We start from the raw sequence: 57,671 nt of genomic DNA on the forward strand, positions 1-57,671 counted from the left end.
CAAACTTAATGTCTGAGGGTATTTTCACTCAACCGTAGGATCATTCAACTGATCAATGGCTTAACTGATCGGTGTTAGCCACAGATGGCGGTTTTTTTGTACTTGTCAAAAATGCTATCCCTTTGGGTTTCCCACCAAATAGCTGCACTGAACTTGTCCTGAGAAGCTTAGGGTGTTTGTGGCGAAGATATTACGTTTTGCAGTAGTGCTATATTTAGTGTGTTGCGCTTCTCCTTGGCCGTTTGCAAAATGCTCCAGTCATCAACGGCCGAACAGCTTTCAGAAACTGTCTACAACTCTGAACGTCAATGAAACGGGTGCTGTTTATGATATCTCCAGAAGCAAAAATAAAGATCCAAAACTTTGGTCGATTCCTTTCCAATATGGTGATGCCCAACATCGGTGCCTTCATCGCATGGGGTTTTATCACCGCGCTGTTCATTCCAACCGGGTGGCTGCCCAATGAAACTCTGGCCAAATTGGTAGGGCCGATGATCACCTACCTTTTGCCACTACTGATCGGCTACACCGGCGGTAAGCTGGTTGCTGATGAACGAGGTGGCGTCGTCGGTGCCGTGACAACCATGGGGGTGATTGTCGGTACCGATATCCCAATGTTCATGGGGGCAATGATCGTTGGTCCGCTGGGCGGTTGGGCCATCAAGCATTTTGATAAAGCAGTGCACGGCAAGATCAAAAGCGGTTTTGAAATGCTGGTGAACAATTTTTCTGCCGGTATTATCGGGATGCTGTGTGCAATCTTGGCCTTTTTGATGATTGGCCCATTTGTCAAAGCGCTGTCGACCGCATTGGCTGCCGGGGTGAACGCTCTGGTTAATGCTGGCTTGTTGCCGTTGACCTCTATTTTTGTTGAGCCAGCGAAAATCCTGTTCCTGAACAATGCCATCAACCATGGGATATTCTCACCACTTGGGATCCAGCAGGCCAGTGAAGTCGGACAGTCCATATTTTTCCTGATTGAGGCCAACCCAGGGCCCGGTATGGGACTGTTACTGGCGTACATGGTCTTCGGCCGGGGCTCGGCCAAGCGTTCGGCGGCGGGCGCGTCAATCATCCATTTCTTCGGGGGGATACACGAAATTTATTTTCCGTACGTGCTGATGAATCCCCGCCTGATTCTGGCCGTTATCGCGGGCGGGATGACCGGCGTCTTTACCTTGACCGTGTTCCATGCCGGACTGGTGTCACCGGCTTCGCCCGGTTCGATTTTTGCCGTGATGGTGATGACACCCAAGGCCTCGTTCGTCGGCGTGATTGCCTCGATCCTGGCGGCGATGGGGGTTTCGTTCGTTGTGGCCAGTATCCTGATGAAAGCCCAGCGCCAGCCGACCGAAGATGATGACGATACCGCACTCGAGGCCGCCAGTGCCCGGATGCATGACATGAAATCCGAGGCAAAGGGGCAGCAACCGTCTGGTACGGCGGAGGCGAGCGGCAACTTGGCCCAGGTGTCGAAAATTATCGTGGCCTGTGATGCCGGTATGGGATCCAGCGCTATGGGCGCGAGCATGCTGCGCAAGAAAGTAGAAGCCGCGGAGCTTGATATATCGGTGACCAATTGTGCCATCAACAGCCTGCCGGACGATGTTGATATTGTGATCACCCACCAAGACCTGACCGACAGGGCCCGCCAGCATGCTCCCAAGGCCCGGCATATGTCCTTGGCGAACTTCCTTGAGGGGAGTTTGTACGATGAGCTGGTAGAGAAAATTATCGAGGACAAAGCCGCTCAGGGCTCCGGTGCGGCCCCTCCGGAGGACAGCTGCGATGCTGAAAGCCCTGGTGACACGGCCATATTTCAGCTCACTGCCGATGATATTTTCCTTGGTTTGAGAGCTGGCGGCAAAGAGGAAGCCATTCGCTTTGCCGGAGAAAAGATGGTCGCAGCTGGCTATGTCGAGCCTGAATACGTTGATGCGATGCTCGATCGGGAAAAACAGATCTCTACTTATCTCGGGGAGTCGATTGCCATTCCCCATGGTACGGTCGAAGCTAAAGATAAGGTGCTGAAAACCGGCATCGTGGTTTGCCAGTACCCGGGCGGGATCCTCTTCGGTGACGACGAAGAGGATGTCGCGCGTCTGGTGATTGGTATTGCGGCCCAGAACGATGAGCATATTCCCGTCATTACAGCAATTACCAATGCGCTGGATGAATCGGACAGTATCGAACGTTTGGCCAATACGCACTCAGTACAGGACGTGCTTGAAATCCTAGCGGTTCATAAATAGCGAGTGTGCGCTTGGCGGAGCAAGGGCGAGTATCTACATTGGCGAGTATTATTGATTGGGTAACAACATGACGAGTCGAAATAAAGCGTATCAGCAGCCTGACCAGCCTATTCCTGCAACGACAATGACCTGGAATATGTATGGTGCAGGGCTGGACAGTATTGGCAAAGACAACCGGCCTGAAACTTTTCCCGTCCCAGAGCCCTCTGATGATCAGCTGCTTATCCGAGTGGATGCCGTCGGGCTCTGCTTTTCTGATGTCAAACTGATCAACCAGGGCAGCACACACCCTAAGTTGTACAATCGGGATTTGCGTAAGGAGCCGACACGGCTGGGGCACGAGGCCACCATCACCATCATGAAGGTGGGCAAACACCTCGCCAACCAGTTCAAGGCCGGTGAGCGCTATGCGGTGCAACCTGATATCTACCAGAACGGCAAGAGTACGGCCTATGGCTACACCATTCCTGGCGGCTTGACCCAGTTCCACCTGATTGGCCCGGAAATGCTGCAGACGGATGCGGGCGCCTGCTTGCTCAAAGTCTCAGATGAGCTTGCTTTTGGCGAATCGGCACTGCTCGAGCCGTGGGGCTGTGTGTGGGCATCGTATACCCAGCGCCGTCGCTTGGCGCCCAAGCAAGGGGGAGTCATGTGGATAGTGGGCCAGCCGGGCGATACCGGTGACTATCAGTTCTCTGCGGGGCTAGCATCGCCGGGGACCGTAGTGCTAACCCAGGTTCCGGATGCGTTGAGAACCCTGGTCGAAAGCCAGGCCAGCAACGTCCTTGTCCGGGATGATATCGATCTCGACAGCCTGCCGGTGGCTGTCGATGAGCTGACGGGAGGGGCGGGTTTTGATGATATTGTCGTGCTGTCGCCGCGTTCGGCGTCGGCGCTGACCACTATCGCTAAGTATGTCGCTCGCCGGGGCACCATGAACATGGTCGGGGATCAGCCCCTGGACGGGTTGGTCGATGCCGATGTCGGCCGTTTGCATTACGATTATGTGGCGTTTATCGGCAATAGCGGCCGTGATATTGCCGATTCCTATGGCGATGCGCGAAACCGCTGCGATTTGCGCAAAGGCGGATTGGCGGTGTTTGTCGGTGCCGGTGGCCCGATGGGCCAGATGCATGTCCAGCGCGCCATTGAATTGCAAGATGGCCCGGCCGAAGTCATCGTGACCGATATTAACGACCAGCGTTTGGCCGAGATAGAATCGCGCTTTGCGAGCCTGACCGAGGCTAACAACTGCAAACTGTATACCTACAACCCCACCAGTAGCGATATCAGCTTGCCTGAGTTTGTCAGCGCCAAAAGCCAAGACCAAGGTGCCGATGATGTGGTCGTGTGCGTCCCCAATGCAGGCATCATGGCTGAAGCCGCGACTTTCATGAAGGACGACGGTATGCTGGTGCTATTTGCCGGCGTGCCAAATGGCACCTTGGCTCCGCTCGATTTCAGCTCGGTGTACTTGAGCAATGCCCAATACACAGGTACCTCGGGCCTGACCATCGACGATCAGACTGTGGTCATGGACAATGCATTGTCGGGGAATATCGCTCCGGCGGTCTGTGTGGCGGCCATTGGCGGGATGAATGTGGCAAAAGAGGGGATTCAAGCCATGATCGATGCTCGCTATCCGGGCAAGATCCTGATATTCCCGCAGCTGGAGGACTTGCCGTTGCTTGGGTTGGATGAACTGGCCGAAAAATTACCCGATGTGGCCAAAGCTCTCGGTAAAGGCAATACCTGGAATTTTGCCGCCGAGCAGGCGCTGTTTGAGGCGTTTAACAAGCCGTCGTCATAATTGAGCCCTCTGCGGAGATCACTCTGCGCAGAGGTACCCAAGCAATTTGCCAGCGCGGGTTAGCCAAAGCGGTTTGCCAAAGTCCGGCGTCAAATAGCGGTGCGGTGTTTAGTTGATCTTGAAAAGCTCAACATCAAAGATCAGCACCGAACCCGGTGGGATTGAGCCAATCGCACGGTTGCCGTAGGCCAGCTCGGCCGGGACGAAGAAGCGCGTTTTCTCACCCTCAACCATCAGCTGTACCCCCTCTGTCCAGCCTTTGATCACCTGGTTAAGGCCAAACTGGATCGTCTCGCCACGCTCAACCGAGCTGTCGAATACCGTACCGTCTAGTAGCGTACCGTGATAGTGGACAGTGACTTTGTCGCTTGCTTTCGGGTGTACCGTGCCGGTGCCTTCTTGCAATACCAAGTATTGCAGACCAGATGCGGTGGTTTGTACCCCTTCTTTCTCCTTGTTCTCAGCCAAGAAAGTTTCACCGGCCTGGATGTTTTCGGCTGCGGCTTGCTTGTTGCCTTGGGAGCGTTGCATAAAGAAGATGATTAGCGCGACAAGGGCAATACCCAGAATAATTTTAAACACGTCATTTCCTCATATCGTGTTGATTCATCAGCTGATAGTAGCAGAGCTTATGGCAGGGTGAAAGGTGGGGAGGGCGGTGCGAGATCGCTGGGGATCAGCGAGAACAGCAAACCATCGACCGGGCCGTCTTGGGTCATGATCCGGTTTCGTGCCGTGCACTCAAAGCGGGCCTTGGTCGCAAGGGCGGTACGCTGACTGGCAAGGTTGCCGGTATGGGTGACAATTTCAATCCGGGTCAGGCCAACAGTCTCGAAGGCGAACTGGGCAATAGCCTGGCACGCTTCCTTGGCATAACCCTGGCGCTGGGCACTGGAGCGGATCCAATAACCCATTTCGGCCGAGTTGGACAGTTCGGACAAGTTACTCAGGGAGGCACTGCCGAGAAACGTATCGGTGCTGCGCTCGAACAGAGCAAACTCATAACTGATGTCATAAGTCCAGTTCTGTTGGCTAGCATGGATCCATTCATGGGCATCATGTTGGCTGTATTGGGCGTGGCACCAAGGCAGCCAAGGGGCAAGGCTTTGCTGCGAGTGGTGGATAGCCTCAAGTAAATCTAATAGGTCGGCATTTTTGTAAGGCCGAAGCAATAAGCGCTCGCTGGTAAGTTGGTAGTCTGTTTTCATCCAGTCCACAGTCTCCGTCAATATATCCTAATACCAAACTGGAGTTTACCCAGTGGTAATAGCATAAACTGCAGAGGTGGGATTGTCGCAGGTCTCGCTTAGGTAGGGGCTGAAAATGTGAAAAGGGCTGCGATCTGCAGCCCTTTGGGAACGACTATCAGCTTGTCGACAGCTTTAACCGTCGATACGACGAATTTGGATCACCATCCCCATCAACGGGTGGTCAAGGTAGTGGGTTTCACCACTGCGCATCTTGCGCTGCTGCTGGAATTGGTAGGCTTTGAGGAACTCTTCCACTTTTACCTGTTTTTGAACCTCTTGCAGGTGGCCGATCTGGACGTTGCTTGCCGTGTCAAGAGAGCCGTCAATCGGATCTAGCGGTTCAGCACCGATAATGATCTCTCGGCGGCTTGGCTCGCGAAGGGCAAAGTTAGCCTCTGTGAACAGGAAGTGCTGCACATACACACGCAGCGTGCCGTCCAGCTCACGCAGAGCACTGGCTTCCTCTTGCGCATAACTATCATCTGGGGCTGAAATCAGTGATTCTTCGCTGAAGCCTTCATCCATTTGCGCGTCTGCAGGCTCGCTTGATTGGGCCGATTTCACTGTACCGTCAGCGGAAAACTGGGCGGAGAAGTCTTCGCCAGCGGTGAAGTGAATGCGAGGTGCAGCCGCTCGGCTCAGATCACCTTGGCGCCAGCCAAAGTGTGCTAGCGGGGTAAAGCCCGCGTGCTGCTTGAGCTTACTGTACTGTGAATTGAGCTCAAACTGCGACGACGGCATCGGGGTGATCCCTCGAGCCTGTAAGCGAGCAGTATCACCAAAGTCGATAGCGCCTTTGAGGTTGATAGGCTTTTGGTTATCAGGCCAAGACTCACTGATTTGTTCAGGCGCAATGTTGCGCTTGAACAGGATCACTTCGATATCGAACTGTCGGGCTGCAAGGCTTGGCCAGCTAATGGCGAACAGCAGCAAATAAATGAGATTTTTCAAGATAATACTCCGCACTTAAGTGCTATCTATTATAGAGCGTTTTCTGCCAACTTTGTTAGAAGACCGTCAACATACTTTATTCTGTCTTTTCTGTCACTCATCGGTGCCATGACTTTCAGCTTGGTTGGCCCTTCCATCCGGAAATGTTGTGGCTGTGATTGCAGCAGGCCGACCAGTAAGCCAGGATCGATGTTGGCATTCGGGTTGAATTCGATAAAGCCACCCTTTTCACCGGCTTCAATTTTGCGAACGCCAATACCGGCTGCCTTGAGTTTGATTTGATTGACCACCAATAAATTGGTGGTGGGATCCGGCAGCAGGCCAAAGCGGTCGATGAGCTCGACTTTGAGTTCTTCCAGGGCTTTTTCGCTGTTGGCGCTGGCAATACGCTTGTACAAAGACAGGCGGGTATTGATATCCGGGATAAAGTCTTCCGGTAACAAGGCTGGTAGGCGCAGTTCGACCTCAGTTTGCTGGCGCAGCAGATCATCCAATGAAGGCTCTTTGCCTTCCTTGAGCGCCTCGACGGCTTGCTCGAGCATTTCCATATACAGGGTGAAACCGACAGATTGGATCTGCCCGCTTTGCTCATCACCGAGCAGTTCACCGGCACCACGGATTTCAAGGTCATGGGTGGCCAGGGTGAAGCCGGCGCCCAAGTCCTCCAGAGACGAAATCGCTTCGAGACGTTTGACAGCATCTTTGGTCATGCGCTTAGGGTGCGGCGTAAGCAAATACGCATAAGCTTGGTGGTGTGAACGCCCGACGCGGCCTCGCAGCTGGTGCAGCTGGGCCAAACCAAGGTGATCGGCACGGTTGATCACTATGGTGTTGGCCGTCGGTACGTCGATACCGGTTTCGATAATGGTGGTACAGACCAACAGGTTGAAACGCTGGTGGTAGAAGTCGCTCATGATCTTTTCGAGTTCGCGTTCTCGCATTTGACCATGGGCAAAGGTAATACGCGCTTCCGGGATCAGCTTGGCAAGCTCCTGCGCGGTTTTCTCGATAGAGTCGACATCATTGTGCAGGAAGTAAACCTGGCCGCCACGCATGATTTCACGCAGTACCGCTTCCCGGACCAAGGCATCATCCGATTCGCGGACGAAGGTCTTGATGGCCAAGCGTCGGGCTGGCGGGGTGGCGATGATTGACAAGTCCCGCATCCCGCTCATAGCCATATTCAAGGTACGAGGGATCGGCGTTGCAGTCAGGGTCAGGATATCAACGTCGGCACGGATCGCTTTGAGTTTTTCTTTCTGGCGAACCCCGAAGCGGTGCTCTTCATCGACAATCAGCAGGCCAAGATCATGGTAGTCCACCGAGGCATTGAGCAACTTATGGGTGCCGATCAGGATATCGATTTTCCCCTCGGCCATATCGGCCAAGATCTGCTTCTGCTCCTTGGCCGTTTTGAAGCGTGACAGTACTTCAACCCGGACAGGGGTATTGGCAAAGCGGTCGCGGAAGTTCTCGAAGTGCTGCTGGGCCAACAAGGTTGTCGGCACCAGTACGGTGACCTGCTTGTTGTTGTCGACAGCGACAAAGGCTGCACGCATAGCGACTTCTGTTTTACCGAAGCCCACATCGCCGCACACCAAACGGTCCATCGCTTTGGCCTGGCACATATCCGACAGTACGGCATTGATAGCCAGTGCCTGGTCGTGGGTCTCCTCGAACGGGAAACCGGTACAGAAGTCGGCGTAGGCTTCACGGTCAAGGTTGAATTTGTGGCCCGGTTTCATTTCGCGCTTGGCGTACACATCAAGCAGTTCGGCGGCGACATCACGGACTTTTTCCGCCGCTTTTTTACGGGCTTTGACCCATGTCTCACCGCCCAGCTTGTGGATTGGTGCGGAATCTTCCGCCCCACCGGAGTAGCGGCTGATAAGGTGCAGCGAGGCCACTGGGACATAGAGCTTGGCCCCACCTTGGTATTCCAAGGTGACGTATTCGGTTGTCATCCCCCCCGCCTCCAAGGTTTGCAGGCCGAGGTAGCGGCCGATACCGTGGTCGATATGGACAACCGGCTGGCCGACTTTGAGCTCGGCAAGGTTGCGGATAATGGTATCGGCATTAACAGACTTTTTCTCGTCACGGCGACGGCGTTGCACCACGCGCTCACCCAGCAAATCGCTCTCACAAATCAGGGCGATTTCAGGTTGCTCCAGGACAAAACCGTGCTCAGCTGCACCGATAACGAGGCTGAATTTGCCCGGTGTTGCCAAAGCTTCGGTGAGTGTCGGGGCAACGACAGGACGCAGTTTGATTCGGCCAAGCAGATCGAGCAAGGCTTCGCGGCGGCCTTCAGACGCCACCGAGAAGATAATCTTGCCTGGATAGCTTTCCGAATAGCGGCGCAGTTCGGCCAGCGGCTCTTTGAGCTGGTGGTTGATGGTCAGCTCGGGGATAGCCTGGATCGGCAGGTTATACCGGCCAGCTTTTTCCGGTTCACTGTCATGGCGGATACGCACCTGCGGCAGCGTTTTGAAATGAGTGAACATTTCATCCTTGGTCAGCCACAGCTCTTTGGGCTCCAGCAGCGGGCGCAGAGGATCGACCTTGCGCTGGTCATAGCGATACTCGGCATCATTGAGGAACTGGTCAACGGCCGGCTCTAGCGCGCCGACGGTGATGAGCAGGCTGTTATCCGGCAAGTAGTCGAACAAGGTTTCGGTTTGTTCGAAAAATAGCGGCTGCCAATATTCGATACCCGCAGGCCAGGTCTTTTTGCTGACTTGCTGGTAGATGGATTCCGGCTCGCGGCGTGCCTCGAAGCGCTCGCGCCAGCGCATCCGGAAGTTCTCGATGGCGATTTCGTCGGTCGGGAACTCGTGGGCTGGCAACAGGCGGATTTGCTCGATCTCCCCGGTCGAACGCTGGTTTTCGGGGTCAAACTGGCGGATCGAATCCATTTCATCATCAAAGAAGTCAATTCGGTAAGGTTGGTTGCTGCCCATCGGGAACAAGTCGATCAATGAGCCGCGGCTGGCGTATTCACCGTGTTCGATTACTTGGTCGACATGGCGGTAGCCGGAGGCTTCAAGCTGCAAGCGCAGTTTATCCAGTGACAGCCTGTCGCCGTTGCTGACCATCAGCGCATGCTGGTGGATGAATGCCCGTGGCGTCAGGCGCTGCAGCAGGGTGCTGATTGGTACCAACACGACGCCGTTGGCCTGTTGCGGCAGGGAGTATAAGCGAGTCAGTCTGTCCGAAATAATATCCTGGTGCGGCGAGAAGTTATCGTAAGGCAAGGTTTCCCAGTCAGGGAAAACGCTCACTTCCAGTGAGGTGAACTGGCTAACTTCCGGCTGAAGGCGTAGTGCTGTTTGGGTGTCCGGCACGACAGCCAGGATTGGGCCCTGATGGTCATGGGCCAGCTCGGCGACGGACAGAGCCAGCGCAGCACCGGACACATTACCAATAAATCGGCTGTCGCCCTGTTTGGACGGTAATGGAAGAGAAAGAATAGACTGTGCTTTCATGGTTAACTTTTATTGTCTGATCGCTGTTGGGCGCGTTGGCGCAGAATTTTTTGCTGGAAGTGCAGGGCGGCTCGGATCAGCAAATCCCTGTCATCTTCCATCAAGCATACGTATTTCAAAGCTGTCTCATAGCTGCTGTCTGGCTGAGGTTGGCACTGGGTTACTTCAGCATAGGCGTAAACGGCGGCGGCAGGATTATCAAGGAACAGCTTTAGCCTGACGCTGCTCCCCTCTGCCAGCGCTTGTGGTGAAAAGTAGGACAGTTGACTGGCACCGAAGGTATGGGTGATAAAGCGCAGTTTGGCATCATCTTGCTGGGCAAGCACAAAAGAGAGCAACAAGTTTATTTTGTTGTTTTGTGCCGTCAGGTAATTGGAGAGTGCTTGGAACTCATCTTTTTTAAGCTGGGACAGCGAGTGCTCCAGTCCTTCATCCAAGCTGCTGCATTCACTGGCAATACGAAACAGAGGCGGAATTTCTTGCTGGAAAGCCAGCATATCGGGAACACTTTCACCGTGTGAAAGGGGTTCTACGTTGATGGTCAATCCGGCATGGACTGAAAAATACTCGTCCTGATTCATGTCGCACTCGTTATAAATTAACTATCCTACGATTATCACCCAGCAAATGCATCGGGACAAGTAAAGTGGGCTTAGAGTGGGGGTTTTAACCGCTGTTTTTACATTACTTTTACTGCGCTTAATGGTAATCGGAAGCCGCAACAGGTATGCTTTCGAACAGTTTTTATAAGGATGGTATCTTCTTACTCTATGTTTCATCCCGTATCGTTTTTTATTGGCCTGCGATATCTCAGAGGGCGCTCTGGAGATAGGTTCAGCCGTTTCGTTTCCTATATGTCGACCGCGGGTATTACCGTCGGGGTGCTGTCTCTAGTCACGGTATTGTCTGTCATGAATGGTTTTGAACAACAACTCAAGGAGAGGATCCTTGGTGTAATGCCGCAAGCGGTTGTGTCAAGCCAAGATGGTCACCTTGCCCGAGCCGAGCAACCGCCTCAAGAACTCCAGTCTCTTTCCCATGTCGATATGATCGCACCGCTGACCCGCAGTGAGGCGATTTTGCAAAGTGCCAAGTCTTTGTCTGCAGGTATGTTATTGGGTGTTGACCCTGAAGCCTTCGAGCCTGTGGGCTATTACGTCAACCATGGCGATATTATGGATCTGGAAGCGGGTAGCTATAAGGTTATTCTGGGTCAGGTTCTTGCCAATCAATTGGGCGTGAAGGTGGGCGATAAGGTGCGGCTAATGGTGACCAGTGCCAGCCAGTATACGCCTCTGGGCCGCATTCCTAGCCAGCGAAATTTCGAGGTGGCGGGACTCTATAACACGGGGTCGGATGTCGACGGTCAGTTGATCCTGACCCACATCGATGATGCCGGGCGATTGTTGAGACTGAAACCCGGCCAAATGACCGGATGGCGCTTGTTTGTCGATGACCCGTTTGTGGTCGCCCAGCTTGCCAACCAGCCTTTGCCTGAGGGCATGACCTGGTCGGATTGGCGTGAGCAACGCGGTGAACTTTTCCAAGCGGTAAAAATGGAAAAGAACATGATGGGGTTGATGCTTGGTCTGATCATTGGTGTTGCAGCCTTTAATATCATTTCGGCGCTGATCATGGTGGTGATGGAGAAGCAGGCTGAAGTGGCGATTTTGAAGACACAGGGCATGAGCAGCCGTCAGGTGTTGATGGTATTTATGGTGCAGGGGGCCAGTAGTGGGGTCATTGGTGCGATCATTGGCGGTATTCTAGGTACCCTGTTGGCATTGAACCTAAACGCTATTTTGACTGTCTTTGGTGTGAACCTGATTTCAGCCGGTGGTCAACTGCCAATAGTGATTTCCCCGCTCCAAATTGTTTTAGTGATTGTCGGTGCTATTGTCTTGAGCTTGCTGGCAACTGTTTTTCCTTCCTACCGGGCGGCATCGGTCCGTCCTGCAGAGGCACTTCGTTATGAGTAATGCATTATTGGTCTGTCAGGGCTTGAGAAAAGTTTATCGAGAAGCCCAGCTTGAAACAGAGGTGCTTAAAGGGGTGGGGTTCCATCTCGATGCCGGCGAGCTGGTCGGAATTGTCGGGGCTTCGGGCTCCGGTAAAAGCACACTATTGCATTTGCTGGGTGCGCTGGATGACCCGAGCGAAGGGGATGTGTTTTTCAAAGGCAAAAAACTCAATGCCATGAGTGCCAACAAGCAGGCTATGCTTCGAAATCAGGAGATTGGTTTTGTGTATCAGTTCCACCACCTGCTGGCCGATTTCAGTGCGGTGGAGAATGTCGCGATGCCTTTGCTTATCGGCGGGATCCCTGCGAGCAAGGCTCGTTCGCAAGCCCATAGCATTCTGGAGTTGGTTGGCTTGGGACACCGACTGGAACATCGCCCGTCAGAGCTGAGTGGTGGCGAGCGCCAACGTGTTGCGATAGCCCGTGCGCTAGTAAACAAGCCATCGTTAGTACTGGCGGATGAACCAACCGGTAATTTGGATCATAAAACAGCCCTTGAGATTTATGATCTGATGCGCAAGCTCAATAAAGAGTCCGGTACGGCGTTTTTGGTGGTGACCCACGATAATGAGCTTGCCGGTAAGCTTGACCGCTGCATGCACATGCAAGACGGCGAGCTGCAGCAAGTAGAGGTGGCTTGATGTTCCGACCGCTTTCGCTTTTTATCGGTAGTCGCTTTAGCCGCGCCAAGCAAAGAAACCGGATGGTTTCATTTATCTCGATTTCATCGACCCTTGGCATTGCTGTGGGGGTGGCGGTGATCATCATTGGTCTATCGGCCATGAATGGCTTTGAGCGCGAGCTGCAAAACCGCGTGCTGTCTGTGATCCCGCATGGGGAGCTGGAGGCGGTCAGCCCGCCTTTCGAGGACTGGCAGCCAGTGCTGGATTTGGTGGAGCAGCACCCTCGGGTAACCGCAGCAGCACCGTATGTCCAGTTTACCGCCTTGCTTGAAAAAGGGAGCAGCCTTAAGGCGGTAGAAGTACGCGGCGTTGACCCTGAAAAACAGAAAGACGTCAGTGTGCTGCCTCAGTATGTGAAGGACAATGCCTGGGAGAGCCTAGCAGCAGGCAAGCAGCAGGTTATCCTGGGCCAAGGGGTGGCCGATAAACTGGGTATTGGGGTGGGAGACTGGATCACTGCGATGATCCCGAACCCGGATCCCAGCCTGAAGCTTAAAGCGCCTCACCGTATCCGCCTTCAAGTCGCGGGATTGTTGGCCTTGGCTGGGCAGATTGACCATAATTTTGCCTTGGTGCCTTTGCAAGATGCCCAGCAGTACCTGTCAATGGGCGACGGGGTCACGGGCATAGAACTGAACGTAGACAAGGTGCTTGAAGCACAGAGCATCGTGCGTGAGGTTGGCTTTACCCTGCCTGTGTATGTCTACCTGAAAAGCTGGAACCAGAAATACGGTTATCTTTACCGTGATATTCAGATGGTACGTACCATCATGTATTTGGTAATGGTGCTGGTGATCGGCGTGGCGTGTTTCAACATCGTTTCGACCTTGATGATGGCAGTGAAAGACCGGGCAGCAGACATTGCAATCCTCCGCACCATGGGGGCGACTGATCGGCTTATCCGTTCTATTTTCGTCTGGCACGGTGTGCTGTCAGGGGTTGTCGGTAGTCTATTGGGATCGATTGCTGGTTCACTGGTTGCGGTAAACCTGACTCCGCTCATCAAAGGACTGGAAGGTTTGATTGGCCATCAGTTCCTCTCTGGTGATATCTACTTTGTCGACTTTCTTCCAACGTCATTATCGATGCAAGATGTGATGCTGGTGACATCGACCGCCGTAGTATTGAGCTTTTTGGCCACCTGGTATCCGGCGAAACGTGCTGGTGCCTTGCAACCGGCTACCGTTCTAAGTGCTAAATAACCGAGTACCGTATAGCAGGGAAGTCTGCTTCAAACCGTACTTTTAGGGAAGGGTCAGAATTGTTGATAAATCGTATGTAATGATTTTCAGCCACCTGCAGACTGCTTCGCTATTTTGTCGTTAGTGTTTGAGTTTGCCTGGCTTTGTCATTACATTTTTAGGCCTAAAAAAACCTCGCATCTGCGAGGTTTTTTATTACTTGGCGACTAATCCTTGTGGAGTCTTAGTACCCGGAATCGGCGTTTTTGCCAGCTTCGGACAACAGAGTAGCGCCACAAGCCGCGGATACCGAAATAACCCAAAGCCGAGAAGAAGACGGCGCAGACAGCGCAGCCCATCAGAAAAGGAGGCCCAATCTGGTTCATTTGGTGCAACAGGAATTCCCAGGACAGCTCGAAATGGAAGGCTTGGTGAGGTGTATTCATCAGCCAAGCTCCGACCTTATAGGCGCCGTAAAACATTACTGGCATGGTGATGGGGTTACTGATCCATACCAGGCAAACAGAAAGTGGCAGGTTGACGCTAAAGAAGATGGCGGCGCCGGCAGCCATGATCATCTGGCTGGGAAGAGGTACAAACGCCATAAACAAACCGACCGCAAATGCGCCAGACGCCGAACGGCGGTTAAGGCACCACAAATTGGGGTTGTAAAGCACATTGCCAAATATCTTCAACGCTTTTTGGCGCTTGATGACATCATGGCTAGGCATTATTCGTTTAATTACTTGTCTTGGCATTGTAATTCTATTGTTCACAGGCAGGCTTGAGATGAACAAAAGCGCTGCCGGGGTTGCACTTGGACTGCTATCGCTTCATTTCTGGCTGGCATTGCCAACCTATCATGGATTTATTACAGCCTTAATGATAGGCAGTGTAGTGTGTTTCTTTTTCCGATGGCGACTTTTGATCTATATCGCAATCGGCGCTTGTTTGGCGAATCTCGCCGCAACATCCTATCTAAAAAACGTCCAACTGGCTTTTATTGAGCCGAGGAATATTACCATAGTTGGTGAAGTTAGTAGCCTATTAAATCATAAGAAATTAGATACTTTGTTTGATTTTGTAACGTCAGAATTACGTCAACAAGGTAAACATTCGAGCAAAACTCTGCATTTAAGGCTGAGCTGGCATGACCCAGACAATGTACCGATGATGAAACAAGGGGAGCGCTGGGTGTTAAAGATCAGACTGAAGCCGCCTACAGGCAGGGTAAACCGCGCAGGTTATGATCGGGAGCGGCAATTTGTGGGCCAAGGGATCCATGCAACTGGCGTCGTACTAAGTGGCCGGCGCTTAGAGAGTGGTCAAAATGATCGGGCATCACTTCGCCAGTCGGTGTTTGATATCGCGGTTGATGACACCAACGAACTGGCTCACCAACGCTATTTGCTGGCATTGGGCTTTGGGTATCGTGATGGTTTGCTAGATGAGGACTGGGGGCTGCTGCGAGACAGTGGTCTTGCACACCTGATGGCGATATCCGGGCTGCATATAGGGCTTGCCATTATGCTGGGCTGGTGGTGCGGCGGGGTGCTGCGCAATGTAGCGGGTGACTGGCCGCAAGCAATTTGGCTGCCGCTCTGGCTGGGCGTGGGGACGGGGGCGCTGTATGCGTGGCTTGCTGGGTTTACCCTGCCCACACAGCGGGCCCTGCTGATGAGTATGGTTGCCTTGATTTTACTGCGGCTCCGTATCGTTTGGCCCAGTTGGCAAGTTTTGTTGTTGGCGTTTACCCTCAGCCTGGTGCTGGATCCGCTTGCCTCATACAACGCCGGGTTTTGGTTGTCGTTTTCGGCGGTTGCGGTTATTGCCATTGTTCATGCTGGCGGTGTTAGGTTTGATAGCCATCCAGAGCTGACTGTATTCCAGCACTGGTATGGCAGGTTGAAGGCGTTGGTATTGCTTCAGTTGTCTTTGTTGGCTTTGATGCTTCCGGTACAGTGGCTTTGGTTTGGTGGGTTTTCTCCCTGGGCACCTGTTATAAACCTGCTGGCCGTTCCTTGGGTGAGTATGACCACCGTCCCTTTGGTTTTAGCCGCTGTTATTTTTTCTCCAATTGAACCGATAGCCTTAACTTGTTGGCAGTTAGCCGATTTGACGTTGACGCCTGTGCTTAAGTTGGCGCAGATAGCCCGAGGTGGCTGGTGGACATTAGCCGAGAGTCAGGGAGGGTGGGTTTTATCAGCTACCGCCATTGTGATCTTGCTTTGGTTATTACCGCTCAAAAGATTTGCCGCAGTGATCAGTATATTGGTTATTCTCGCCGGGGTGTGGAATAAGCAAGGGCCAGAAAACCAAAGAGATATCGAAACTTGGCAGGTCGACATGCTTGATGTCGGTCACGGTTTGGCAGTGCTGATTTCGAGCAACAATCGCAGCGTCCTCTACGATACGGGAAATCGCTGGCCGGGAGGCTCTATTGCTAGCTCGGTTATCGAACCGGTATTAAAGCAAAGCGGTCAGAGTCAGTTGGATGGGCTGATATTGAGCCATGCGGACAGTGACCATGCTGCGGGAGCCGAATACTTAGTTGAGACTTTTGCTCCTTTGTGGAAACGCAGTAGTGACTTTCGCGATGGTTACTTACCCTGTACCCGTGGCGAGAGCTGGCGGTGGCAAAGCCTACATTTTCGGGTACTGTGGCCACCCAAGCAAGTGACAAGGGCAGCCAATCCCCATTCTTGTGTGATTGAAATAAAACAGTTCTTTAGTATTAATGAAAACAACAAAGGCAGCGGGCAGGAAACGGAGGGAGTCTCTCTTCTGCTGACCGGAGATATTGATGCGGTTTCCGAACTGTTGTTGGCAAGGCTGGAGCCAAACTTATCACCAGATATCCTACTGGTCCCCCATCATGGCAGTCGCAGTTCGTCGACAACGACATGGCTTAACAAGATGGGCTGGCTTGGCAATATGTCGCCCAATTTTGCGTTGGTATCGGTGGCTCGATATAACCCTTGGCAATTACCTTCAGCTGAAGTGCGCCAGCGTTATCTGGATAGGGGCGTAAATTGGCTTGCGACATCCAAGACCGGTCAAGTATCGCTGCAGATAAGCGGAGGTGACATTCAAGTGATACGTTACCGACAAGACCGGAAAGCTGCTTGGTTCAGGCCTGCCATTTCCCAAGAGTAGCAAGGAAACCTTTGTTTCCTATATGACTGGTTGTTTGAAAATCCAGCAGTATTGTGCCTTGTTCAATGAACTTATTTGGTCTCCGGCATTTATGCGAGTAGAATGGGAAAATTGTCTTTAAGAAAAAATGGTTTCCATGACTACTTCGAACGATCAAACCACTTGGGAGACGTTTAAGCGCCTGTGGCCTTCAATCAGCCTATATAAAGCAGGTATGGCTGTCGCTGTTGTTGCATTGATTATCAACGCCGCCAGTGATGCATTGATGCTCTCGATGATCAAGCCGTTGATGGATGAAAGTTTCGGCGGTATAGATGGTATCGAGTCGAATTTCCTGGCAATGATGCCAATTTATTTATTAAGTTTGATGGTACTCCGCGGCGTAAGTGGCTTTGTCTCGACTTACTGCCTAGCCTGGGTTTCCGGCAACGTCGTAATGACCCTGCGTCGTCAAATGTTCAATCACTTTATGAAAATGCCAGTTGGTTTTTTTGATAAAGAATCCTCCGGTAAATTATTGTCCCGTATTACCTATGACTCTGAGCAGGTTGCATCGGCAACCAGCGGTGCGCTGGTTAACCTTGTGCGCGAAGGGGCGACGATCATTGCCCTGATGGCAATCATGTTCTACAACAGCTGGCAGCTTTCGGCGATTTTACTGGTGATAGCCCCTGTAGTTGCTATCAGCATCCGGGTGGTTTCCAAGCGTTTCCGCCGTATTTCCAAGAATATGCAAGATGCAATGGGCTCGGTGACATCCTCTGCCGAACAAATGCTTAAAGGACACAAAGTGGTGTTGAGCTATGGTGGCCAGCAGGTAGAGCAGGAGCGTTTTGAACATGTGAGTAATCGCATGCGTCAGCAAACCATGAAGTTAGTTTCAGCCCAGGCGATTGCTAACCCAGTCATTCAGGTGATTGCTTCGCTGGCACTGGTTGTGGTGCTGATCTTGGCGAATACCGAATCACTGCGTGAGTCCCTGACGCCGGGTACGTTTGCGCTTATTTTTGGTTCCATGTTTGGCTTGATGCGCCCCCTGAAGTCTCTGACCAACGTGACCTCTCAGTTCCAGCGCGGTATGGCGGCCTGCCAGACACTATTTGGCCTGATGGAAATGGAAACCGAGAAAGATCATGGTCAATATGAAGCTAATCGCGTGAATGGCGATATCCAAGTTAAGGATGTGACTTTCACTTACCCAACCAAAGACACGCCGGCATTGAAAAATGTGAGCTTTGAGTTGCCAGCAGGAAAAACGCTTGCCTTGGTGGGGCGCTCTGGTTCAGGCAAGAGTACCATTGCCAACTTGCTGACCCGTTTTTACGACATTGACTCTGGAAGTATTACCATTGATGGCCACGATATCTGTGACTATAAATTGGCTAACCTGCGCGAGCAGGTCGCGGTTGTTTCCCAGAATGTCCATCTGTTCAATGATACGATTGCCAACAATATTGCTTATGCCAGCGGTGAAAAATACAGTCGCGCGGATATTGAAAAAGCGGCTGAGCTTGCCTATGCCATGGACTTTATCAACGATATGGACAATGGATTGGACACGGTGATTGGTGAGAATGGTGTGAGCTTGTCGGGTGGACAGCGTCAGCGCCTTGCCATTGCCCGTGCTCTGCTGCGCAATGCGCCGGTCTTGATCCTCGATGAAGCCACCTCGGCGCTGGATACCGAATCGGAGCGTGCGATCCAGTCTGCGCTGGACGAGCTGCAGAAAGACCGGACGGTTCTGGTGATTGCCCACCGCTTGTCAACCATCGAGAATGCCGACCAAATTCTGGTGGTCGATGAAGGTGAAATCATTGAGCGCGGCGTTCATGCTGAACTGTTGGCACAAGATGGCGCATACGCCCAGCTTCACCGTATCCAGTTTGGTGAATAATGGCTTCGGTGATTGAAAAGATCTGGTTTGAGGGCCACCCGGCAGGGCTGGTGCTCAAACCTTTGCTATGGCCATTGAGCAAGCTGTTCGGTGCCGTGAGTCGACGCCGTCGTCAGCAGTACCAGTCCGGCCAGAAAGCACCTTATCGTCCGTCGGTACCTGTGGTTGTTGTCGGCAATATTACTGCTGGTGGCAATGGCAAAACGCCTGTTGTGGTTTGGCTTGTGGAACAACTCAAGGCCGCAGGGCTCAAGCCGGGCGTGGTATCCCGTGGTTATGGAGCCAAAGCGCCCCATTACCCGTATTTGGTCGACGGCCAGAGTACCACTGCCGAGGCCGGCGATGAGCCGGTGTTGATCTTTCGCCGTACGGGTGTCCCGGTCGCGGTGTCTCCCAAGCGTGCAGAAGCGGTTCAGCTGATTGAGTCCGATGTCGACGTGATCATCACCGACGATGGCCTGCAGCACTATGCGCTGGCAAGGGATATCGAAATCGTGGTGATCGACGGCCAGCGCCGTTTTGGTAACCAGCAGCTTATTCCTATGGGGCCGTTGCGTGAAGGCTGTGACCGCTTGCAAGAAGTCGACTTTTTGATTTGCAATGGCGGTAAAGCCCAGGGCGGAGAAATTCCGATGCATCTGGTGCCTTCCGACTTTATCAACCTGACTACCGGCGAGCGATGTGAGCCTGCACGGCTGCAAGGGGATGTGGTTGCTATGGCGGGCATTGGTCATCCGCCCCGATTTTTTAATACACTGAAACAGCTCGGTATTACCCCAGTAAAATGTCAGCCATTTGCTGATCACCAGGCGTTCGCCGAGCAAGAATTACAACAGCTGTCCGGGCAAGGGCAGCACTTAGTCATGACAGAGAAAGATGCGGTGAAATGCCACACTTTCGCCCAGCCTAATTGGTGGTATTTGCCGGTAGATGCCGAGATGCCTTCCGATCAGGCTGATAGCTTGATTAACCGGATCATTAAGGTAAAGGAAGAATATGGATCATCGTCTGCTTGAAATCGTTGCGTGCCCAGTGTGTAAGGGCAAATTGAACTTCGACAAAGACAAAAATGAACTGATCTGCAAATTTGATCGCCTGGCATATCCTATTAAAGACGGTATCCCAGTATTGCTTGAGCCAGAGGCACGCACTTTGAGCTCTGAAGAGGTGAAATAATGTCTTTTACCGTGATTATTCCGGCCCGTTACCAGTCTTCGCGCCTGCCGGGCAAGCCGCTGGCTGATATCGCTGGCAAGCCAATGATCCAATGGGTTTATGAGCAGGCGAGCAAGGCCGGTGCCGATCAGGTGATTGTCGCCACCGATGACCAGCGTATTGCCGATGCTGTTAAGGCGTTTGGTGGTGAGGTTTGTATGACTCGTGGCGATCATGAGTCGGGGACCGAGCGTCTGGCGGAAGTGGTTGAGAAATACCAATTGGCTGCTGAGCAAATCGTGGTTAACGTCCAGGGTGACGAGCCGTTGATCCCTGAAAGCATTATTCGCCAGGTAGCGATGAATCTTGCTGGCAGCAATGCGCCGATGGCGACACTGGCGGTCGAAATCGACCATGCCGATGAGGTGTTCAACCCTAATGCGGTGAAAGTGGTGACGGACAAAGATGGTTACGCGATGTACTTCAGTCGTGCCTCGATTCCGTGGGATCGCGATAATTTCGCTAAACGTCCGCAGGAAATTCATCAGAACCTGATGCGCCATATCGGCATCTATGCCTATCGTGCCGGCTTCATTAATACCTACATCAACTGGGAGCCAAGCACGTTGGAGAAAATCGAAGCGCTAGAGCAGCTTCGTGTGCTGTGGTACGGGGAGAAAATCCATGTTGACGTGGCGATTGATGCGCCGCCAGCAGGGGTCGATACGCCGGAAGATTTGGAAAAGGTTCGCGAGCTCGTCGGGTAACCCGAAGGCTGGAAGCTAATTGAATCGATAAACGGGAGGCATTTGCCTCCCGTTTTTTTGTAGGGTTTGAAGGTTAAGGCTCGCTAGATGCCGTGTTGGCTTTGCTTCTAAATAAACGCGTCCAGTTGAGTGGCATCATTGGCACCACGATCAATAAAATGCCCAGCACAGTCAGTGCGTCTGGTATTTCATCAAACCACATTACCCCGAAGGCGGTGACAAACACCAGCCCCGAATATTCAGCTAAGGCAATCTGGCCTGCCGCAGCCTTCTTGTAGCCAATGACCACCAAGGCGTGGTAACCCAGCACGAACAGGTTGATAGCCATGATCCAACCAATATGCCGCCATTCAATATCGGCCCATTGTGGCAGTGCCAACACGAGCGATAGCGGCAGTGTCATAACGCCGGTCCAGAATAGCGTTGATATCAGGTGCTGATCTTTAGGTAGCTTGCGGATCAATATATTACCCAGCCCCATTGCCAAAGCACTGCCGAGGCCGACTATCGCAGCCCAGTGGAAGTGCTCCGGGCGCAATACCACGAGTACCCCCACAAACCCTATGCTGGTCGCAATGACTTTTGACCGCGGCGGCATTTCCTTGAGCAAGAAGACAGACAGCGGAAGCATCAGCAGAGGGCCGACGTAGAACATGGCATTGGCGGTCGCCAGCGGCAAGAAGGTGATCGCCACCATGGCGCAGGCGCTACCCATCAAGATTAATTGGGCGCGCCAGAAGGTGATTTTGCAGCACCCCTGTAGGCGTTTTGCCACAGGAAGCTTTAGCCAAAACGGTAGCAGCATAATCACGCTGAGTAGCTGTCGGATAAAGACATACTGGAAAGTGGGCACTTCACCGTTGAGGATTTTCAGAGAAACATCCGAGAAGGAAGCGAGTAGGTTGGCAGCAACAAGTAGAACGATAGCTTGGTTGACAGGGTTACGCATTGAAACTCAGTGTTTGATAAAGGGTAAGTAAAAAGTGCTAATGCCATATTGTATGGCAAGTGAGGTATTCTACCTATCGAGACTGAAATTTCACTGAGTATTTTTTATTGATGGTAAATGGTAGGGGTAAACGCTGATTTAAACTACAATAATGCCACCCATCATTGTGATAGGTGGCATCGGTTTTCTAATGCTGGGCGTCTAGTCGCTTACGCCTTTGCGGTTTGCTCTTCGATGTCGTTGTCAGCCTCAAACAAGCTGTTGTCCGCTTGGCCCAGCACCCGGGAAGTAATGGTACCGGCTGTCATCGCACCGCTTACGTTAACTGCTGTACGGCCCATATCAATCAACGGTTCGATAGAGATCAGAAGGCCAGCCAGCGCTACGGGCATATCCAGTGCTGACAGGACAATCAGGGCGGCGAAGGTCGCGCCACCACCGACACCGGCGATACCGAACGAGCTGATCGTGACAATCGCAATCAGAGTAAGCATGAAGCCCGGATCAAGAGGGTTAATACCCACCGTTGGGGCAATCATAACGGCTAGCATCGCTGGGTATAGACCGGCACAACCGTTTTGGCCCATGGTGGCACCGAATGACGCTGAGAAGTTTGAGACAGCATCGCCGTTACCCAGTTTCTTCACCTGAGTTTCAACGTTTAGCGGGATGGTACCAGCACTTGAGCGCGAGGTGAACGCGAAAGTCAGCACTGGCAGGATCTTCTTCAGGTAGCGGATCGGGTTCACGCCAACGAACGTGACTAGAACTAGGTGCATTACTAGGATCAGGCCAAGACCCACATATGAAGCAACCACAAAGTTAATCAGGCTAAGAATATCGTCGTAGTTCGAACCTGCCACCACTTTGGTCATCAGCGCAAGCACACCGTAAGGGGTCAGGCTAAGTACCATGCGGACTAGAGTACGAACGACTTCCTGGGCAACATTCATGAACCTCTCGAAGCTCGCGCCGAGCTCTGGCTGGGTGCGGATAACAGTAAGGCCGGCGACACCCACAAAGGCGGAGAAAATCACGACAGCAATGGTTGAGGTTGGACGGCTACCGGCCAAATCGGCAAATGGGTTTGCCGGGAAGAAAGAGATAATCATGTCAGCAAAAGACATCGCCTCTACCGAAGTCAGGCGGGTTTCCAGCATCTCACCGCGGGCGATCTCGCGTGCACCCTGAACAATACCTTCAGCACTTAGGCCGAACATGCTGCTGATCAGGATACCGATAAGAGCAGACGCGGCTGTCGTTGCAAGCAGGATTCCGATACTCAGGCCAGAGATTTTACCCAGTGAGCCAGAATCTTTAACCTTGATAATCGCACCAATAATCGACACGGTGATCAACGGCATGATGATCATCTTCAACAGGCTCACATAACCCGCACCAACAATGTTGACGTAGTCCAGCGTGCCAGCGATAACATCGCTACCGCCACCGTAAATAAGCTGAAGCGCACCACCGAAAAGCACACCAAGGCCCAGAGCGGTAAATACCCGCTTGGACAGCGTTTGTTCTGATTTTTGTTGTTTAACCAACAGGGCAATAATGATGGCGAAGACCGCCAAATTGAGTATCTGAAGCATCGAAACTTATCCTACCGTTGTCGTTTATTTGCAATTCCGTTCTGCAAAATTATCAATCACTAATTGGCGCAATAGTATGATGCGACTCGCAAAACATGAAATGATTTCGATACTTTTGGATATGAACTATCGGTATTTAATAGATCGAAATGTTATTTAGCTTAAACGTTAAGCATCATGGGGTAACTCAAGGGGAGAAATAGCCAGTTAGTCTTAAGACTATTGAGGTGGTGGTCGATTATTCTTTAAGAGGAAAGTAGTGCTTATAACGAGGGGATGATGTACTTAGAGTGATCCGCCGGCAGGGACAAAGCCGGCGGATAGGCAGAAGGAAGGGCTTTATTGAACTGCGGTATCTTCGTCACCTGCTATGGTACGTAATTCTTGCCACCAACGCCCCAGCTTTTCGTACCAGTAGCGCTCGGTTTGCTCGAGGTATTTGGCTTGCGGGCGGTAGCGCTCCCACGGCTGTTCGATTTTATTGCTGGCAAGGAAGTTGGTCGGGGCCGCTGTTGGGTTCAAGCCAACTTTAAGGAATTCTCCCATCGCCCTTTGCATATGGCTGGCTGATGTCACGATAACGAGTTTGTTATCGCCTACGACAGACGCAGCCTGAAAGGCTTCCTCCCAAGTATCTTTGGCGGTTTCAAGTAGCAAAATATCGTTTTTGTTGACCCCCAGGGCTAGGGCAACCTTGGCCATCATCCTCGCCTGGCTGATCTCTGTCCCACCGCCATAGCCTGACAGAATTAGCTTGGAACCAGGAAATAGCCGGTGGATGCGCATCCCTTCGTTCAAGCGCATTAGTGATGTACGTGAAAGTTGCGAGGTGATAGGCATCGCATGATCAATCACATGGCCGCTTCCCAAAACCATGACATACTCTACCGTCTGACCGGACGGGACATAGGGCGGGTAGGCTTTTTCCAGCGGGCGCAGCAGGCTGGTAGCTACCGGTTGGAACGATACAAGGAAGATTCCCAAGAAGGCAAAACCAATGAAAAAGCTTGCCAGTCCCTTGCGGCGGGTAAACCATAGCAGCAGCAGCCCGAACAAGCCGAGCAATAGCATGGCGGGTAGGGGCATGAGTAAAGAAGAAACAATTTTTTTTAGTTCAAACATGCAATGTAGTCCGAAAAATCAGCAGTTGAGCTCGAAAAAGCACCACAAGCCTTTATTCCTTTATCGCTTGTGAGAAAATAAGCCACATTTTTAGAACCGCTATCATAACGTAAAGCTGACGTGATCGAAGATCGAAATTTTGACGACTTAGCGCAAAAATTTGCAAAAAATATTTACGGAACTGGCAAAGGCCAGATCCGCCAAACGGTTGTTTGGGAAGATCTTGAGCAAATTTTAGCCCTATTGAAGAGCGATAAACCACTGCACCTATTGGATGCGGGTGGGGGTGTTGGCCAACTATCGCAGAAGGTGGCAGAGCTAGGGCATCACGTTACGTTATGTGATCTTTCTAGCGAAATGCTCAAGCTTGCTGAGCAAGATATTGCTAAAAACGGCTTGCTTGAGCAGTATCGTTTGGTTCACAGCCCGGTACAGGAGATCGGGGAGCATCTGGATAACCAGGTTGATCTGGTATTGTTTCATGCTGTGATGGAATGGCTGGCGGATCCGCAGGCGGCTTTGGAATACCTTCTGGAGCAAGTTAGACCGGGCGGTATTATTTCCGTTATGTTCTACAACTATAATGGCCTGCTGTTTAAGAACTTGATTTGTGGCAACCTGACTCATATTGAAGAGGGGATGCCGCATAGAAAGCGCTTCAAACTTCAACCTCTGCACGGGATCAAGCCTGAAGAGGTATATCGTTGGCTTGAAAGCGCAGGTTTTAACATCCTGGGTAAAACCGGAGTACGAACATTCCACGATTATATGCAGACAACCATGGTCGGGGATTACAGTTTTGAACAGGTACTGGCGATGGAGCAACAACTTTGCCGTCAGGAACCTTATTTGTCACTGGGGCGATACATACATGTATATGCGCAAAAGCCGTTATCTGGCTCAGAGACTGAGAAATACAAAAGCAATAAGGACAACGGATGAGTGAAGTAACCCAGACCGTTCCCGAGTTGGTCAGTTGGGTTAAGCAGCATGAATTTGAGCTTAACCTGCCAACCGAGCGGCTGGCGTTTCTGTTGGCGATTGCTGTATTGAGCGGCGATCGTTTTGATGAAGAATTAGGGGAAGGTGAACTGATCGATGCGTTTCGCATTGTCAGCGATATGTTCGAGCAGACACCAGAAACCGTGGCCTTCCGTGCCAACAACGCCATTAATGAGTTGGTTCGCCAACGCCTGATTTCCCGTTTTACCAGCGAAGTGACCGACGGTGCGAGTATTTACCGTCTAAGCCCGTTGGCACTCGGGATCACCGATTATTATGCTCGCCACCGCGAGTATTCGACGCTGAAGCTTTCCATTCAGCTTGCCATGGTTGCTGATGAAATCAACAAGGCCGCCACGGCAGCGCAGGAAGGCGGCGACGAGCGGCACTGGCGCCAGAACGTCCATGCGGTACTGAAGTATTCCGTGGCCGAGATCTTTGACCGTATCGATCTCAACCAGCGCACCATGGACGAGCAGCAGCAACAGGTGAAGCAAGATATTGCCGAACTGCTGAACCAGGACTGGCGCGCCGCGATCAGTAGCTGTGAAACCCTGCTGAACGAAACCTCAAGCACCCTCCGTGAGCTGCAGGACACCTTGCAGGCGGCAGGTGACCAGTTGCAAACCCAGCTGTTGATTATCCAGGAAGAGATTCAGGGTAACCCGGATCTGGAGTTTGTTGATGCCATGGTATTTAACTTGCAAGCCAAGTTGGACCGCATCATCAACTGGGGACAGCAGGCGATAGATTTGTGGATTGGTTATGACCGCCATGTCCATAAGTTCATCCGTACTGCCATCGACATGGACAAGAACCGTGCTTTCAGCCAGCGCTTGCGCCAGTCGGTGAAAGACTACTTCGACGCGCCTTGGATGCTGACTTACGCCGATGCCGAGCGACTGCTTGATATGCGTGATGAGGCTTTGGTCCTGCGTGATGACGAAGTGACCGGTATCGTACCGGAAGAAATGGAATTTGAAGAGCTGGATCTGGTCAATGACCAACTGGCAGAACAAATTGCCGCGATGTTGCAGGCCCACAAAGAAACCGGCGCTGCAATTAACTTGAGTTTGCTTCTTAAAGATTATTTGGCTCAGCACCCTCACGCGCAGCATTTCGATATGGCGCGTCTGGTGATTGATCAGGCTGTTCGACTGGGTTACTCCGAGTCGGATTTCAATGCCATCCAGCCTGATTGGGAAGCTATTAATGACTACGGAGCCAAGGTACAAGCAAATGTCATTGACAAATATTGAAGAATTTATGCCTGAAAAGCTGGCCAAGGCGATTGCCAACCCGCTTTTCCCGGCACTCGATAACGCCCTTCGCTCTGGTCGCCATATTTCCAGCGAAGATTTGGACAACCATGCCCTGCTGATTGAGTTCGAGCAGGAGCTGGCAATGTTTTACAAGCGCTATAACGCAGAACTGGTTCGTGCACCGGAAGGCTTTTTCTACCTGCGCCCGCGTTCGACCTCGTTGATCAGCCGCTCGGTACTGACCGAGCTCGATATGCTGGTGGGTAAGGTATTGTGTTTTCTTTACCTCAGCCCGGAGCGATTGGCCCACGAAGGGATCTTCACCAACCAAGAGTTGTTTGACGAACTGATGCAGCTAGCCGATGAGAAGAAGCTGATGAAGCTGGTGACTCACCGTGCGACAGGCTCTGATCTTGACCGAGAAAAGCTGTTCGACAAGACCAAGACCTCGCTGCGCCGTCTGCGCCGCCTTGGCATGATCATTCCAATTGGCGAAAACGGTAAGTTCCGTATCAGTGAAGCGGTGTTCCGCTTTGGTGCAGATGTTCGTGTCGGTGATGATGTGCGTGAAGCGCAGATGCGCTTGATCCGCGACGGTGAAGCGGTCGTGGTGCATCAGCAGGAGCCAAGCCAGTCAAGCTTGCTGCAAGCTGATGAAACACAAGAACAAGAGTTAGACACAGCCGGTTTGGAGGGTGAAGCCTAATGGAACGCGGTAAGTATCAATCGTTGACCATGGTCAACTGGAATGGCTTCTTTGCCCGCACATTTGATATCGATAATCTGGTAACCACGCTATCTGGCGGTAATGGTGCCGGTAAGTCGACCACTATGGCGGCATTTATCACATCCCTTATTCCGGATCAGAGCCTGCTTCATTTCCGTAATACCACCGAAGCGGGTAGCTCCAATGCCTCTCGTGACAAGGGCCTGCACGGTAAGCTGAAGCCGGGTACCTGTTACTCGGCATTGGATGTGGTGAACTCGAAGAATCAGCGCATCATTTTTGCGGTGAAACTGCAGCAGGTTGCTGGTCGTGATAAGAAGGTGGATATCAAGCCTTTTATTATCCAGGGCTTGCCATCACACGTTAAACCGACCGAAATCTTGGTTGAGACACTGTCTGATAACCAGGCGCGTGTACGTCAAATCAACGAAGTCAAAGAGCTGGTCAGCAGCGAATATGAAGGCGTAATGTTCAAAGCCTTCAACTCGGTGACGGACTACCACGTCCAGATGTTCGAGTTCGGTGTGCTACCGAAGAAACTGCGTAACAGCACCGATCGCTCGAAATTCTATCGTCTGATTGAAGCCTCGCTTTACGGTGGTATCTCCAGTGCCATTACCCGCTCATTGCGTGATTACCTGTTGCCGCACAACAGCGGTGTGAAGAAAGCATTCCAGGACATGGAAGCGGCATTGCGTGAAAACCGCATGACGCTGGAAGCGATCAAGCTGACTCAGAGCGACCGTGATCTGTTCAAACATTTGATCACCGAAGCGACCAACTACGTGGCAGCGGACTACATGCGCCATGCCAATGAGCGTCGCCAGAAGCTGGAAAAAACGCTGGGCTTGCGTGGTGAGCTGATGGGCTCTCGCAAGAGCTTGGATGATCAGCAGGCGTCTCTGACCAACATGACAGCGGAACTGGATGAACTGACCGAGCGCGAAGGTGCGCTGGAGCAGGATCACCAAGCGGCTTCTGACCATCTTCAGCTGGTACAAACAGCGGTACGTCAGCAAGAGAAGATCGAACGTTACCGTGAAGATCTGGAAGAGCTGACAGAACGTCTGGAAGAGCAGGTGATGGTAGTTGAAGAAGCTGCCGAGCAACTTGCAATGGCTGAAGAGCAGGCACTGCTGACGGAAGAAGAAGTCGACAGCCTGAAAACTCAGTTGGCAGATTACCAGCAGGCGCTGGATATGCAGCAGACCCGTGCCCTGCAATACCAGCAAGCGGTACAGGCACTGGAAAAAGCGCGTGATATTACCGGTGAACACCAGATGCTGGCCGATCAGGCTGTGCCATACCTTGCCCAGTTAAAGCAAGATCAGGACACTCAGACAACGGCATTGTTGGCCCTTAAGCACAAACTGGATATGTCGTCGGCAGCGGCGCAGCAGTTTGAGAAAGGCCTGCAGATTGTCACTACTATTGCGGGCTCAATCGAGCGTGCAGAAGCCGGCAGCAAAGCCCGTGAATTGATTGCCAAAGCTCGCCAGCTAGGCGCGATTACTGAGCGTAGCGATCAGCTCAAAGCCCAGTACCGTGACCTTGAGCGTGCAGTGCGTAATCAGCGCCAAGCCATTGAGCTGGCTGAAACCTATGCTAAGCGCTTTACGGTTGAACTTGACGGTGAACTGGCACTGGCTGAAGAGCAGGCGCGCCACGAAGCGACGTTGGAAGAGCTGGAACAACAGCAGGAGATCTTGGTCGAGCAGCGCAATGACATGCGCCGCCAGGAGCAGCAGCTAACTAGTCAGATTTCAACGCTGGAAGCGGCGGCACCGGCGTGGATTGCCGCCTCTGAAGCATTGGAAAAGTTGTCTGAGCAATCAGAGCGAGAGCTTTATGATAGCCAGGCGGTGATGGAAGCGATGCAGCTGACACTGGACAAAGAGCGTGAAGCGTCTGCGACCCGTGACAAGCTGGCAGCCCGCAAGCAACAGATTGATTTGGATATCGAACGCCTGGCTCAACCGGGCGGTAGTGACGATTCACGCCTACGCGCCCTGGCTGATACCTTGGGCGGTAGCCTGCTATCTGAAATCTACGATGACATCACCCTTGCTGATGCGCCTTACTTCAGTGCGATGTATGGCCCGGCACGTCACGCTATCGTGGTACCGGATCTAAAAGGCATCAAAGAAAAACTCGTTGCGCTGGATGACTGTCCAGATGACCTATACATCATCGAAGGTGATGCTGATTCATTCGACGACAGCGGTTTTGATGTCGATGAGCTGGAAGATGCAGTATGCGTTCATCTTAACGATCGCCAACTACGCTACTCTCGTTTCCCGAAAGTGCCACTGTTTGGCCGAGCAGCGCGCGAGCAGCGCCTAGAGCACTTGCGTGAAGATCGTGAGCAGCTGGTTGAAGATCACGCCAAGGCGTCTTTCGATTCGCAGAAACTGCAACGCTTGTACCAGAGCTTCAATAGCTTTGTTGCAACTCATATGGCTGTTGCCTTTAGCGACGATCCGGAAGCGGCGCTAAAAGTTGCCCGTGACAAGCGCAATCAGGTAAGCCGCCAGCTTTCTGAGTCACAAGCACAGGAGCAGCAGCAACGAAGCCAGCTGACAGCGGCTCGCGAAGCGCTTGGCCTACTGGGTAAAATTAACCCATTGGTTAACCTGCTGGAAGATGACACTCTGCAAGCACGCTTTGACGAAGTACAACAGCAGCTGTCGCAGCTGGATGAAGCTCGTCAATACCTTAACCGCCACGGTAAAGCGATTACTGAGCTTGAATCGCTGGTTACGGCTCTCGATGCTGACCCCCAGCAGTTTGATGCCTTGCAGATCAGCTACGATGATGCTGACAAACAGCTTCAGACCCTGAAAGCGAAGATCTTCGCGGTGGCTGATTTGGCCGAGCGTCGTCACCACTTTGGCTATGCCGATTCCATCGACATGCTCAACAAGAGCTCTGAGCTGAACGAGCAATTGAAAGCCAAGTTGGCCTCGGCTGAGCGTGAGCGTAACCGCTGCCGTGATGCACTGAAACAGACGCGTTCTCAAGCTAACCAGTACAACCAACTGTTGGCGTCGCTGAAGAGTTCGCATCAGGCGAAACTGGAAACGGTTCAGGAGTTCGAGCGTGAGCTTCAGGAGTTGGGTGTACGTGCTGATGTGGAAGCCGAAGAGCGTGCCCGTCTGCGCCGTGATGAGCTGAATGAGCGTCTGCACACGTCGCGTACTCGCCGCAGCCAGCTAGAGAAAGGCATTACTTCTGTCGAGCTGGAAATGAAAGGCTTGGTGAAACGCCTGCGTAAAGTAGGCAAAGAATACCAAGAGATCCGCAAGCTTGTGGTGACAGCCAAAGCAGGCTGGTGTGCAGTACTGCGCCTTGCGCGTGAGAGTGATGTTGAACGTCGCTTGCACCGCCGCGAAATGGCTTATATGTCGGCTGATGAACTACGTTCGCTATCGGATAAATCTTTGGGTGCGTTGCGCTTAGCGGTTGCAGATAACGAGAGCCTGCGTGATGCTCTGCGTGCCTCGGAAGATGTCTCTCGCCCAGAGCGCAAGGTTCTATTCTACATTGCGGTTTACCAGCACCTGCGTGAGCGTATCCGTCACGATATCATCCGTACTGATGATCCAGTTGAAGCGATCGAAGAGATGGAAGTGGAGCTGGCTCGTCTGAGTGAAGAGCTTACCGCCCGTGAACAACGTTTGGCGCTTAGCTCTGATTCGGTAGCGAACATTATTCGCAAGACCATCCAGCGTGAACAGAACCGTATCCGCATGCTAAACCAAGGTCTGCAGAATATCGGGTTTGGTCAGGTTAAAGGTGTGCGTCTGAATGTGAAAGTGCGCGAAACCCACGAGCAGCTGTTGGAAGGTTTGGCTGATCAGCAAGATCAGCATCAGGACTTGTTCGGTAACCACCGCCTGTCATTCTCGGAAGCGATTGCCAAGTTGTTCCAGCGCCTGAACCCGCATATTGATGTTGGTCAGCGTTCACCGCAGGTGATGGGTGAAGAGTTGCTGGACTACCGTAACTACCTTGAGCTGAGTATTGAGGTTAACCGTGGTACTGACGGTTGGCTACAGGCTGAATCTGGGGCGCTGTCTACCGGTGAGGCGATTGGTACTGGTCAGGCAATCCTGCTGATGGTTGTACAAAGCTGGGAAGAAGAATCCCGACGTCTGCGAGGTAAAGATATCATCCCATGTCGTCTGTTGTTCCTCGATGAGGCCGCGCGACTAGATGGTAAGTCGATTGCAACGCTGTTTGAGCTTTGTGACCGCTTGGATATGCAGCTTCTTATTGCAGCGCCTGAGAATATCAGCCCTGAGAAAGGGACCACCTATAAGCTGGTGCGTAAGATCTTCAAAGATCGCGAGCACGTGCATGTGGTTGGCCTACGTGGTTTCGGCCAGGAGACAAAAACACCTGCCAATATCCAGACCATGCTGGAGCTGGATCCTGTATAACCGCATCTAATCTGATTTCGAAATAGTAAAGCCGGTCGTATGACCGGCTTTTTTCGTCTTGAAGATAAGAACTTTTTCTCATTACTTAATTACCCTAACGATAAATTTTTTGCCCTTCCATATCCGCCTAAAATTTTAACTGTCAGATTCGGCCACTTGTCAGCCTGAACAAAACCGAGCTTTGTTAGCTGCTCAGTTTTGTTCAGGCATGACACAAAAATACATAGCCAAACACTAAGCGGCCAGCATGTTGGTTTGGTACAGGCCAGTTTTTATTTGTCGTAGGGGTGATGACATGAAAAAAATAATATTACCAGTGCTCGCCACGCTCATTGTGGCCGGGTGTAGTGATTCCGATGGGGCTGCTTCATTAAATAATGATCCGGCACCGAACCAAGACGATGGGGCATCGTCAGTACCTGTATCGGTGGATGTTTCAACGCCACCTAACGAAGTACCTAAGGGGGCAGATGATCTTCAGGCTTGTGTGGCCATAGATGCAGTACAGGTTATGGATTTGGCGGGAACCATTGTCGAGTGGACCACCAAGAGTATGTCCGATCCGTACGGTGTGAACTCGACCCAGTGTATCCCAGCTGATTCCGAAATCCCGGTTGATAATGATGGTTATCCGAAGTTTATTGTTATCGATTTATATGATGTCACAGGGGTGGATTTGGTTAACCTGATTTCCGAGCAACTCCTGCCAGTTGGCGAATATACCAGTATGGCTCTGTCAATTCTGCAGGGTAGCTACGGAGACTTCTTGGATACCCCGTATTCGTATGTCGGTAACCCAGTCGACAAGATGAAGATGGATATCGTCGATGACTTGAAGTTCGACGGTTTGGATATCAATATCGATGTGCCGACCACCTTCACCATGACATTTGATCTCAAGAGCATGATCCAGCTCATTGAGCAGGCCTACTACCTCAAAAATGAAGGCTTCAAAGTCGTTGACAATATTACGGCTGGGATCGTGTATGGAGATATTGATGTTTCGTCATGTTCAACCTCGGTGAAAGATGCCTATGTTTATCTCTATGACGCAGATTCACCCGAATATGGAGATCTCGGTTCGGATTACCCACCGGTTAAAACCGCCAAGGTAAATGACGATAACTCCTACGAGATGAAGTACGTCAAAGAGGGTAATTACGATATCGTCCTGGTGTGTGATGCGTTGTTTGACCTGCCAAACCAAATCGACCTTGATATCGACCTTGATGGTGAGTCGAAGAAATACGAAAACCAGTACATCAAGGCAGGTGATGAGCACTATCGTAACCTGTAATTAAGGGCTACTTACCTTCTACAAACAGCCAGACTTCTGGCTGTTTTTATTTATATCCCCAAGCAACTTGGTATATACAGGCTTATTGGCGGGTGAAGAATAATGTGCTGTCATCCAGCTCTTATTCAGCAAATACCCGTATCATATAGCTCATGTAAATCGGATCTATCTCTCATTTTTGATTTTGATCTACATTTTTTTGTGAGCGTTAAGTTGCTGACACGAATAAAATTAAGCGTCGATGTCACCTTTCTTGGTCTCTAGTGTCTTATCTTTTGTGGTTGTTTTTTGACCATTACTTCTTTAAATTTCCTACCCAGAAACCGCAAACGCTTTGAAAGAGACCGAGATATGCCAGCTAAGATGACCCTGAAACAAGTTGTATTTGGTGCCATTTTCGGCCTAGTTGCACTGGGTGCAACAACTGCCAATGCTTCTGTAACCACTTCTCCTGAGCACCACCTGCTATCAACTCTGAACTATGTTGAGCTTGAAGCCGAGCAGGGTGATAAAAATATGCAGCTGTTTTTGGGGCGTGCTTACCTTGAAGGTAGCAATGGCCTCAAAGCCGACCCGCTAAAAGGTATGTACTGGTTGGAAAAAGCGGCTGTTGATATGCCTGAAGTAAAAACATTGATTGGTGATTTGTTCAAGAAAGGTGAGGTACTACCTCGCGATCACCAGCAAGCCGTTCACTGGTACACTGAAGCGGCTAATGAAGGCGATGTTCCTGCCATGGTTGAACTGGGTATGTACTATGCGTCAGGTGCGACGGGTTCGGTTGACTGCGGCAACGCTATCAAGTGGTTTAATGAAGCTGCCAACGGTGGTTCTTTGGAATCCAAGCGTAACCTGGTATGGCTATATGCAACTTGCTCTGACGAACGTATGCGTGACGGTGAGCGTGCGCTGAAATTGGCGAAGCAGGTATTAAACCGCAACGGCACAGGCGATGCCGGCGACTACGATAACCTAGCCGCTGCTTATGCTGCATGTGGAGAGTTCCGCCGCGCAGTCGAAGCGCAAGAAACGGCAATTGGTAAGCTGGAAGAGCCTAACGGTCAGCGCTACGCTAACTTTGAACAGCGCTTGAAGTTGTACCAGCAGAACCAGACCATTTACAGCGCTGCGTTGTAACTGATTCCCTATACGAGACATGAAAAAGGTGCCTAATGGCACCTTTTTTGTGCTTCTACTGTGCTTTTTCGGTCCCGCTACTCCATCTCCCCTTTGGCTTGAGATTTCCTTTGCAATTTCGAGTCCAGATTCAATCCTTAACTATACTTACAAAAATTAGCTCTTAAGAGTGATATCAATCTACCTAAGTGTTTGATCAATCATTTTCCTATGCGATCTATAGATCAATTACTCATTCAGACGGGTATCGGGCAACTGCCTCACTTGAGAGTCAAAGAACAAGATAGGTAAAAGGAAAGAAGCAATGAGCAACCCTGAACCCGTCAGTGACAAAGAGAAAGCCAAGTACGAATGGCGCTCTTTTCTATTTATCACCATTTTCCTATTTCCCATTTTAGCTGTCGCCATCGTAGGAGGTTACGGTTTTATCGTGTGGGCGATGCAGGTGTTTTTCCTTGGGCCTCCTGGCCATGGGTAATTTCGATTGCCGAGATATGAGCGCCAGAGTAAAGCAGCACAGGATATAGGTAGAACACTATGATGAATGCGTTGAAAAAGCTGTGGGCGACATTTTGGCGTCCAGCAGTACACATTAGTTTGGGCGTATTGACGCTCGGCGGTTTCATCGCCGGGGTCATTTTCTGGGGGGGCTTTAATACCACTCTTGAAATGACCAATACTGAAAAGTTCTGTATTGGTTGTCACGAAATGCGTGACAATGTTTACGAAGAGCTTCAAGAGACCGTGCACTGGTCAAATCACTCCGGTGTCAGGGCTACCTGCCCCGATTGCCATGTGCCCCATAACTGGACCGATAAAATCGCTAGGAAAATGCAAGCCAGCAAAGAGGTATACGGCGCAATTTTCGGAACGATCAATACCCGGGAAAAGTTTTTGGAAAAACGGTTGGAGCTGGCTAATCACGAGTGGGAGCGTTTTTCTGCCAATGGTTCGTTGGAGTGTAAAAACTGCCACAACTACGACAGCATGAAATGGGAGGAGATGTCAGATCTTGCTCGTACGCAGATGCAGCAAGCCGCTGAACGTGACCAGAGCTGTATGGATTGCCACAAAGGGATAGCCCATGAGTTGCCGGGCAATATGGAACTCTCAGGCGGTATGGTTCAAAAATTGGTACAGAAGGCGGGCAACACTTCCTTCAAAGAAGGCGAGAATTATTTCAGTGTTCGCTATCTCCCTATGTATGAAGATGAAGCCCTGACCATTGATGGCGGTCAGCTCAATCCGGCTTCAGAAGTGAATGTGGTGCAGGTGAAAGACAATGCGGTACAGGTTGAGATTTCCGGTTGGCGCAAAACCAAAGGCTTTGGCCGGGTGATCAACGAAGACTTTGGCCTCAATATTCCAACCGCGGCGTTGAGTAAGGACGCGGCACTGAGTGATACCTTGGTTGAAAAGTTTGAAGAGAAAGAAGATGAACTGACCGGCTTGGGCTGGCAGCGGGTTACCGTGAAATTGTGGATGCCGAAAGAGTCTTTGCTTGATGATGTAGAGGAAATCTGGGCTGAGGCAAGGCCTGCCTATAACAACAACTGTAGTACTTGCCATACACAGCCTGCGGAAAATCACTTCGATGCAAATACATGGCCGGGTATGTTCAACGGTATGTTGGCGTTCGTCAACCTCGACCGTGACAGTGAAGCCCTAGTGCTGAAATACCTACAGAAACACTCATCAGACTTTTCTGATGGCGGCCATTAAAAGAAGCGAAGCGAGGTAAAAACATGTCTCTGAGTCGACGTCAATTTTTGTCAGGGCTGGTAACCACAAGCGCAGTTGGCGTTATTGGCCCCAGTTTACTCACCTCGGTAGCCCGTGCTGCCGAAGAGGTGTCGTCACCGTATTCGGCAGACGGCGTTTGGAAAACCACGGGCTCCCACTGGGGGGCATTCCGCGCCAAAATCTATAACGGTAAGGTGGTAGAGATCAAACCGTTGGAGCGGGATAAATACCCGACGGATATGATTAATGGGATCAAGGGGATTATCTATAACCCTTCCCGCGTCCGTTACCCAATGATCCGTTTGGATTGGCTCAAGAAGCACAAATACAGCGGTGACACCCGCGGTAACAACCGCTTTGTCCGAGTAACCTGGGATGAAGCACTGGATATCTTCTACAACGAGTTGGAGCGGATCCAGAAAGATTACGGCCCATGGGCACTCCACGCAGGGATGACAGGTTGGCGCCAAACAGGTCAGTTTCATAGCTGTGGTAACCATATGCAGCGAGCGGTCGGGATGCACGGTAACTTCATGACCAAGGTCGGGGATTATTCTACTGGCGCAGGCCAGACCATCATGCCTTATGTGCTGGGCTCGACCGAGGTCTATGCCCAGGGGACGTCTTGGCCGGATATTCTGGAAAACAGTAAAACCGTGATCCTGTGGGCCAATGATCCGGTCAAGAATACCCAGGTGGGTTGGCAGTGTGAGACCCATGATTCTTACATGTACTACGAACAGCTCAAGGACAAGGTTGCCAAGGGCGAGATCAAAGTGATCTCGGTCGATCCGGTTAAGTCAAAAAGTCAGAACTACCTGGGCTGCGATCAGCTGTATGTGAACCCGCAGACGGATGTGCCTTTCATGCTGGCAATTGCCCATACCTTGTACAAAGAAGAGCTCTACGATAAAGCCTTTATCGAAACCTATGCCTTGGGCTTTGATGAGTTTATGCCTTACGTGTTGGGTGAAACCAAAGACAAAGTGGAGAAAACCCCTGAGTGGGCCGAGCCTATCTGTGGCGTGAAAGCCGATGAGATCCGTGAGTTCGCCCGGCTGCTGGCAAAAGACCGTACCCAGATAATCTTTGGTTGGGCGGTGCAACGTCAGCAGCACGGTGAGCAGCCATACTGGATGGGCGCTGTGATTGCGACCATGCTGGGTCAGATCGGCCTGCCGGGTGGCGGTATTTCTTATTCCCACCACTATAGTGGGGTGGGGATCCCACCAACAGGCGCTGCCGGTCCGGGTGGTTTCCCGCGTAATGTCGATGAAGGCAAGAAACCTAAGTGGGACAATAACGACTTCAAAGGTTACAGCCGGACTATCCCGGTGGCCCGTTGGATCGATGCGATTCTAGAACCGGGTAAAGAAATCAATTACAACGGGTCGAAGGTGGTGCTGCCGGATACCAAAATGCTGGTGGTCAGTGGCTGTAACCCTTGGCATCACCATCAAGACCGCAATCGGATGAAAACCGCCTTCCAGAAGTTGCAAACCGTCGTCACTATTGATTTTGCCTGGACGGCGACCTGCCGGTTCTCTGATATCGTGCTGCCTGCCTGCACCCAGTTCGAGCGTAATGATATCGACTTGTACGGCGCCTATTCGGGTACCGGTGTACTAGCGATGCACAAGCTGGTGGATCCGCTTTATCAGTCGCGCACCGACTTTGATATTTTTACCGATTTCTGCCGTCGTTTTGGCCGCAACAAGGAATATACCCGCGGCATGGATGAAATGGAGTGGGTGCGCTCGCTCTATGATGAATGCCGCGAGGCCAACAAAGCCAATTTTGAAATGCCGGAATTTGATGAGTTCTGGGAAGTGGGTGAGGCTGGCTGGGTCGATTTCGGTGAAGGTAAAAACTTTGTCCGACATGCGGATTTTCGCGAAGATCCTGAAATCAACCCGCTGGGTACGCCTTCTGGGTTTATTGAGATCTACAGCCGCAAGATAGCCAGCTATAACTACGAGCACTGCCAGGGCCATCCAATGTGGTTTGAAAAAGCCGAGCGTTCGCATGGCGGGCCAGGTTCAGACAAGTATCCGCTGTGGTTGCAGTCCTGCCACCCAGACAAACGCCTCCACTCGCAGATGTGTGAATCGGAAGAATACCGAGCCACTTATGCGGTGCAAGATCGCGAACCTGTCTATATCAGCCCTGAAGATGCCAAAGCCCGTGGCATCAATGATGGTGATTTGGTCAGGGTGTTCAATGATCGCGGCCAGTTATTGGCCGGGGCGGTGGTTTCCGATGATTACCCTCCTGGCGTGATCCGGATCCATGAAGGGGCATGGTATGGTCCGCTCAGCGAGAAGCTGGGGGCGATTGATACCTATGGCGATCCTAACACCTTGACCATGGATGTCGGCTCTTCAGAGTTAGCCCAAGCAACCAGTGCCAACACGGTTGTGGCAGATATTGAGAAGTTCAAAGGTGAGGTACCGCCGGTGACAGCCTTTGGTGGGCCGATTATTGAAACCTGAAGGCCTTAGCCACTTAGCTGTTATCCATGGCCTAGCATGACTGGATGAAAATTTATAACCCGCCTTCCATGGCGGGTTATTTTTTTTCGCTTGGTCATCACGCTTTTCCGCTTTGTTATCTCAGTGTACTTTGACACTGGTTTCTGAGATGTAACACAGCGCCAGCCCGCAGATTTCCCGTATAATTGGACTATTAATAATCCTGAAAGTCTTAGCAGACAGTTGTAGTTGGACATGAAGCCTTACAGACCCAATGATTACACAGTAAAAGAGAGAACGGCACCGGATTACACGGTAGCGGGAATTGCTTTTGAAGCCGCCGGTGGTGAAGAAGGCGTCCGGGCGCTGGTAGAGTCATTTTACCGCCATATGGATACCTTGCCGCAGGCAAAGAAGGTACGCGAGATGCATGACGACGATCTCAGCGAGTCAATAGAAAAGCTAACGACGTTTCTTATTGGCTGGCTAGGCGGGCCTGCCCGCTATGAAGAGAAATTTGGGATGATGAATCTCCCTGGTGCGCATCGTCATCTGGCTATTGGGGTGGCAGAGAAAGAAGTTTGGCTGCACTGTATGCAAAAAGCATTGGACGAGCAGGGCTATGACGAACTGTTCAAGCGGCACGTCATGGTCCAACTGTCTTTCCCTGCCGAGATGTGCCGTAACCGCTCCTAGCACCATCCTTGCCACTGGCTGCTATAGGTCATCAATAATGATATAGGTAGCATAAACTGGGCCATGAACGCCAACCACTTTGATCAGTTCGATATCAGCCGTCGAGCTAGGCCCGGAGATAAAGTTCACACAGGACGGAAGGCGTTCGCCTTGCTCGGCTTTTTTGTGCAGCTCGGCGGTCGCCTGGGTCAAGCGGGCAACCAGTGCACTTTTGGGTACCACAAACACCGAGGCTTCAGGCAGCAGGCTGATAGCACGCCCTTGTGCCGGTTGGCTATACAGCACCATAGTGCCGGACTCAGCCAGCGCCTGCTCTGCATAGACGATACCGACTTTCGCCCGCTCGGCAATTTCGATATTCGGCCCATAGCCAAGTTGGGTATTCCACACATGGACAACATGCTCGTCAGTATCCAGTTGCTCGGGGTCAAACAATTCGAGCAGGCGCGGATCGGCAGAGACCAAGGTTTCGCTCGGCGCGGCTAATGGTGTATTTGCATGGTTAGGGGCTGTTTCATCCAGGCAGTATCCGGCGCAGACCTGCCGTAAGGTTTCCGTTAGATCGGCCCGTGTGGTGACGAGTGCTTGGGCGCCCAAAGCCTTGTGGGTGTAATCAATCAAAGCCTGCTTGAGTTCGTCATGGCTTTTCCCTGCCATGACGTCCTGGTGGCAGGTATAGCGCAGCGAAGGACGCTCAACAGGCGTTGTTTGCCGAGGCCGCCCCAGCTTGGCGGCGATGTTATCGAGGAAGCGGTTGCGGTTGATGATATCGCTCATGTTCAAGACTCCGGGGTAGATTGTCTGTTTTTAAACCAGCTGCGGAATGACTGCCCGTCAGGTTGAGGCAGATCCCTTGCTTCTGTCCATTCACCGATCGCGCCGATTTGCAGGGGCAGTTTGCCGTTTCGGATCAGGCCGCTGGCCAAGGTGGCACCGACTTTCACGGTTTTATCCCATAACAATGGCTTGGCATTGATAATGTTGAATGCGGTGACACTCATCCGTTCCGACAGCGGGGTCATGCCTTGCTCTGCCATTTTCTGCCGGTGCTTGAGCAGTAGGTCAGACAGCGGGATTTTGACCGGGCAGACATCATGGCAAGCTTTACAGAGGCTGCAGGCATACGGCAGCTCTTTGAAGTCCTCATAGCCACCAAGCAATGGCGACAGTACCGCGCCAATCGGCCCGGAATAAATTGAGCCGTACGACTGGCCCCCGATATGGCGGTAGGCCGGGCAGGTATTGACACAGGCGGCACAACGTACGCAGCGCAGGATATCTTTGAACTCCGATCCCAAGATATCAGAGCGACCATTATCAACGATGACTAAATGGAACTCTTCCGGGCCATCAAGGTGCTCCTCTTCCCTTGGACCGGTCAAGGCGGTGACATAACCGGTCAGGGGCAGGCCGACCGCACTGCGGCACAGCAGGCTGATCACAATATCCAACTCTTCGAAGGTCGGGACGATCCGCTCCATACCCATAACCGCAATATGGGTCTTTGGTAGGCTGGTGGCGAGGCGGGCATTACCCTCGTTGGTCACCAGTGTCACGGTGCCTGATTCGGCAACCGCAAAATTACAGCCGGTAATGCCGATATCGGCTTCCAGAAAGTCGTGGCGAATATAGTCGCGGACATAGCGGGTGAGGGCCTCTGGCTCCTCACTGCCTTGGTAGCCGATTTTGTCGCGGAAGATATCGCGGATCTGGTAGCGGTTTTTGTGCAGGGCGGGCACGACGATATGCGACGGCGCATCATAGTCATCCACTTGCAGAATGTATTCGCCAAGGTCGGTTTCGACCACATCGCAGCCGTTGCGCTCAATCATCGCATTGAGGCTGATCTCCTCAGTCACCATGGATTTGGATTTAACCACTTTCTTGGCATTTTTATCCTGGATGATGGATTCGATATAGGCAGTGGCCTGTTCGGCGGTTTGGGCAAAGAACACCTTGCCGCCGTTACTGCTGACACTTTCGCTCAGCTGGTGGAGGTAGTAGTCCAGGTTTTCCAGAACATGGTTACGGATATCCATGCCCATTTCACGCCATTGCTCCCAGTTGCCCAATTTGTCGGCAGCTACCTGGCGGTTGGTGAACATCCGGGTTTGTGCACTTGCGACGGATTCACGCATGAAGGTATCTTGCATTTGAACTTCGATGCGTTGTTTGAACTGGGTGCTGCTGGTTTTCATCGACATTACATTTCCTCCCTCAGCGGCTCATCAACACATCGACGATGTGCATAACTTTGATGGGCTTGCCCTCACGGCTGATACGGCCGCCGATATTCATCAGGCAGCTGATGTCTGCGCCAATCAGGTAGTCAGGCTCGACGGCGCTGATATGGCTGACTTTCTCTTTGACCATCTCACCGGAGATCTCCGACATTTTGATAGAGAAGGTTCCCCCGAAACCGCAGCAGGTTTCCTGATGGTTAATCGGAAGCAGGGTCAGCCCGTCGACTTGTTCAAGTAGCTTGATGGGCTCTTCACGCACATTAAGTTTGCGGATCAGGCTGCACGAAGGGTGGTAAACCGCGCGGCCATCTAGCTTTGCGCCGAGCTGGGTCACATCCAACTGGTTGACGATAAACTGGGTCAGTTCGAAGAAACGGTCGGCGACCTGTTGTGCCCGCTGTGCCCATTCTGGCTCGTCGGCCAGATATTCCGGGTAGCGCTTGATAGAAGCGACGCAGGAGCCGGCAGGGGAAACAATCGGGTACTCATTGGCTTCAAAGGCCGTGATGAGGTTTTTCATCCCTTTTTTGCTGTCATTGATATAGCCAGAATTGAGCGAAGGTTGGCCACAACAGCCTTGCTGCTCTGGGAAGATGACTTCACAGCCGAGTTGCTCCAGCAGTAATACGCTTTTTTTGGCGACTTCCGCCTTGACGGTATCGCACAGGCAGGTGGCGAATAGGTTGACCTTCATACTTGCTCCAGTGCTGGGGGTGAAGTGGCTAGCAGGCTAACGCTTCACTCTTTGTAATTTTGTTTACAGGGTGTAACGAAATGGTGTTATAGGAAGGATATTGTAGGGAATCGCAGCCTTTGCGCTACGCTTTTTTATGGCCATTAATGCGAAAATCAGCATGAATGTGGCCGGTTAAGGGAAATGAAAAAAATCAGCATCAAAAGATATTTATAATTAAAATAGGCACTTATAGATTTGATTGGTGAAAAGGAGAAAAATGATTAATCAACTTTTGGAAATAATGATTTTTTATCCCTGCACTAATGCTGTGGTTAAATTTGCCGTTGTTTCGCCAGTGGCAAGTCAAAGGCTTGGTAACCTGGCGTAGCCCCTGCCCAGCAATGTTTGTAAAATAACAACAAAACGGCGCATCCCATCCTTAAAAAGAAAATTAGTTACAAATCCCACCTATTAAAAATGGGAATAAGTCGTTATCCATATTTTCATTTTTCTTTTTGCTGGCAATCCGTATTCTATCGTGCCTTTGGGGTGGCTTTGCTCCATTGGGCGTCTGCTTGTTGCTGTGTTTTACTTTATGTTGGAAGTTGTATGGAATTTTCTTGGGAAATTATCGGGGCTTTGTTTTTGGTTGCGAGCCTTGCCGGGTTTATTGATGCCCTTGCTGGCGGTGGCGGTATGCTGACGGTGCCCGCTTTGCTAGCAGCGGGGCTTCCTCCCGCCCAGGCACTGGCGACCAACAAGCTGCAAAGTTCATTCGGTAGTTTTTCTGCCTCGCTGTACTTTGTCCGCAACGGGTTGGTTAAATTGGGCGAGATGCGCTTGGCTATCTTGTGCACCTTTGTAGGCTCTGCCGCAGGTGCCTTGCTTGTCCAGTATATGGATGCCGGCACACTTACCAAGGTGATCCCGGCACTGTTGGTGGTGATTGCCTTGTCTTTCCTGTTTGCCCCTGAAGCTGGCGAGGGTGGCGGCATGCCGAAGCTAAGCCAGGCGGGGTTTGCTTTGACCGTTGGTACCGGGATAGGCTTTTACGATGGTTTCTTTGGTCCGGGGACTGGCTCACTGTTTGCCGTTTGTTTTGTGGTTATCGCCCAGTTGGGCATTGTCGAGGCAACGGCTAAAACCAAGGTGCTTAACTTTACCTCTAACTTTGCTGCACTGCTGTTTTTTGTCGCTGCCGGATTGCCGGTGTGGGAAATCGGTTTGGTCATGGCATTAGGCGGCTTTATCGGTGCAAGGTTAGGTGCGAAGGTGGTCGTGACCAAAGGGCGAAAATTAATCCGCCCATTGGTGGTGACAGTATCTATGGTTATGGCGGTGAAGCTACTAGCTGAAGATCACCCTCAGTGGTTGGATACATTAGTTTCTTTTGTATAACCACTCTGCCTTTCTTTAGATCACTAGGCCACGAGCTCGGCTGAGTCAGCCGTCGCCCAGTCAATACAGGCTTTTGCCAAGATATTGAGCGAGTCGAGGCATTGCTCTGGCTGATTAAACACGGTTTCAGCCAGGGCGACGGGGATCTCTGTGCAGCCTAGTATAACGGCATCCGCACCTTGCACGAGCAGGGAGTCAAATACTGGTTTCATTAACCGGTGACCCTGTTCGACGTCTCCGGCTTTGACGGCATAGATCCCATCCATTACAGCGAGTTGTTGTTCTTGCTCTGGGGCAACGGCAGCAATTTGCTTTTGGGCCAGCTTAGTTTCATACATCCTCGTCGTCATGGTCGCGGTAGTGGCCATGATCCCAACCTTTTTGTAGCCACGCTGTTTGGCTTCATCAACCACACTATCGAGAATACTGATCATGTGTACCCGGCAGGTATTGCTCAGCCTTGGATACCAGTAATGGGCGGTATTGCATGGCATGACGATACATTCGGCCCCAGCCTGCTCAAGTTGTTCCATACCCTGCTTCAGGGCAGGGTAGGGATCATCGCCGTTGCTGATCAGGAAAGCGGTACGGTCAGGGATTTGCGGGTTATTACTAACCAGCATAGGAATATGTTGTTGGTCGCTGCTGGCTGGTGTCTGCGCGATGATTTTTTGCATGAACTCGACAGTGGCTAGTGGCCCCATTCCGCCCAATATACCTAATTTCCTGCTCATCTTGTTGTTCCTACAGTATTTTCCACTGAGTTCACTATAGGGGAGTGATGTGGTGGTGAGAAATGCCGTTGCTGAGCCAGTTATGCATAATCGGTATGGGGAACTATAGGATTTGTGATCTGAGTGGCTTGAAATATCTCTGTATGTGCAGCGGGTTTCGTTATACTGCCGCAGCTGAGGTTAGGGAAAAGCGTGTTGTACCGTTATGAATATAGAAAGTAAGTGGTTGGAAGACTTTTTGGTGCTGGCTGAAGTGAGGAACTTCTCCCTAGCTGCAGAAAAACGTAATGTTACCCAGCCTGCATTCAGCCGGCGTATCAAGGCGCTTGAGCAGACGGTCGGTGCGGAGTTGATTGACCGCAGCAAGACGCCGGTTGCATTGACGGCCAGCGGTCGGCTGTTCCGTATTACGGCCCGGACTTTGATCAACCAAATGATGGACGGTATTGGCCAGTTATCTGATCTCTCCAAGTTGGGCGGTAACAATGTTCGGGTGGCGGCAGCCCACTCGTTGGCAACCAGCCTAGTCCCGTCGATTCAATCGGAGCTGATTACTGGCAAGCATAAGCCAATTTTGAGCGTAGAGGCGATCGATGTCGATGAAGCGATTGAAGAGCTGCAAGAAGGGGGCTGTGATATACTGCTGGCCTTCGATGATGAATTGCTGCGCCTGCCACCTTATCAGTCATTGCAAGTTGGCCAGGCTGAGTTATTGCCTGTCTGTGCCTGTGATGAGACAGGTAAACCGCTATACAACATTACCCCGGATTCTGAAGTCCCTTGGCTTGCCTATAGCCCGAGCTCTTACATGGGGCGGCAGGTTGAAGTGGTCAGGGAGCAAGTGAATTTACAACCTGTGTTTTCTTCTTCCATGACAGACTTGCTCAAGACATTAGCATTACAGGGGCTTGGTGTGGCCTGGCTGCCGGATTATGCCATCAAGCAGGACTTGGCAAATGGTAAGGTGGCGATACTGGGCGATGAGTCACTGCGCCTCCCGATCACTTACTACGCTTATCGCTATCAAGCCCGCTTGCACCCTGCGGGCGAGCAAGTGTGGCAGGCATTGCGGTTACATGCTGAAAAGCAGGTGTAACTGTGAACAATCAAAATGAAAAGCGAAGCGGCAAATAGCGCTTCGCTTTTTTCTAGCGGCCTGTTTATTACCTATTTCGCAATTACACAATCATAGGGGCCAGCAGGAAACCGCATACGGTTGATACCGCTACACCAATCAAGCCAGGCATTAGGAATGGGTGGTCAAAGATGTTCTTGCCCATCCGGGTTGAACCGGTGGAGTCGAACTCAATCGCTGCCAATGAGGTAGGGTAGGTCGGAAGGACAAATACCCCGGTAACGGCAACGAATGAAGCTAGGATCGCCCAGTGCGGTACCTGCAGGCTCAGAGCCAATGGGATAATCAGTGGCGTTGTCGCCCCTTGCGAAAGTAACAGGGTACAAGTACCAAACAGTACCAGTGACAGTAGCATCGGGTAGGATTGCAACAGCGAACCGGCAAATTCTTTGATTTCTGGTAGGTAGGCATTCACCATGGTTGAGCCCATAGTGACAATGCCAAGGATAACTGCCACTGAGCTCATACCTGAGCGGAAAGTGGTGGTACGGATGATCTTCTCCGGATCAACCTTGCACATTGGAACCATCAAGCAAGCAACGGCGAACATCGACACAATGATGATATCGCGGGTCGACATCATGCTGCCATCGGCAAAGTGCGGGCGTAACATAGGGAAGGCGGCATAAACCACAATGGCAATAGTGGCAAGCAGGAACAGCATCACAGAGTATTTGGCTTTCGGCTCTAGGGTGATGCTTTTTTGTTGTTTCTGCTCCTGGGCCTGCTGCAGGCGGGTGAGGTAAACAGGATCATCTTTTAGCTCACAGCCCTGGCGTGACGCGATGAAGGCACCGACCATTGCCGCGATGAATGAGGCGGGTAGGCAGACTGCCATGATTTCCAGAAAGCTGACACCGATTGGCTCCATGATTGAAATCATGGCAGCCATGGCGGCAGAAATAGGGGAGCCGGAAATCGCGACCTGCGAGGCAACCACTGCACCTGCCAGTGGTCGCGAAGGACGCACGCCGATCTCTTTGGCAACTTCAGAAATCACTGGCAAGGTGGAAAATACTGTGTAACCCGTACCGGCCATGATAGTCATCAACCACGTGATCATCGGTGCCAGAAAGCAGATGTATTTCGGGTTGCGTCGCATCAGGTTGCCGGCATGGTGAACCAGCCAGTCCATCCCGCCCGCGGCCTGCATGGTAGATGCCGCGGTCACCACCGCCATGATGATCAAGATGACGTTGACAGCGGGTGCGCTTGGCTCAAGGCCGAATCCTAGGGTGAGAATGGCTAACCCAAGCCCCCCTGCAAGACCGACACCTAGCCCGCCCATTTTGAGTCCCCAGTATATGCAGCCTAATACGACCAACAGCTCTATTGCTACTAACATAGTTTTCCTGTCCGTTTGAAATGATAAAACCTTGAATTATTTGCGGGTATAGTGCGCAAACGAAAATAAGCTGTTAAATGCCGAATATTGCTTTTCAATACCGAATCGGCATGGGCGGAGGCGGGAAACTGGGACAGGGTTAACAGACGGGAATGGATTTGACTGTTTTTGGTTAAATTACCAACGCAATCTGGCTGAAAATTAGACAGGGTTAATGATGTGTTTAACAAAATGCATTGGGCTTTTTGTGACTTTTGTTTGACCAATTCCTATCTGGAATGGGTTGTGGTCCGTCGTTTCGCTGTTCGATGATAGGTACAGATGGTATTTTCCAGCCCCATAACTCAGGAACTTAAAAAAAGAGAATTATCTACATGGAGTTGTCATTAGACGTATTGGGGCTGCTGTTTTTAGTCGCTGGCCTGGCTGGTTTTATCGATGCGATTGCTGGAGGGGGCGGACTGCTGACCGTGCCCGCCCTGCTGGCTGCAGGCGTACCGCCTACCCAAGCACTAGCGACCAATAAACTGCAGGGTTCATTTGGCAGCTTCTCTGCTTCGCTGTACTTTGTCCGTAATGGCTTGGTTAATTTACCTGAAATGCGCAATGCGATCATCTTCACCTTCATTGGCGCGGCCACTGGTGCAGAACTTGTCCAGCGCATCGATGCTGGTGTGCTCACGCAGTTGATCCCTATTCTGTTGGTTTGTATCTCGCTGTACTTCCTGTTTGCCCCCCAGGTTGGGCAGGGTGGCGGCAAGCCGAAACTGTCTGAGAACCTTTTTGCCCTGAGCGTGGGTACCAGTATTGGTTTCTATGATGGTTTCTTTGGCCCCGGGGCAGGCGCACTGTATACCATTTGCTTTGTTGCCATCGCCCAGTTCGGGCTGGTGGAAGCCACGGCACGAACCAAGATATTGAATTTCACTTCTAACTTTGCTGCCTTATTGTTTTTTATCTTTGCAGGCCTGCCGGTATGGGAGATTGGGATCATCATGGCTGTCGGTGGGTTTATCGGCGCGCGAATGGGAGCAAAAGTGGTGATTTCAAAGGGGCGGAAGTTGATCCGGCCGATGGTCGTCATTACCTCGATGTGTATGGCGATTAAACTGTTAGTTGAACAGAACCCGCAATGGTTTCAATAAGCTGGCGTGTTCGTGACGACTGCAAGCTATTTGAGCGATAGCAGAGCTGAACCGGACGTGTGAGTTCGTCCATAAAAGGAAAGTGGTGGCAGTGGTGGGGGGCGATTTTGAGTGTCTTTACAATCGATATCGGCACTAGTGCAGGAGCGACACCACCCAGTCCCAACTGGGCGGCAGCTGTATAGGAGTCCATTTCCATATAGGGGGCAATTCCCGCCTTCTGCAATGAGCTGACCTGGTTGGCATTGGCGGGATTTTTCAAGTCATTGACCAGTAGCTGGCTCGGTTGTTGGTCGAGTGCTTGGCGGCTGACGACCGAAAACGGCTCATCGAACAGGTGGATGACAGCTAATCCGTGCTGAGGGGGAAGATGACCGGCACAGAAGCCAACGGCGGCATCGCCTGACTGGACTCTTTCGACAATGATCGGGGTGTGGTGGGTGCTGATAGCAAGAAAGGGATCTTGTTGAATGTAATCACCCATTACTGGTGCCAGATAGCCTGCAACCAGAGTTTCCGAGCAGGCTATATGGATAACGGTACGGTCATTGACATCGAGCTGATCAAATATCTGTCCTTTGAGGGCCTTGAATCCCGGCTCGACCGCTGCAATAAGCTGCAAGGCATCAGCCGTTAGCTTGATCCGACGGCCATCTGGCTCAATCAGCTTCTTGCCGATCCGTTGCTCCAGTTTGGCAATGCGCTTGCTAACCGCACTCTGGCTGAGGTAAAGCCGGCTGCCTGCTTTGCTCATGGTGCCTTCTTGAGCCAGCACCAATAGCGTTTCAATGCCTTCGAGTAGCAATCACAATCCCTCTTGAATCGGTGCCAATTAACGATCGGTTTCTTGCTTGGTAATGCTACCGACTTCCAACATCGCTGCCACATCAAGATGTTCGGCATTCATCATCGAAGAAATGCGCTGTACCGAAGATAGCAGTAGCGACTGTTCCCACTCTTCCAAGCGCTGGAAGCGGGCAACAAAATCCTCTTGCAGAGGTGGTGGTGCTTTAGCCAACAACTCTTTACCTTCATCGGTGAGGTAAGCGTGGACTTTGCGCTTGTCTAGTTTACTGCGCTCACGGATCACCAAACTGCGTTTTTCCAAACGATCAAGGATCGTGGTTGCGGTCGCCTGGCTCATATTGGTGTTATTGGAAAGCTGACGGATTGTCACTTCGCCGGAATCGCGTATTGCGCGCATCAATACCAGCTGCGGGCCTGTCAAACCAGCCAATTTATTCAATTTGCGCGAATGCAGATCGATGGCGCGAATGATTTGTCGCAGGGCAATCAAGACTTCTTCGTGCTTGTCCATATTACTCTCCTAAATAGTGCTCGGCGAAATTACATCAAACCGACCAAAGTTGGAAGCCTTAGTTTTCATAATGTTGTCTCGATCTGATTTGTTATTGGATATAGCAGTAATGTAATGCTCAATAAAGGTGTTTACATTTCCTTACAATCTTAGTTATCATTATTGGAATAATAACGCTTCTCACTTGCATTATTGTTTGTGGTTGTAAAACAGCTTTCACATGGATGAAAATAATGAAGACTCAATTCCCTCGTAATTTAATTATGGCTGCATTTTTGCTGGCGCCGGCTTTGGCTGACGCTACCCCTGTTTCCAAAGAACAGGTAGTCACCCACTATGCCGACCTTGCCCACAGTGTATTCAGTGACTCACTGACTACAGCACAGGGACTGGATAAGGCCATTGATGCCTTTATCGCTTCGCCATCCCAAGAGACCCTAGACAAAGCCCGTACGGCTTGGAAAGCCTCTCGAGTTCCTTACCAGCAATCAGAAGTGTTCAGATTTGGTAATGCGGTGGTTGATGACTGGGAGGGCCAGCTAAATGCATGGCCGCTGGATGAAGGCTTGATCGATTACGTTGCCGATGATTACCAGTACGAGTTGGGTAATGAAGGTGCCAAGGCAAATATTGTTGCTAGCAAAACAGTGCAAGTCGGTAACCAGAAGGTCGATACGTCCAAAATCACCCCTGAGCTTCTGGCTGATTTGAATGAAATTGGTGGCTCTGAAGCGAATGTAGCCACAGGTTACCACGCGATTGAGTTTTTGCTGTGGGGACAAGATCTGAACGGCACGAATGCTGGAGCAGGTGAGCGTCCCTACACCGACTTTGCCTACGGTGAAGCTTGTACTAACGGTAATTGTGAGCGTCGTCGTGAGTACCTGAAAGCTGCATCAGTGCTACTGCAAAATGACTTGAGCTGGATGACCCAACAATGGTCTCCGGAAGTGAAAGATAACTACCGTGCCGAACTAATGGCAGATTCAGCGGATAACGGCCTACGCAAGATGCTATTTGGCATGGGCTCGCTGTCTTTGGGTGAACTGGCCGGTGAGCGCATGAAAGTAGCATTGGAAGCGAACTCGACCGAAGACGAGCACGATTGTTTCTCAGATAACACTCATAATTCTCATTACTACAACGAGCAGGGTATCTACAACGTTTATACCGGTACCTATAAGCGAGTCAATGGTGAGATGCTTTCTGGCCCAAGTATCCATGATTTGGTTGCCGCAAAAGATAAAGCTGCTGCCGAAGAAATCCAAGCTCAGTTCGATAAGGCTCGCACTCAAGTCTATACCTTGGTCGACTCTGCTGAAAAGCAGGACCAAGCGTTTGACCAGCTGATTGCTGCTGGTAACCAAAAAGGTAATGCATTGGTGAATGAGTCGATCATGGCATTGGTTAAGCAGACAGCCAGTATTGAGCAAGCTGCGTCAATTATTGGTATCAGCAACTTGAACCCAGATACCGCGGATCACCAGTTTTAAGCCTGGAAGCCTTTAATAAACTATATAGGGCTCGAAAGAGCCCTTTCGTGATCATAATTATTACAGCTCGAGCGATGAATAATGAAGTTGCATATCACGTTTAAAGCAGCCGGATTGCTGCTATCAGCATTGATTTTTTTTCCTTCACTGGCCCAAGCCAAAACCAGTCCATTATCGCCAGAAGAGATCTTGGCGATGAAGTCGGGTGGAGAGACGACTGTTAGAAAAAATGGTGCCAATGCCTTTTCCCTTCCTGCTGCCAACCTACCGTTGACCAAGCGGCTTGATTTTAGCGTGGGTAACAGTTTCTTCCGTAACCCTTGGGTTCAGGCGCCTGCTACTACTGATGCCCGTGATGGGTTGGGCCCTCTATTTAATACCAATGGTTGCCAGAACTGCCATATCAAAGATGGCCGAGGCCATCCGCCAGAGCAAGGGGACAGCAACGCCGTATCTATGCTGGTCCGCTTGAGCATTCCGGCGCAAACCGCCGAGCAGAAGCAAGCTATTATCAAAAACGGCGTGATCCCCGATCCCATTTATGGCGGCCAGCTCCAGGACTTTTCGCTCTCCGGCGCCAAGCCCGAAGGCCAAATAAAGCTGACCTACCAAGATGTGCCGGTCGAAATAGCTGACGGCGAAGTGATCACACTGCGCAAGCCGAAATTGGCCATCACAGATTTAAGTTATGGTCCGATGCACCCGCAGGTGATGATGTCGGCGCGTGTCGCGCCACCCATGATTGGCCTGGGGCTGCTGGAGCTGATCCCGGAGCAAACACTAGAGCAAATTGCCAGGGAGCAGCAGGCAGCGGAGCAAGGGATTTCTGGCAAGTTAAATCGGGTGTGGGATGTCGAAACGCAGGACTTTGCTGTCGGACGCTTTGGTTGGAAGGCCGGACAACCGAGCTTGATGCAGCAAAATGCCGCTGCGTTCAATGGCGATCTAGGGCTGACCAGTGAGCTTTTCCCGGCAGAGAACTGCTCTGCCATGCAGTTGGTATGTGAGCAACTGCCCAATGGCGGAAAGCCTGAGGTAAGCCGCAATGTGCTGACCTTTGTCGAGTTCTATTCTCGCCACTTGGCTGTACCTGCACGCCGTAATGTTAATGATCCGCAAGTCGTTAAAGGTGAGGCGTTGTTTGCTGAAATTGGTTGCCAGAGCTGTCATGTCACCCAAATCACCACGGCAAAAAGTACTGAAACGCCGGCGCTTTCTGAGCAGTTGATCAACCCTTACACCGATCTCTTGCTCCATGACATGGGCGAAGGTTTGGCAGATAACCGCGGTGAGTATCTTGCCACTGGTCGGGAGTGGCGGACGGCTCCGCTCTGGGGCTTGGGGTATACAGAGGAAGTCAACGGCCACACCAACTTGCTCCATGATGGCCGGGCACGCAATGTGATGGAAGCTATCTTGTGGCACGGCGGCGAAGCACAGCAGAGCCGCGATAAGGTTGTGGCTCTTTCAAAAACAGACCGAGAGGCACTGGTCGCCTTTCTCCATTCGCTCTAGGAGCAAGATAGAGATGAACAAACGTGTAATTGCCCTGCCGATGTTGTCGGCGGCTATTTTGCTAGGCTGCAAAAGCGATGCGGTTGGTACGAGCGAGGCCATTCACCAGCAGCATCTCGATGCTGCAAAGCAGTTTTCTTCATCGGCAATTGAATTGAATACGGCGATGGCTGCATTGTGCAAAACAGGTGGTGAAGGTGCACTGGAAAGTGCTCAGGTTGCTTGGATGAATACGATGCAAAGCTGGATGTCGTTCCAAGGGCGCGAGAAGGGCAGTGAGGATGCACTGGCACTGAGCTGGCAAATACAATTTTGGCCAGACAAGAAAAATACCACTGGGCGTAAGCTAAGCCAGCTATTGAAACAGGATACAGCCTGGACTGCTTCGGATTTAGCCAGCCAAAGTGTTGCCGTGCAGGGCTTGGGAGCGGCAGAGTGGTTCTTGTATGAACAACCACAGGCGCTGAAGACAGAAGACGGCTGCCAATTGGCTGAGGCAGTCACTGCCCATATCAACCTAAGTGGCGAGGCGCTGCTAAGCGCTTGGCAAACCAATCCATGGCAGGCGATGACGCCTGAACTCGCACTGGGTGAATACTTAGGGGCGCTGAATAACCAGCTAGATTACAGCATCAAAAAGCTGCAGCGACCGATGGGCAAGCCGGGTCATCCTAAGCCCTATCAGGCGGAGTCCTGGCGCTCTGGCACCTCGATGGTTAATCTCAAGGCCAGCGTGGCGGCGATGCAGCAGTTGTACATTGCTAACGGGCAAGGTTTGGATCAACTGCTCCGCGATAAAGGGTATGCCGAGACCGCCGATCGCCTCAAAGAGCAATTTGCCAGCCTATTGGCAAGCTGGCCTGCCGAGCCGTCGATGACAGCCATGTTGCAAAGCCGTGAGGGGTATCGCCAACTGATTTCAATTTTCAATGGGTTGGAATATATAAAATGGACGCTGCAGGACGAAGTGGCACCGGAGCTGGGAATCGTTGTGGGGTTCAATGCAACCGATGGTGACTGATCAAACACGGCGCCGGCTGTTGCTGGGCGCTTTGGGCAGCGTTGCGCTGCGCCCCTTGGCTACCGTTGTGGCGGGTGGTTCATTGACGACTAGTGTCCTGACAGGTTGTAGCCATGCTCAACCAAGCGCTTTGGACAATAAGATTGATTCATCTCAGGCAACCATTATTGGCTGTAGCCGTCATTCAGATGGTCGTTTTGGTGTGGTGGTGGCAGATAATCGTGGGCAACCGCTATATAAATTGTCACTGCCAGGCCGCGGTCATGGGGTAGCGTTACAGCCAAACGGCAACTTGGCAGCGGCGTTTAGCCGCCGGCCTGGTAGTTATTTGCAAGTTTTCGATTACCGAACCGGACAGGCTTGGCCTCTCTACACAGCACCTTCCGACCGGCATTTTTATGGTCATGGGGTGTTCTCCCCTGATGGTAACTTGCTGTATACCACAGAAGGCGTTCGTCAAACCAGCGAGGGGATCATAGGTGTTTATGAGGTCGGTAGCTCGGCATCAGCAAAGCTTAAAAAAGTCGCTGAGTTCCGTGGGTTTGGTATTGGCCCGCATGAAGTGGTTCTGGCGGATGAGCAAACGCTGGCGGTGGGTGTCGGTGGGGTGCATACCCAAGGGCGGACCCCGCTCAATCTGGATACGATGCAACCGGCTCTGGTCTACATTGACCGGGCAACAGGTGAAATCGTCGACAAAGCGGTATTGGCTGACAAGCAGCTCAGTATCCGCCATCTGAGCGTGACAGACACCGGAGAGATCGCTTGTGGACAGCAGTATCGAGGACAGCCCGAAGATGCCGCGCCTTTGGTAGCGCTGCACCGTCGCGGAGACGGTGAAGTACTTAAACCACTGCTGGCCGAAGAAGAGCAGTGGCTCAGGTTCAACCATTACATTGCCAGTATCGCCAGCCTTGATGGCTACCTGCTAGCGACCTCGCCACGAGGCAATTGCTATGGAATATGGCATGAAGCCAGCCGTGAACTGGTCGAACTGCGTCCGCTGGTGGATGCATCGGGAGTCGGTGTCAAGGATGGAAAGTGGTTAGTTGGCTCGGGAGCCGGAAAAGTCCTATCAATTAGTCCACCGCAGCAAATAGCGTCAGTGCAGAGCCCAGTGATGTGGGATAACCATTGGAATATTCTGTGAAATTTTTGAGGAAGTGTTCAAGCACCAAAATCGTGCTGGTAGATTGTTGTCCCAATAATAACAAAATATGTCAAATATCCTGACAGGTGTCAGGATTTGAAACATTACCAACTGGCAGTGGCGGCTAAATTTAGTCCGTTATACATCAAACTTGCCATAATTATGATAACGGCAATGAGGAGTCAGTTGGTAATGTTAAAGCTCAGTCGTCTGGGGCTTGTCCTGATGTGTGTCTTCTCTCAGGTGAACCATGCCGAAGAAGAAACCTGGCCGGTACAGCCTTTATCTGCAAGAGATCAACTGGAACAACAGTTTTCGGATGATATCCTGCAGCAGAAGAAAGCCCGTCAATGGGTACATGAAGTCGCCAATGACATAGCGGCCATTCGCTATGTGGATGAACTGGCAGATCTGTACCAGAGTATTGGCTTCGTTCCGCTGTGGCAGGATACCTTCACTGCCAGTGATTTCGAGCAGCAGTTACGTATGGTGGTGCTGTCGAATATCAGCAGTGACTTCAACCGCCGCTATTCCCTCCTGAAACATTACAAACAAGCAAACGACTGGCGCCAATATGATTTGCTGGCGACTGATACCTTGTTTGCCTATATGAGTTATGTCGAAGGGATCCCAACCTACGGTAAGGGCTGGCTGTTCGGGGCTGGGGTTGATCCCCAGCTGCCAATGCCCTCCGAGGCGACCCTATCGCGGCTGTATAACGCGATAGATACTGAGCAGTTGCGTTTCTACGTCAACAGCCTCAAACCCGATGATGAAAACTACACCCGGCTGTTGTTGGCGATTGATGCACTCGAGCCGGCAGCCAGCGATAGCTGGCCGGGGTTTTATCAGCCAGGGATCATTCGGCTCGGTACTCGGTTGAGGGACCCAGATGCCTTGGTATCTATTCTTGAGCAGCTGGGTGATCTGCGGGACTTCGAAGCAGACCAGATCCGTGCTGCAGGAGTGCGTACTTACAACATTGACCTCGCCAATGCGGTGAAAAGCTTCCAGCGTCGCCATGGTTTGAAGGAAGATGGCGTCATTGGCCCGCAAACCCGGCAATGGTTGGCGATATCCCCCCAGTCACGCATTCGGGTTTTGGCGCTGAATGCCCAACGAACCCGTTTGTGGCCTTCTGATGCTTCATCCTTGCTGGTGGTCAACATCCCCAACTACGCACTTAGTCTATGGCTCAATGACCGCCATGTGCTCGACAGCAAAGTCATTGTTGGCCGGCCAAGCCGCCGGACCCCTTTGATGACCACCAAAGTTTCGTCTGTGGTCTTCAATCCATACTGGAATGTGCCGATGTCGATCATGCGCAAGGATATCCTGCCAAAGGCCCGAAGGGACCGGGGATACCTGCATCGCAATGGTTTTGCCGTGATTAGAAGCTGGCAGAGTTCGGAGCAAATCCCTATCCACACCATTGACTGGCGTATCGTTAATGCCAAGCAGTTCCCCTATCGGTTGCGGCAAAAGCCCGGGCGAAAAAATGCCTTGGGCAGGTTCAAGTTCAATATGCCCAACGATCATGCTATCTATCTGCACGACACCCCGGCCAAGAGCCTGTTTGCCAAGGAGAGCAGGGCATTCAGCTCAGGGTGTGTCAGGGTGGAGCAGGCAGACAGCTTGGCAATGATCCTTTTGAACCACTCGGGGGTGTCAGATCAGCGGGTCAACGAGCTTAAGGCACGTACGAAAACCAAGACAGTTGGCTTGTCCAACAAGGTCAAGATACAGGTGATCTACCAAACCGCATGGGTCGATAATGAGGGCTTGGTAAACTATCGCAATGATGTTTACGACTATGACAAGTTTGTCGCGATGTCGCAAAACCAAGAATTATTTACATCTATTTACACTGAATAAAATGCTTTCACGTCAATAATTAGGCAGCTTTTGGTTAAAAAGCTGCCAGTTTTTTGTCATTTCAAGGTTTGACTGAACAATATCTGAACGTTATCTTGCTCCTCCATTAAGGGAGCCCGGTATGGGTTGCGTTACTGTGCCTGGAGTAGGCAATAAGTTAGTTGTTGTTGAGTTATGTCTGAAATTGATTACAAGCGCCGCCAGCTTCTGGCTGCTGGTGGAGTTGCGCTTGGGGCATGCATACTGCCGAGCTGGGTAGTAGCAAGTCCGTATAAAGCAGGGAGTGCTCGCCAGATTTCGTTGCACAACATCCACACCAGTGAAAATCTCGAGACCGAGTATTTCAATGGCAAGCTGTATGTCAAAGAAGAGCTGCAGAAAATTAACCACATCTGCCGTGACTTCAGACGCAACGAAGTTACCCATATGGATCGCCGTTTGTTTGATGCAATCACTGAGATTCAAGCTGGGCTAGGCCATAAAGGCCAAGTACGTATTATTTCAGGCTACCGTTCGCCAGCAACCAATAAAGCGCTACAGAAAAATGGCGGTGTGGCGACGAAGAGCTATCATATGAAAGGTCAGGCGGTTGACTTCAGTTTAGAAGGTGTATCCCTGTCACGGATCCGCGATGCCGCACTTGAACTACGCCTAGGCGGTGTAGGATATTATCCACGTAGCGGGTTCGTGCATATTGATACGGGGCCTGTACGCCGCTGGAACGGTTAACCGTCCCTTTAGCGAGCGCTTAAACAAACCGAATAATTACAAAGCCGACACTTCCTCCCTCTCTTGGTAGCTGTCGGCTTTGCTGTTTCTTCTCTACTGCTTTTCCCTACTGTTGTTGCCCTGCTGTTTTTGCTATCCTGCCGCAAGAACTGAAATCGCTAGGAATTATCAATGAGCCTTCAATTTGAAATTGTGCCGGTCACTCCGTTTCAGCAAAACTGCTCCATCATCTGGTGTGATGAAACCAAGGAAGCGGCAATGGTTGATCCGGGAGGTGATATCCACCTTCTTAAAGAAAAAGCGCAGCAATTGGGACTGACTGTCACCAAGCTGATCTTGACCCACGGTCATTTGGACCATGTCGGTGGCACTGAACCGTTGGCAAAAGAGTTGGGGATTCCTGTGGTTGGCCCGCACAAAGAAGATGCTTTCTGGCTTCAGGGTCTTCCTCGTCAGAGTGAGATGTTCGGCTTCCCGATGACTGAAGCATTCGATCCAGACCAGTGGCTGGAAGAAGGCGATACCGTCACCGTGGGCAACCAGACACTGTCTGTACTGCATACTCCAGGCCATACTCCAGGTCACGTGGTGCTTTACAGTAAAGATGCCAATGTCGCGTTTGTTGGCGATGTGCTGTTCAAAGGCGGTATCGGCCGTACTGATTTTCCTAAAGGGGATTACCAGACGTTGATTGATTCCATCAAAGGCAAACTATGGCCTCTGGGCAATGAAGTGACCTTTATTCCGGGTCATGGTCCGATTTCGACTTTTGGCAGTGAGCGCGTATCCAACCCGTTCGTTGCCGACGAGATGCCGCTGTACTAATGACTTTCGCAGCCCAGAT

General features: G+C 51.6%; 46 protein-coding genes. 30 read left to right on the plus strand and 16 right to left on the minus strand.

What is annotated here, in order from left to right; all coding sequences use genetic code 11:
• Positions 1-326 precede the first annotated feature (326 nt).
• Together R2X38_RS04270 and R2X38_RS04275 are read left to right on the plus strand one after the other, a co-directional pair.
• Positions 327-2,252 carry a PTS mannitol transporter subunit IICBA gene (locus R2X38_RS04270; RefSeq protein WP_317520913.1) on the plus strand — a complete coding sequence of 642 codons (1,926 nt, stop codon included), beginning with the start codon at positions 327-329 and terminating at the stop codon, positions 2,250-2,252.
• A 67-nt stretch (positions 2,253-2,319) separates the two neighbouring features.
• Positions 2,320-4,062 (plus strand): alcohol dehydrogenase catalytic domain-containing protein, encoded by a 1,743-nt coding sequence (locus R2X38_RS04275; protein ID WP_317520914.1) that lies wholly within the window; start codon positions 2,320-2,322, stop codon positions 4,060-4,062.
• 108 nt (positions 4,063-4,170) lie between these two features.
• On the opposite strand, the gene R2X38_RS04280 is transcribed toward R2X38_RS04275, so the two are convergent.
• The 5 genes from R2X38_RS04280 to R2X38_RS04300 form a co-directional block, all read right to left on the minus strand.
• Positions 4,171-4,644 (minus strand): FKBP-type peptidyl-prolyl cis-trans isomerase, encoded by a 474-nt coding sequence (locus R2X38_RS04280; protein ID WP_411184611.1) that lies wholly within the window; start codon positions 4,642-4,644, stop codon positions 4,171-4,173.
• Positions 4,645-4,691: 47 nt separating this feature from the next.
• The gene (locus R2X38_RS04285) at positions 4,692-5,270 is read right to left on the minus strand and encodes a GNAT family N-acetyltransferase (protein WP_317521677.1); all 579 of its coding nucleotides are present in this window, start codon (positions 5,268-5,270) and stop codon (positions 4,692-4,694) included.
• Between the two features lie 174 nt (positions 5,271-5,444).
• The gene (locus R2X38_RS04290; protein ID WP_317520915.1) at positions 5,445-6,263 is read right to left on the minus strand and encodes a peptidoglycan binding protein CsiV; all 819 of its coding nucleotides are present in this window, start codon (positions 6,261-6,263) and stop codon (positions 5,445-5,447) included.
• A 29-nt stretch (positions 6,264-6,292) separates the two neighbouring features.
• Complete coding sequence (gene mfd / locus R2X38_RS04295; RefSeq protein WP_317520916.1) at positions 6,293-9,748, minus strand: transcription-repair coupling factor; 3,456 nt, start codon at positions 9,746-9,748, stop codon at positions 6,293-6,295.
• A gap of 2 nt (positions 9,749-9,750) precedes the next feature.
• Positions 9,751-10,329: a PilZ domain-containing protein gene (locus R2X38_RS04300; RefSeq protein WP_317520917.1), complete on the minus strand. Its 579-nt coding sequence runs from the start codon at positions 10,327-10,329 to the stop codon at positions 9,751-9,753.
• A 189-nt stretch (positions 10,330-10,518) separates the two neighbouring features.
• Here R2X38_RS04300 and lolC point away from each other — a divergent pair, with 189 nt between their 5' ends.
• From lolC to lolE, 3 genes are read left to right on the plus strand one after another with little or no spacing between them, the layout of a single operon-like run.
• Positions 10,519-11,727, plus strand: coding sequence for a lipoprotein-releasing ABC transporter permease subunit LolC (lolC, locus tag R2X38_RS04305; protein WP_317520918.1), 1,209 nt, complete (start codon positions 10,519-10,521; stop codon positions 11,725-11,727).
• The gene (gene lolD / locus R2X38_RS04310; RefSeq protein WP_317520919.1) at positions 11,720-12,409 is read left to right on the plus strand and encodes a lipoprotein-releasing ABC transporter ATP-binding protein LolD; all 690 of its coding nucleotides are present in this window, start codon (positions 11,720-11,722) and stop codon (positions 12,407-12,409) included. Before lolC ends, lolD begins: the two co-directional genes overlap by 8 nt.
• Positions 12,409-13,653 carry a lipoprotein-releasing ABC transporter permease subunit LolE gene (gene lolE, locus R2X38_RS04315; RefSeq protein WP_317520920.1) on the plus strand — a complete coding sequence of 415 codons (1,245 nt, stop codon included), beginning with the start codon at positions 12,409-12,411 and terminating at the stop codon, positions 13,651-13,653. The genes lolD and lolE overlap by 1 nt, the downstream gene beginning before the upstream one ends.
• A gap of 206 nt (positions 13,654-13,859) precedes the next feature.
• Here the strand turns inward: lolE and R2X38_RS04320 are convergent, their stop codons facing one another.
• Complete coding sequence (locus R2X38_RS04320; RefSeq protein WP_317520921.1) at positions 13,860-14,390, minus strand: DUF2062 domain-containing protein; 531 nt, start codon at positions 14,388-14,390, stop codon at positions 13,860-13,862.
• A 31-nt stretch (positions 14,391-14,421) separates the two neighbouring features.
• Between R2X38_RS04320 and R2X38_RS04325 the strand changes: the two genes are divergently transcribed.
• The 5 genes from R2X38_RS04325 (at position 14,422) to kdsB (ending at position 20,604) form a co-directional block, all read left to right on the plus strand.
• Complete coding sequence (locus R2X38_RS04325; protein ID WP_317520922.1) at positions 14,422-16,788, plus strand: DNA internalization-related competence protein ComEC/Rec2; 2,367 nt, start codon at positions 14,422-14,424, stop codon at positions 16,786-16,788.
• Between the two features lie 136 nt (positions 16,789-16,924).
• Positions 16,925-18,682 carry a lipid A ABC transporter ATP-binding protein/permease MsbA gene (gene msbA / locus R2X38_RS04330; protein ID WP_317520923.1) on the plus strand — a complete coding sequence of 586 codons (1,758 nt, stop codon included), beginning with the start codon at positions 16,925-16,927 and terminating at the stop codon, positions 18,680-18,682.
• Complete coding sequence (lpxK, locus tag R2X38_RS04335) at positions 18,682-19,698, plus strand: tetraacyldisaccharide 4'-kinase (protein ID WP_317520924.1); 1,017 nt, start codon at positions 18,682-18,684, stop codon at positions 19,696-19,698. Before msbA ends, lpxK begins: the two co-directional genes overlap by 1 nt.
• Entirely contained in the window at positions 19,679-19,858 is a 180-nt protein-coding gene (locus R2X38_RS04340; protein ID WP_039468742.1) for a Trm112 family protein, read from the plus strand. The genes lpxK and R2X38_RS04340 overlap by 20 nt, the downstream gene beginning before the upstream one ends.
• Positions 19,858-20,604, plus strand: coding sequence for a 3-deoxy-manno-octulosonate cytidylyltransferase (gene kdsB / locus R2X38_RS04345; RefSeq protein WP_317520926.1), 747 nt, complete (start codon positions 19,858-19,860; stop codon positions 20,602-20,604). The genes R2X38_RS04340 and kdsB overlap by 1 nt, the downstream gene beginning before the upstream one ends.
• A gap of 73 nt (positions 20,605-20,677) precedes the next feature.
• Here the strand turns inward: kdsB and R2X38_RS04350 are convergent, their stop codons facing one another.
• The 3 genes from R2X38_RS04350 to elyC all read right to left on the minus strand — a co-directional run bounded on the left by R2X38_RS04350 (position 20,678) and on the right by elyC (position 24,273).
• A complete protein-coding gene (locus tag R2X38_RS04350) occupies positions 20,678-21,553 on the minus strand; it encodes a DMT family transporter (protein ID WP_317520927.1) in 876 nt (291 codons plus the stop codon).
• Between the two features lie 209 nt (positions 21,554-21,762).
• Positions 21,763-23,151, minus strand: coding sequence for an L-cystine transporter (locus tag R2X38_RS04355; protein ID WP_317520928.1), 1,389 nt, complete (start codon positions 23,149-23,151; stop codon positions 21,763-21,765).
• A 339-nt stretch (positions 23,152-23,490) separates the two neighbouring features.
• On the minus strand, positions 23,491-24,273 hold the full coding sequence (elyC, locus tag R2X38_RS04360) for an envelope biogenesis factor ElyC (protein WP_317520929.1): 783 nt from the start codon (positions 24,271-24,273) through the stop codon (positions 23,491-23,493).
• A 120-nt stretch (positions 24,274-24,393) separates the two neighbouring features.
• Between elyC and cmoM the strand changes: the two genes are divergently transcribed.
• The 10 genes from cmoM (at position 24,394) to R2X38_RS04410 (ending at position 39,050) form a co-directional block, all read left to right on the plus strand.
• On the plus strand, positions 24,394-25,215 hold the full coding sequence (gene cmoM / locus R2X38_RS04365) for a tRNA uridine 5-oxyacetic acid(34) methyltransferase CmoM (RefSeq protein WP_317520930.1): 822 nt from the start codon (positions 24,394-24,396) through the stop codon (positions 25,213-25,215).
• Complete coding sequence (gene mukF / locus R2X38_RS04370; protein ID WP_039468757.1) at positions 25,212-26,534, plus strand: chromosome partition protein MukF; 1,323 nt, start codon at positions 25,212-25,214, stop codon at positions 26,532-26,534. Before cmoM ends, mukF begins: the two co-directional genes overlap by 4 nt.
• Complete coding sequence (mukE, locus tag R2X38_RS04375; protein ID WP_317520931.1) at positions 26,515-27,243, plus strand: chromosome partition protein MukE; 729 nt, start codon at positions 26,515-26,517, stop codon at positions 27,241-27,243. Before mukF ends, mukE begins: the two co-directional genes overlap by 20 nt.
• A complete protein-coding gene (gene mukB, locus R2X38_RS04380) occupies positions 27,243-31,706 on the plus strand; it encodes a chromosome partition protein MukB (protein ID WP_317520932.1) in 4,464 nt (1,487 codons plus the stop codon). Before mukE ends, mukB begins: the two co-directional genes overlap by 1 nt.
• Before the next feature lie 295 nt (positions 31,707-32,001).
• Positions 32,002-33,003, plus strand: coding sequence for a membrane lipoprotein lipid attachment site-containing protein (locus R2X38_RS04385; protein ID WP_317520933.1), 1,002 nt, complete (start codon positions 32,002-32,004; stop codon positions 33,001-33,003).
• Positions 33,004-33,354: 351 nt separating this feature from the next.
• Complete coding sequence (locus tag R2X38_RS04390; protein WP_317520934.1) at positions 33,355-34,140, plus strand: tetratricopeptide repeat protein; 786 nt, start codon at positions 33,355-33,357, stop codon at positions 34,138-34,140.
• A gap of 304 nt (positions 34,141-34,444) precedes the next feature.
• On the plus strand, positions 34,445-34,618 hold the full coding sequence (torE, locus tag R2X38_RS04395; protein WP_039464313.1) for a trimethylamine N-oxide reductase system protein TorE: 174 nt from the start codon (positions 34,445-34,447) through the stop codon (positions 34,616-34,618).
• 59 nt (positions 34,619-34,677) lie between these two features.
• Positions 34,678-35,862 (plus strand): pentaheme c-type cytochrome TorC, encoded by a 1,185-nt coding sequence (torC, locus tag R2X38_RS04400; RefSeq protein WP_317520935.1) that lies wholly within the window; start codon positions 34,678-34,680, stop codon positions 35,860-35,862.
• A 23-nt stretch (positions 35,863-35,885) separates the two neighbouring features.
• Positions 35,886-38,375 carry a trimethylamine-N-oxide reductase TorA gene (gene torA / locus R2X38_RS04405; protein WP_317520936.1) on the plus strand — a complete coding sequence of 830 codons (2,490 nt, stop codon included), beginning with the start codon at positions 35,886-35,888 and terminating at the stop codon, positions 38,373-38,375.
• A gap of 234 nt (positions 38,376-38,609) precedes the next feature.
• Positions 38,610-39,050: a group II truncated hemoglobin gene (locus R2X38_RS04410; protein ID WP_317520937.1), complete on the plus strand. Its 441-nt coding sequence runs from the start codon at positions 38,610-38,612 to the stop codon at positions 39,048-39,050.
• A 21-nt stretch (positions 39,051-39,071) separates the two neighbouring features.
• Here R2X38_RS04410 and R2X38_RS04415 read toward each other — a convergent pair whose 3' ends face one another.
• From R2X38_RS04415 to R2X38_RS04425, 3 genes are read right to left on the minus strand one after another with little or no spacing between them, the layout of a single operon-like run.
• A complete protein-coding gene (locus R2X38_RS04415; protein ID WP_317520938.1) occupies positions 39,072-39,827 on the minus strand; it encodes a lactate utilization protein C in 756 nt (251 codons plus the stop codon).
• A 2-nt stretch (positions 39,828-39,829) separates the two neighbouring features.
• Entirely contained in the window at positions 39,830-41,254 is a 1,425-nt protein-coding gene (locus R2X38_RS04420) for a LutB/LldF family L-lactate oxidation iron-sulfur protein (RefSeq protein WP_317520939.1), read from the minus strand.
• A gap of 13 nt (positions 41,255-41,267) precedes the next feature.
• On the minus strand, positions 41,268-41,987 hold the full coding sequence (locus R2X38_RS04425) for a (Fe-S)-binding protein (protein ID WP_317520940.1): 720 nt from the start codon (positions 41,985-41,987) through the stop codon (positions 41,268-41,270).
• 591 nt (positions 41,988-42,578) lie between these two features.
• Here R2X38_RS04425 and R2X38_RS04430 point away from each other — a divergent pair.
• The gene (locus R2X38_RS04430) at positions 42,579-43,367 is read left to right on the plus strand and encodes a TSUP family transporter (RefSeq protein WP_317520941.1); all 789 of its coding nucleotides are present in this window, start codon (positions 42,579-42,581) and stop codon (positions 43,365-43,367) included.
• 23 nt (positions 43,368-43,390) lie between these two features.
• Here R2X38_RS04430 and R2X38_RS04435 read toward each other — a convergent pair whose 3' ends face one another.
• Positions 43,391-44,101 (minus strand): aspartate/glutamate racemase family protein, encoded by a 711-nt coding sequence (locus R2X38_RS04435; RefSeq protein WP_317520942.1) that lies wholly within the window; start codon positions 44,099-44,101, stop codon positions 43,391-43,393.
• A 205-nt stretch (positions 44,102-44,306) separates the two neighbouring features.
• On the opposite strand from R2X38_RS04435, the gene R2X38_RS04440 reads away from it, so the two are divergent.
• The gene (locus R2X38_RS04440) at positions 44,307-45,197 is read left to right on the plus strand and encodes a LysR substrate-binding domain-containing protein (RefSeq protein ID WP_317520943.1); all 891 of its coding nucleotides are present in this window, start codon (positions 44,307-44,309) and stop codon (positions 45,195-45,197) included.
• 82 nt (positions 45,198-45,279) lie between these two features.
• On the opposite strand, the gene R2X38_RS04445 is transcribed toward R2X38_RS04440, so the two are convergent.
• Positions 45,280-46,581 carry an anaerobic C4-dicarboxylate transporter gene (locus tag R2X38_RS04445; protein ID WP_317520944.1) on the minus strand — a complete coding sequence of 434 codons (1,302 nt, stop codon included), beginning with the start codon at positions 46,579-46,581 and terminating at the stop codon, positions 45,280-45,282.
• 374 nt (positions 46,582-46,955) lie between these two features.
• Here R2X38_RS04445 and R2X38_RS04450 point away from each other — a divergent pair, with 374 nt between their 5' ends.
• A complete protein-coding gene (locus tag R2X38_RS04450) occupies positions 46,956-47,726 on the plus strand; it encodes a TSUP family transporter (RefSeq protein ID WP_317520945.1) in 771 nt (256 codons plus the stop codon).
• On the opposite strand, the gene R2X38_RS04455 is transcribed toward R2X38_RS04450, so the two are convergent.
• Positions 47,686-48,531, minus strand: a complete 846-nt coding sequence (locus R2X38_RS04455; protein WP_317520946.1) for a LysR family transcriptional regulator — start codon at positions 48,529-48,531, stop codon at positions 47,686-47,688. The genes R2X38_RS04450 and R2X38_RS04455 overlap by 41 nt on opposite strands.
• A 27-nt stretch (positions 48,532-48,558) precedes the next feature.
• A complete protein-coding gene (locus R2X38_RS04460) occupies positions 48,559-49,044 on the minus strand; it encodes a MarR family winged helix-turn-helix transcriptional regulator (protein ID WP_107297523.1) in 486 nt (161 codons plus the stop codon).
• A 263-nt stretch (positions 49,045-49,307) separates the two neighbouring features.
• Between R2X38_RS04460 and R2X38_RS04465 the strand changes: the two genes are divergently transcribed.
• The 7 genes from R2X38_RS04465 to R2X38_RS04495 all read left to right on the plus strand — a co-directional run bounded on the left by R2X38_RS04465 (position 49,308) and on the right by R2X38_RS04495 (position 57,652).
• Positions 49,308-50,537 carry an imelysin family protein gene (locus R2X38_RS04465; RefSeq protein ID WP_317521678.1) on the plus strand — a complete coding sequence of 410 codons (1,230 nt, stop codon included), beginning with the start codon at positions 49,308-49,310 and terminating at the stop codon, positions 50,535-50,537.
• Positions 50,538-50,732: 195 nt separating this feature from the next.
• Entirely contained in the window at positions 50,733-52,052 is a 1,320-nt protein-coding gene (locus tag R2X38_RS04470) for a di-heme oxidoredictase family protein (RefSeq protein WP_317521679.1), read from the plus strand.
• A 13-nt stretch (positions 52,053-52,065) separates the two neighbouring features.
• Positions 52,066-53,073: an imelysin family protein gene (locus R2X38_RS04475; RefSeq protein WP_317520947.1), complete on the plus strand. Its 1,008-nt coding sequence runs from the start codon at positions 52,066-52,068 to the stop codon at positions 53,071-53,073.
• Positions 53,054-54,223: a DUF1513 domain-containing protein gene (locus tag R2X38_RS04480; RefSeq protein ID WP_317520948.1), complete on the plus strand. Its 1,170-nt coding sequence runs from the start codon at positions 53,054-53,056 to the stop codon at positions 54,221-54,223. The genes R2X38_RS04475 and R2X38_RS04480 overlap by 20 nt, the downstream gene beginning before the upstream one ends.
• Before the next feature lie 192 nt (positions 54,224-54,415).
• Entirely contained in the window at positions 54,416-56,098 is a 1,683-nt protein-coding gene (locus R2X38_RS04485; RefSeq protein ID WP_317520949.1) for a murein L,D-transpeptidase, read from the plus strand.
• 174 nt (positions 56,099-56,272) lie between these two features.
• Positions 56,273-56,827, plus strand: a complete 555-nt coding sequence (locus R2X38_RS04490) for a YcbK family protein (protein ID WP_317520950.1) — start codon at positions 56,273-56,275, stop codon at positions 56,825-56,827.
• A gap of 171 nt (positions 56,828-56,998) precedes the next feature.
• Positions 56,999-57,652, plus strand: coding sequence for an MBL fold metallo-hydrolase (locus R2X38_RS04495; protein ID WP_317520951.1), 654 nt, complete (start codon positions 56,999-57,001; stop codon positions 57,650-57,652).
• Positions 57,653-57,671: the final 19 nt, after the last annotated feature.

This window comes from Photobacterium rosenbergii (genome assembly GCF_033022775.1).
GTDB lineage: Bacteria > Pseudomonadota > Gammaproteobacteria > Enterobacterales > Vibrionaceae > Photobacterium > Photobacterium rosenbergii_A.

Bases quoted from the DNA above. Each gene is read 5' to 3' on its own strand.
- R2X38_RS04270 (WP_317520913.1), top strand. From the start codon at position 327: ATGATATCTCCAGAAGCAAAAATAAAGATCCAAAACTTTGGTCGATTC.
- R2X38_RS04275 (WP_317520914.1), top strand. From the start codon at position 2,320: ATGACGAGTCGAAATAAAGCGTATCAGCAGCCTGACCAGCCTATTCCT.
- R2X38_RS04285 (WP_317521677.1), bottom strand. From the start codon at position 5,270: ATGAAAACAGACTACCAACTTACCAGCGAGCGCTTATTGCTTCGGCCT.
- mfd (WP_317520916.1), bottom strand. From the start codon at position 9,748: ATGAAAGCACAGTCTATTCTTTCTCTTCCATTACCGTCCAAACAGGGC.
- R2X38_RS04300 (WP_317520917.1), bottom strand. From the start codon at position 10,329: ATGAATCAGGACGAGTATTTTTCAGTCCATGCCGGATTGACCATCAAC.
- lolC (WP_317520918.1), top strand. From the start codon at position 10,519: ATGTTTCATCCCGTATCGTTTTTTATTGGCCTGCGATATCTCAGAGGG.
- lolD (WP_317520919.1), top strand. From the start codon at position 11,720: ATGAGTAATGCATTATTGGTCTGTCAGGGCTTGAGAAAAGTTTATCGA.
- lolE (WP_317520920.1), top strand. From the start codon at position 12,409: ATGTTCCGACCGCTTTCGCTTTTTATCGGTAGTCGCTTTAGCCGCGCC.
- R2X38_RS04320 (WP_317520921.1), bottom strand. From the start codon at position 14,390: ATGCCAAGACAAGTAATTAAACGAATAATGCCTAGCCATGATGTCATC.
- R2X38_RS04325 (WP_317520922.1), top strand. From the start codon at position 14,422: ATGAACAAAAGCGCTGCCGGGGTTGCACTTGGACTGCTATCGCTTCAT.
- msbA (WP_317520923.1), top strand. From the start codon at position 16,925: ATGACTACTTCGAACGATCAAACCACTTGGGAGACGTTTAAGCGCCTG.
- lpxK (WP_317520924.1), top strand. From the start codon at position 18,682: ATGGCTTCGGTGATTGAAAAGATCTGGTTTGAGGGCCACCCGGCAGGG.
- R2X38_RS04340 (WP_039468742.1), top strand. From the start codon at position 19,679: ATGGATCATCGTCTGCTTGAAATCGTTGCGTGCCCAGTGTGTAAGGGC.
- kdsB (WP_317520926.1), top strand. From the start codon at position 19,858: ATGTCTTTTACCGTGATTATTCCGGCCCGTTACCAGTCTTCGCGCCTG.
- R2X38_RS04350 (WP_317520927.1), bottom strand. From the start codon at position 21,553: ATGCGTAACCCTGTCAACCAAGCTATCGTTCTACTTGTTGCTGCCAAC.
- R2X38_RS04355 (WP_317520928.1), bottom strand. From the start codon at position 23,151: ATGCTTCAGATACTCAATTTGGCGGTCTTCGCCATCATTATTGCCCTG.
- elyC (WP_317520929.1), bottom strand. From the start codon at position 24,273: ATGTTTGAACTAAAAAAAATTGTTTCTTCTTTACTCATGCCCCTACCC.
- mukF (WP_039468757.1), top strand. From the start codon at position 25,212: ATGAGTGAAGTAACCCAGACCGTTCCCGAGTTGGTCAGTTGGGTTAAG.
- mukE (WP_317520931.1), top strand. From the start codon at position 26,515: ATGTCATTGACAAATATTGAAGAATTTATGCCTGAAAAGCTGGCCAAG.
- mukB (WP_317520932.1), top strand. From the start codon at position 27,243: ATGGAACGCGGTAAGTATCAATCGTTGACCATGGTCAACTGGAATGGC.
- R2X38_RS04385 (WP_317520933.1), top strand. From the start codon at position 32,002: ATGAAAAAAATAATATTACCAGTGCTCGCCACGCTCATTGTGGCCGGG.
- R2X38_RS04390 (WP_317520934.1), top strand. From the start codon at position 33,355: ATGCCAGCTAAGATGACCCTGAAACAAGTTGTATTTGGTGCCATTTTC.
- torE (WP_039464313.1), top strand. From the start codon at position 34,445: ATGAGCAACCCTGAACCCGTCAGTGACAAAGAGAAAGCCAAGTACGAA.
- torC (WP_317520935.1), top strand. From the start codon at position 34,678: ATGATGAATGCGTTGAAAAAGCTGTGGGCGACATTTTGGCGTCCAGCA.
- torA (WP_317520936.1), top strand. From the start codon at position 35,886: ATGTCTCTGAGTCGACGTCAATTTTTGTCAGGGCTGGTAACCACAAGC.
- R2X38_RS04410 (WP_317520937.1), top strand. From the start codon at position 38,610: ATGAAGCCTTACAGACCCAATGATTACACAGTAAAAGAGAGAACGGCA.
- R2X38_RS04415 (WP_317520938.1), bottom strand. From the start codon at position 39,827: ATGAGCGATATCATCAACCGCAACCGCTTCCTCGATAACATCGCCGCC.
- R2X38_RS04420 (WP_317520939.1), bottom strand. From the start codon at position 41,254: ATGTCGATGAAAACCAGCAGCACCCAGTTCAAACAACGCATCGAAGTT.
- R2X38_RS04425 (WP_317520940.1), bottom strand. From the start codon at position 41,987: ATGAAGGTCAACCTATTCGCCACCTGCCTGTGCGATACCGTCAAGGCG.
- R2X38_RS04430 (WP_317520941.1), top strand. From the start codon at position 42,579: ATGGAATTTTCTTGGGAAATTATCGGGGCTTTGTTTTTGGTTGCGAGC.
- R2X38_RS04435 (WP_317520942.1), bottom strand. From the start codon at position 44,101: ATGAGCAGGAAATTAGGTATATTGGGCGGAATGGGGCCACTAGCCACT.
- R2X38_RS04440 (WP_317520943.1), top strand. From the start codon at position 44,307: ATGAATATAGAAAGTAAGTGGTTGGAAGACTTTTTGGTGCTGGCTGAA.
- R2X38_RS04445 (WP_317520944.1), bottom strand. From the start codon at position 46,581: ATGTTAGTAGCAATAGAGCTGTTGGTCGTATTAGGCTGCATATACTGG.
- R2X38_RS04450 (WP_317520945.1), top strand. From the start codon at position 46,956: ATGGAGTTGTCATTAGACGTATTGGGGCTGCTGTTTTTAGTCGCTGGC.
- R2X38_RS04460 (WP_107297523.1), bottom strand. From the start codon at position 49,044: ATGGACAAGCACGAAGAAGTCTTGATTGCCCTGCGACAAATCATTCGC.
- R2X38_RS04465 (WP_317521678.1), top strand. From the start codon at position 49,308: ATGGCTGCATTTTTGCTGGCGCCGGCTTTGGCTGACGCTACCCCTGTT.
- R2X38_RS04470 (WP_317521679.1), top strand. From the start codon at position 50,733: ATGAAGTCGGGTGGAGAGACGACTGTTAGAAAAAATGGTGCCAATGCC.
- R2X38_RS04475 (WP_317520947.1), top strand. From the start codon at position 52,066: ATGAACAAACGTGTAATTGCCCTGCCGATGTTGTCGGCGGCTATTTTG.
- R2X38_RS04480 (WP_317520948.1), top strand. From the start codon at position 53,054: ATGCAACCGATGGTGACTGATCAAACACGGCGCCGGCTGTTGCTGGGC.
- R2X38_RS04485 (WP_317520949.1), top strand. From the start codon at position 54,416: ATGTTAAAGCTCAGTCGTCTGGGGCTTGTCCTGATGTGTGTCTTCTCT.
- R2X38_RS04490 (WP_317520950.1), top strand. From the start codon at position 56,273: ATGTCTGAAATTGATTACAAGCGCCGCCAGCTTCTGGCTGCTGGTGGA.
- R2X38_RS04495 (WP_317520951.1), top strand. From the start codon at position 56,999: ATGAGCCTTCAATTTGAAATTGTGCCGGTCACTCCGTTTCAGCAAAAC.